Origin of the sequence: Pediococcus parvulus (assembly GCF_964063155.1) — a bacterium.
Taxonomy (GTDB): Bacteria; Bacillota; Bacilli; order Lactobacillales; family Lactobacillaceae; genus Pediococcus; species Pediococcus parvulus.
Window position 1 is genome coordinate 1 of record NZ_OZ061292.1, and the last position, 57,671, is coordinate 57,671.

Genomic DNA, 57,671 nt, shown 5'->3' on the forward strand with positions numbered 1-57,671 from the left:
TAAAGTCGGTAAACCTTTATAAATTGGGCCACGCAACTTTGAATCTCCTGGAACAAAAGCCATTACTGTAAAGTGGTGTTTTTTTAGCCATTGGTTCTTAGTTGCAAACCAATCCGTGTCCAATCCTGTTTCTGGACGAGGATAATAATTATGCCAAGCTTCCATATGGTCAAAATCAGCTTGATCTGCATGTAAATTATTAACGTCGCTTTCACTTATTGTGCTGGCATTCAAGGCAATGTTTAATTGATGACTCAGTTCAGCAATTTTTGAATTGCTAAATCCATCGTCCAATCTCAACGCTGAAATACCAATGTGAGTTAAGCTTCTAGCCGAACTAACTGAAACTCCTAAGTTTTTTAAACCTTTCAAATCAAGATCAACCGTTAATTTCAATTTTTGCTCTGCACAATAACCTCCAAGTAACTTCAATCGATCGACATACTTAGAGGCATCCTCCTCTGGAATATGTACTGAAGTAAACACACCTGTAAAGCCATTTCGTTTCATTTCTTTTATATAGTTTTTAGTTTGATTGTCAATTTCTTGATCAAGATAAATTGAAAAACCTAACATAGTACTATCACCTCCCATATTTGTTAACGTTTTCATTTTACGAATTGAGTATACCTCTTATGAATTATTATTTCAACATTTTTATTAATTTAATCAATATAATTGAAATTTAATTTCTTTTGAAGGCGCAAAAAAGGACAAATCACATATTATATAATTTGCCCTAATCTCTTATTCTCCACTAACTTCCTTCACCCGAAATGCCACAATCTCGCGAATCAGTTTTACTGGTAATGGCTGGTCATAAGGAATCTGGATGGTTCCTTTAGAAGTCTGAAAGTCCTTTAATTGTGCTTCAAAGGCCACAATCGGAGCGGGCGTTGGATAAAAACCAAGATGTTTTTGCGTTGCCGCAAAATACACCAAAACTTTCCCATTTTGCTTAATAGCCGGCATATTATACGATAGAACCTCTTTTGCATCGGGAGCCGCATCTGCCAATAAGTCACGCATAATTTGCGCCACATTTTGTTGCATTTCTGGTAATCCTGCCATGTACTCTGCAACATTTGCATATTTCTCCATAGTTAACATCCTTTACTTTCTCTGGGAATTCAGTGTTACTCACACACCATTCAGTTATAAACTTCTCTTTGAAACCAATTATAACCTTCTTCACGCCATTATTCTCACCCAAGGACACTAAAAAATCGATTAAGTTATCAGGCACGCAAACCTGACATATTTAATCGATTTTCAACTTTTTCTATTTAACTAACTTTACTTGTACCATTAACGTAATTGAGTTTTACCCCTTTTTGAACATTGAAAATATAAACATTGTATCTAATACGATTTGAGCCAATCGATTGTGCCCGCATTTCTACTCCATTAGCTAGCAAGTCGCGACCCGAATAAACTGGTTTGACTTCATAACGCACATAATGGTGAGAACTTTGCCGTAAATACTTAGCTGTTTCATTTTCATACTTCGTCATTTGCGGATCGTTTAGTGAACGGGTTCCAGTAATTAAATTCTTCCAATTATTGTTTTGTCCTGTCAACTGATACCCAATCAAATGACACCGGTTATAGAGCCAACCAGACTTCAACTTCTTGTTGTGCCACCCAGTTGGGTCTACGTAAAGTGACGCACGGGCTTTTTTAGGCATCAATCGTTTATTCAGCATAGCATTCGCATCAGTTGCCCGATTCTCGCTATCCAAATTACTATATTTTTGCCATGCACCTTTTTTGGTGGACAAAGTTGCCTTGGAAAAATTAGGGCGATCCTTATTGATGATCACTGTTTGCGTCCCGTGGTACTTAAGTGTGCTCAGTTTAGAAGTCGTTGCTGCCTTGGCCTTTTTTGCCGAAACTTTTTTAACAACCTTATGGACAACTTTTTTCTTGTGGACGACTTTCTTTTTCTTAACAACCTTTTTCTTTTTATGCACGACTTTCTTCTTGTGAACCACTTTTTTCTTTGGTGCTTTTTCAGTGGCTGACAAAGTTAATCCCCGTCGTTTAGCTGTTGTTAAACTTACTTTATAAACTTTTTTAGCTCGATTTAGACCCCGATCGTGCCGTTTATAAAAGTAATGCTTCCCTGTTCTAGTCACATAAACATAGGTCGTGGCTTGCGCAGTTTTGGTGTTGCTTGGTAACTGTTGCACATTAAACGCCAATGTAAATGTGGCAATCACTAGTATGACTAGCTTTGAAACTTTTTTCATGCTGCTCCCCTACTTTCTACCACCGCGAATGGTAAATAACTAAAGGTTGAAAGTATCAAAATCACTTCAATAATTAATATTAAACGACTTGGTTCAAAAGCAGTAGTTTAATTGCCGTCCTACGCCTCACTTAGTCTGGAAGCAAATGGGCTCAGTAGTATCGTTTATCTTAGCGGGTTTCGCTTAGATAAAGGCCGAGCTTGGAGACGTGGTTTGCGGCTCCAAGTCGTGCCCACTATTCCGCCTAGTAATGATGATTTTCGTTCCGAAAATCTTTCTTGCTCCTGTCGATGTCGATTCTTGTGGCAAGCTCGGCCGCAAGAACTCGCACTACGTTCCAGCCCAAATTTGCTGGAGAACGGCATTTTATCTAATTTTGCTGCCATGAACGTTTTCGTATCAAGCAACAAGATAAGTTTTTGTAGTTTCAACCTTTAGTAAATAAATAAAATATTTGGTTACTTCTTGCGTAGAGTAACCTTTTTTATATTACCGCTATTTTATTAGAGAATAAATACTTAAAATAAAAAATCACGTATACTGAAATAATTTCCAGGTTATGTGATCTGTATATTTCAATTATTGACAGCCAAATTTTTAATTACCGATTGGCCAAAAAAGCAGATATAAAAAAATTAAGTCTCACATTGACCAACGAGTCATTGACTTATTGGTCAACGGAGCTTATACTCTGCTTATTAATTAGTTGAAGCTAAGTATCCATGGACTTTAGCCGCAATTAGTTCACTAAAATTAATCGTGATTTAGAACTCACAAGGGGGCAGTGTTATGTCTAAAACAGTACTTTCAATTAATCATTTACAAAAAAAGTTTGGAAAATTCGAAGCATTAAAAGATATTACTTTTAACGTCAACAAAGGAGAAGTTTTTGGTTTTATCGGACCAAACGGAGCTGGCAAATCAACTACCATCCGGACATTACTCGGGATTCTCCGCTCATCTGGCGGTTCAGCGACCATTTTTGGTAAGGATGTTTGGCAGGATTCCGTCAGCATTCATGAACGCCTCGCATATGTGCCAGGCGATGTTTACCTATGGCCCAACTTAACCGGTGGCGAAATTATCGACCTGTTTTTGAAACTCAATCATCAAAAACATACCGGTCACACGGATGAGTTAATCAAAGAATTCGAATTGGATCCCTCAAAAAAGGCCCGGACTTATTCCAAAGGAAACCGACAGAAAGTGGCCTTGATCGCCGCATTTTCTACCGATGCTGACTTATACATCTTTGATGAGCCAACATCCGGGCTTGATCCATTGAACGAAGAAATCTTTCAAAAACACGTACTTGCTCTAAAAAACAACGGCAAAAGCATTTTATTATCCAGCCATATTTTATCCGAAGTTGAACGTATGTGTGACCGCATTGGAATTATCCGCGAGGGTCGCATCATTGAAACGGGTACGCTAACCGAAATGCGGCATCTCACCCGCACACTAGTGACTGTGCAAACACGCAAGCCACTGCCGGATCTTTCAACTAGCGAAGGAGTTCATAGCTTTAAAAATTCTGATAATGTAGCAAACAAAGCCAGTTTCAGCATGGATTCTGATAAAATGGCTCAACTTATGCTGACCCTAGCGCCATTAGAAATTATTGGTCTACAAAGTACACCACCAACTCTTGAAGATCTCTTCTTACGTTACTACCAAAAAGATGAGCAAGGAGATGGGCAAAATGAAGCGTAATAATTATCAACAAAGTGGGTTTTTAACCCGTTTTAATTTGCGCCGGGATTGGTTTTTAATTCTCATCTGGCTACTCATCTTGGGTGGTCTAATGGCATCTGTAGCCTTTAAATTTAACGATTTATATGGCACACCTACCTCGATCGCCAGCATCGTGAGCACCTTAAAAATGCCGGCAATGGTTTCCTTATTTGGCGCATTTGTTGCCAAACCGCCCTACACCACAGCCGATGTGTTTGCGAGTGAAATGGTTGTTTTTATGGCCCTATTTATGGCAGTGATGAACATCTTTTTCGCGGTTCGAAATACACGGGGAGAAGAAAGTAATGGCATGTTAGAATTGATTCGTTCCCATGCGGTTGGCAAACAAAGTCCCTTATTAGCAGCGACTCTCGAGCTTTTCTTGATTAATCTATTTGTTGGCCTTGTTTACTTTGGTGGGTTACAAGTTTCTGGTATGCACGGCACCTCAATAGAAGGAAACTTATTAATTGGTCTTGGCCTGGCTACTAGTGGCTTCATGTTTGGAAGTACCGCCCTTTTAATGGCGCAAATTAGCGATAATCCCCGTGGCGCCACCATGCTAAGTTACCTATTTCTTGGTGTCACCTACTTGATTCGAATGGTAACGGATGTGGAAAACGCTGATTTGACGTGGTGGTCACCCTTTGGCTGGGTCGAAAAAATGTCCATTTATCATGAAAATAATTGGTTGCCCGTCATCTTTTCGTTAGTGTTGACTATCGTCTTACTTTTTCTAACTTTTTATGCAAGTCGTCACCGAGATGTCGACGCTGGCTTAATTGCGACGCGTGGTGGACGTAAACGAGCAACCGTATTACTCTCTGGACCATTCAGTTTAGTTTTACGGCTTGATCGTTTGAGCTTGATTGTTTGGATCATCAGTCTTGCCATTTTGGGAATTTCCTATGGCTCAATTTTCGGTACAGTTGGTGATCTTTTGAAAACAAATCCATTAATGGGCAGTTTATTAGGTCAATCAGCTTTAAACGCTGCCGGACGCATGATTGCCCTAAAATTTGCCGCGCTGTTAATGATCGTTTTTGCCGTATTAGCGACCGTTCCTAGTGTGCAAACGCTCTTGAGAATTAATGGCGACGAACGTAAAGGCTGGTTGGAACAACTTCATGCCAAAGCCGTTTCACGCGCCAAAATTTTTAGTAGTTATGCTGCAGTTGCCTTTATTATCGGTACTTTGTCTTTACTGGCAGCCGTGAGTGGCATTTGGTTGGCAAACACCACGGTTATGGATGACCCCTTATCGTTCGCTCGGTTATGCCGCGGCTTTCTCGGTTACCTACCTGCACTGTATGTTATATTAGGAATTAGCGTTTTAATTATTGGCTGGTTCCCACGACTACAGACCATAATCTGGGCGTTACCAGTATACGGATTGATTAGTTTATACTTTGGCAACTTAATGAACATCCCTGACTGGGCACAAAAAATAACTCCTTATGGCTGGATCAACGATGTGCCAGTTAAATCAGTTGATTGGCCACAGTTTACCCTTATGATGGTCTTGGCAGTTATCCTGTTCATCGTTGGTTTTATTGGTTATCGACACCGTGATCTGATTGAAAATTAATTATCGAAAGGAGTGCTCACTTCAATGACCGAAAAAAAAACTAATATTCCCATGGATCCTGAAAAAGTGAGCCGCATCATGGCCACCTCATTAACTGAGTTTGCTCATCGAGGCTATCGTGGGGCAAAAACAGAAGACATTGCACAAAAAGCAGTAGTTTCCAAGGGTATCATCTTCCGCTATTATAAAAACAAAGCGCATCTTTATATGGCGACACTCAAGTTTGCCACAGATCGCATTGAATCCGTTGCTGATTACAGTGTTTGGCATGATGCACAGGATCTTGATGCTATGATTGTTAATGCGACAAAATATAAAATTCAGCTTCAATTGCAATATCCTGAAGAATTTAAATTATTGTTAGATGCCTATGCGGAAGCAAGTGACGCTCCTTCCGCTCTGAAACATGAAATTGCTGAATTTTATAACAATCAAACTAGTGCCAATATGGCCAACATGATTGACCCGATTTTGAATCGACTCCCAATTCGCAATAATGTTAGCCGCAAAACCATTCAAGGCTTGATGTTAGGCGTTTTAGATCAGGTGGGGGCCGAAACAAAAACACTAATGCAAAAGAAGCCAGATGCCGATCTCACTGATTTTGACGACATTATTGAAAATGTCCGTGGTTATATTGATGTTTTGGAACATGGTTTTTTAAAAAAAGAGTAACAACAGGCAGAGAAAAAATTTTCTCTGCCTTTTTGATACCAATTTTGTCTTTAAATGTTTAAACACTCTGATTTTTAATGTTTTTCTAAATAATACTGGCAAAACACTATTAAGGACTTTAACTATACCAAAAAAATAGTATAATTCTAGTTGAATAAAGGAATTTTTCCTTTTTTCTAATTTTTAAGCTTTAACACTTATCCATTATATCGACCATTTCTTAAATTAGAGGTAATTGCTTATAGGCTCTATCTGAATAATGTAAGTCAAATTGTTACAAATATATGAAATTATTAAATTAGTTTCGATGTTTACGCTTTTTTATGGTATCATTTAATTCGCGTCTCTTTTAGTGTAACTTAGTATGTTAAAAACAAATATTTTTTGGAGGAATTGCAAAATGTTTTATTACGATTATGATCAATTAAACTTTTCACGCCGCAAATTGGACTCAAAAAAATCGAATTATTTACTCCGTTTTTCTTTTTTAGAATATAGCTTAATTTTCAATTTTGAAAAACGAGAACCAGGTCGCGCAGAACGTGAACTAAACTCATTTTTTGAACATCATAGTGAACTAATCAAGGAAGCTAGTCATGAAGACTTGCATCGGAGCTTAGTTAATGTCGTTGGTGACTTTGCCATGACTGGACTTGCCAATCATTTCAATGCAACCAATTTCGTACAACTCCGTGAAGCTTATTTAGACTGGCTGACCGATGAAAAACCAGAAAATCCAGAAGCTTTTCGCAAAATTTTGGGTTTGATTTATAAAGATTTCTTTGCTTTGCAAACACCTGAAGATCAAATTACTTCTACAAATACGGTGCCTAAGCAAGTTTACCAAATCACCTATTACGTGAATATGCATTTGTATGACAAGATGCAGCCGATTCGAATTGCTGAATATTTAAATCTTTCTTATCAGTATGTTTCACGACTTTTTACCCATACAATGGGCTTATCCATTCAGAGTTATATCGATAAACAACGTGTTGATGAATCCAAAAAATTACTTCTGCATACCGATTTACCGTTAAATGAAATTTCTCGGATGTTGAATTATTATGATTCAAGCAATTACATTAAACATTTTAAGAAATTCTCAGATACGACACCAAAGCAGTATCGTCTGCATAATCAACGTAAACGACTCCAAATCAAGCAAGACGCTTTAGCTGAAACGGCTCGACCATATTAAAGTTAAGCTAGAAAAATAATCCCAGTTATGTTCTAAGTGTGAACATAGCTGGGATTATTTATTTGCACCTACTAAAGGTTAAAACTACAAAAACTTATTTTGTTGCTTGATACGAAAACGTGCATGGCAGCAAAATTAGATAAAATGCCGTCTTCCAGCAAATTTGGGCTGGAACGTAGTGCGAGTTCTTGCGGCCGAGCTTGCCACAAGAATCGACATCGACAGGAGCAAGAAAGATTTTCGGAACGAAAATCATCATTACTAGGCGGAATAATGGGCACGACCTAGAGCCACAAACCACGTCTTCAAGCTCGGCCTTTATCTAAGCAAAACCCGCTAAGATAAACGACACTACTGAGCCCATTTGCTTCCAGACTAAGTTTAATCTTTGCAAGCAACACACTGATATAATAATTTTAATATCGGTGTTGCTGCGCATTATTAAACCACTACTTTTGAACCAAGTCGTTTAATACTAGTTATTGAAGTGATTTTGATATTTTCAACCTTTAGTTACACCTATTTAAAAAATCATTTCTGATTATTGACGTCGTTTCTTCAAACGCCGAATTTAAAATTGAAGTGCAACACCTGTAAACTATACAAATAGGCCATGGAGACCTAAACTTGAAGCGTCAAAACCCAAGAAAGGAAGTCTCCATGACCCAAACCAAGAATAGCACTACTTTACATTACCAACAACTAAAACCTGAAGAACGAGGCATTATTCAAGCATCGCTTAACCAAAAACTCTCACTACGTCAAATTGCTAAACGGTTGCACCGCAGTCCCAGTACCATCAGCCGTGAAGTTAAACGCGGAACTGTTCAACAACGAAACACGGATTACTTATTCTTTAAAGCTTATTATGCGAATGCTGGTCAGGCAATCTATGAAAAGCATCGAGCTAACTGCCATGCAGTAAGTTTATTAAAAACCTGCCGAAGCTTCTTTATGCAACTAACGGATGCTTTAAAGCATCACCCAAGGGTTGATAGTATCGATACCTTTGTCCATCGATTTAAGAGCGCTCATCCGCAGGACGCGTGCTCCTCAGTGTCAACTGTTTATCGGTACATTGATCAAGGACTTCTGAAGTTACGTAATAGTGATCTTCCTAAGAAATTGAGAAGACGTGTTAAAGGAACTCATTTTCATAAGCGTCACAATAAGAAAATCCTAGGAACCTCCATTGAAAAGCGACCAGACATTGTTCAACAACGAACTAAATTTGGCCACTGGGGGGTGATCTAGTCAAAGGCAAGCGTGTACCTTCAGAACCAGCTCTCATGACTTTAACGGAACGCGTTACCCGGTTTGAACTGATCATTAAAATTCCTAACTATCATGCCCAAACTTGTTTGGATGAGTTACAAGCGGTAATTAATGAACGTGGTACCTCGCAGTTCAAGTCCATCACCTTTGATAATGGCAGTGAATTTTCTTTACTAGATCAGGTCAAGGGTACTCAAATCTATTTCGCACATCCTTATTCGCCTTGGGAACGTGGTTCTAATGAAAATGCCAATGGTCAAATTCGGGAATACATTCCCAAGGGTGAGTCGCTTAAGAATTATACAGAAAATCAAATTCAACAAATTCAAGATGCCTTAAATAACAGGATTCGTAAGTCGATTCACTATCTCAGTGCTGAAGCTTATTATCAGCAACTAACTGCTGCCTAAGTTTGGATTCCTATACCAATTCCCTGTTTATCTAGTTAGTGTTGCACTTGATTTGACAATTGGGGTAATCTTTTAGGCTAATAATTTTTGAATTATATTCCTGATTTTTTTAATTTTTCTAAACAAAAAGAGCCCATTAAGGCTCCTTCAAAATTCGTTGTAAAATTCCTTCTATTAAATCATTCATCAATTGTTCAAAATCACCAACTGGTAATTCATCCTGATGATTATCAATCACCATCACGGCTTCAAATAACTGCCGCACGCGATCAATCGTCATATCAGTTTTCATCACATCACGTTTTTGCCACCGCTCAATCAATTGCGACAACGTACTATACAAATAATCTTCTTGTGTGGCCGGGTCGTCCGCAACCAACTGTTTAAGTTTAGGATTCACATACCGTGCCTGCAAAATCAAACTATTTGTTGCCTTTTGCATCAATTCTTTCATTATTTTAGGCAACAATACATGGGGATCTTCAGTCAGATCGTTGTCCGCCAACACGGCCTGTTTAATTCGTTCGTTTTCCGTTTGATAAACTTCGAGAAAAATTTCTTCTTTTGAATTGTAAAAACGGTAAAAAGTTCCGACTGCGACTCCAGCTCGTTGCGTAATTTTAACAATATTAGTTTTTTTGAAACCCAATTCTTGAAAAATCTCCTGAGCGGCGTCAAAAAGTCTTTGTTGTTTTTCCTGCACTGGTCATCCCTCATTTCATTTCTTACCAACTCATTTTAATACTTATTCACTAGCCGCCAGCGCATCCAACATCTCAATCCCTTTCAACTTGTAATGCGTCAACACGCCAATAATTAAACTAAACAGTCCCGTAATCAGCGCAGACCAAATGTAACCCGGATAATGGATCACCATCGGAAACAAGATACTGCCCGTTTGTGCTTTGACCATGATGAATTGATGTAAGAAAACGCCAATGCCCCAGCCTGCAACAATGCCAACGACAGTAAAGATCACATTTTCCCGCGCAACATAGGCTGTGACTTCGCGGTCGTAAAAGCCAAGCACTTTAATGGTTGCCAATTCACGAATCCGTTCCGAAATATTAATGTTGGTTAAGTTATACAAAACCACTAGTGCCAGTGCCCCAGACATGAAGATCATGATCAAGACAACTGATCCTAGCCCACCAGTGCTTAATTCACCTGCTGCATACTGCGGAAAACTAACATTTAAAACGCCGGTTTGTTTTAATAACTTGCGACTCAGTTTTTCACGTTGCGCCTTCTTGACTTGCGTCGTTTTGACCAACCGTGAAGTGGCATGATAAGTTTTGTTGGTTAATTTATGATAATAAGTTGGCGTGGTGTAAAGCCAATGACCAGCATAATTTTTAATCACACCAGTAACTTTAGCCCGCACTTTTTTACCACTAATTTGGAGAATAATCGTGCTGCCAGCCTTGGCATTCATGTCGGTTGCCAATTTTTCTGACAAAATGACGCCCTTATTAGTTAACTTTATTTTTTTACTGCCATTAACTGATTTTAAACTCACATATTTTTCAAAATTTGTAGTGGCTTTTGGCACCACCATTGAGACCGTGTCGTTGGCAGTTCCGTGGGTTGGCCGTGCCGTCACTGATTTAATCAAAGCTGATTTTTGTGCCGAAATTTGACCCGCATGAATCTGGCGAGTTGCCTTGTCCATCGTCACAATGGCTTGAAAATGTTGCACATTCTCGTATTGAGCAGGAATTAAATCATCAACCGAATTTTGGATGCCAAAACCGGTCAAAATCAAACCCGTACATCCCGCAATGCCGACAATCGTCATCAGCATTCGGCCCTTATAACGGAACAAATTCCGGTAGCTCACTTTTTGATTAAAACTTAGTCGTTTCCAAAGGGGCTTAATCCGCTCCATTAAAATCTGTTTTCCGGCTTTAGGAGCCCGTTCGCGCATTAAATTCGTAGGAACTTCACGTAAATTGATCGTCAGAACAATCAATGCGCTGCCCAAAGTGGCCACCAGTCCAGCGACCATTGTTTGTGCTAAATACGCCCATGGAATGACACCAACGAAATCGCTCAAGTTGTTATTTGATAACAAACTGAATACGAATTGTGGCAAAGTCAACATCCCTAACGCGCCACCTAAACCAGCTCCGAGAATACCGGCCAATAACGTGTAAACAATGTATTTCATGGCAATTTCGTGTTTTGTATAGCCTAAAGCTCGCATCAAACCAACTTCACGACGATTTGTTTCGACCATCCGCGAAACTGTTGTAAACGTGATTAAGATTGCAATAAATAGGAAGAAACCCGGAAAGATGATCGCAATGGCCGCGATACTATGAGATTCATCAAAGTAATCTTGATACCCCGGATTGGTGCTGCGATCATTATACAAATATGTGGGTTTGGCAATTGCCTTAACCTTGGCCTCAGCTTTTTTGACCTTAGCCTTTGCTGCAATCAGCTCTTTTTTGGCCGCTTTTGTCTTTGCCGTTTGATAAGCTGCTGGCACCTTTGCTAACTGTTTTTCTTCTTTGGTAATTTTGGCGGATTGCTTATCTAATTTATTTTGCGCAGTCGTTTGTAATTGCTTTTGTCGAGCACTCGGACGATTTCGCATTGTGTGCTTCAATTTCGTTTTTTGGCGGTCGATATAGCTATTGTATTGGTCAGTTCCCGCTGCGTAATGCTTCGGATTTCTAAACTGCACCGCAATGAGCGCATATTCTTTTTGTTTAAAGACCGCTTTGGGGACATAGGCAAAATAATTTACCGTCCCACTGCCTAAATTAGTTGTGCCTCGATCCGTACTACTGACATATTGCGGCGAATTCACAAAGCCAACGACTTTAAACGTGCGCCGTTTTAAACTGGCACTTTTAGGCAATCGATACGTGTCGCCAATTTTATAGCCGTTTTGCTTAGCTTTTTTATCAAGCACAATTTGGTTGTTTTTAGTTGGCAATTTGCCACTTACTAACTTCAATCGATCGAGTTTACTGCCGTTTTGATAGCCGTAAACGCTAACGATTTGGTTACGCCTTTTCTGTAATGTCGTCATATGAACCGGCATCGCTTGTTTAACTTGTTTGTTTTGCTTAATTGAAGTTAAATCGCTGTTCGTCAGCCCCATCGTTGAGGTAACTTTCACATCACTTAATTTTTGCTTTTCAAAATAATGGCTTGCCGTTTGATTCAGATCAGGACCCACACTTCGAATTCCGACGTACAGTAGAGAACCCAGTAAAATAATCAGCACAATCGACACAAAGCGACCCACTGAGTCACTGATTTCCCGCATGGTTGACTTAAAATAAGTTCGATTCATCGTGTGCACCTACCATTCAATCTGTTCAACAGGGGTTGGCTGTTTATTGATATCAATCCCTTGGACTTGGGCATCCTTTAAATGAATCACTTTGTCTGCCATCGGGGCAATCATCGAATTATGCGTCACAATTAAAACAGTTCGGTTGGTTTTTCGAGCCGTATCTTGCAGTAACTGTAAAATTTGTTTTCCGGTATGATAATCCAAAGCTCCGGTGGGCTCATCACATAAAAGCAACTTGGGATTTTTGGCCAAAGCTCGCGCAATCGCGACCCGTTGTTGTTCGCCACCAGAAAGTTGTGCAGGAAAATTATCCATTCGCTTTTCAAGACCAACATGTTTGAGGGTTTCTTCCACATCCAAGGCATCATCTGCCACCTGGCTGGCCAATTCTACGTTTTCACGGGCGGTCAAATTAGGAATTAAATTGTAAAACTGAAACACAAACCCTACCATTGTGCGGCGATAAGAAGTTAATTGACGTTCATTATAGGTCGCAATATCTTGGCCATCAATTAAAATACTACCCTCAGTTGGATGATCCATGCCACCCAACATGTTGAGGACAGTTGATTTTCCAGCTCCCGATTCGCCCAAAATAATAACCAGTTCACCTTCATCAATTTCAAAGTTCACTTTATTATTGGCAACGATGGTATTGCTTTCAATTGTGTAACGCTTTGTTTCGTCTTTTAATGTGATAAATGCCATTTTTTCGTCCTCTCAAATCTCGATTACTGTTACTTGAATTATAGCATTTAAAAAGTTGCTACTTCACGTTTAATATTAACGGGAGGTGATCTGAATACTGTAAAAAACTTGAATCTCCAAATGTAATATTAAACGTTGATTTTTCGGGAAGGTACGCATAATCAATATAGTATGGTTTCTCTGGTTTCCGATATAAATAAAAAGTTGCTTGTTTTTCTTGCCCAAAAAGATCACCGGTTTGCATATGATAGGCGCTTCCTAAGCCTACCTTTGAAACAAGTTTATTAAAGTCAGAATGGGTTCGATAGCCATGTTTTCTGTCCCACATAACATTGCTGTTAAAATCGCCAATAATATATCTATTTTTTAGTTTTTGAATATTGAAACTGGAATACAAATACAAATCTTCAATATAATTATCCTTCGTCCAAACTCCTAAAAAATGATGTTTTAAAAAATTAAATGGTAAATAATAACGCATGCGATTATCATTCCAATGCACAGGATTGATAGTAGCCACTGGCGAAAATACAAGTAATCCCTTTTTATCACCTTTAAAGCACTTGTAAGCACTGCTTTTAACATAGTTTAAATACTCAGGTCTAATAATTTTCTCCGGATTTTCACACTCTTCAATTATGTATAAATCTGCATTAAGCTTCTGAATATATTGAAACTTATTTCGAAACGCACCATTACAATTCCAACTAACAATTTTCAAATATCTCACTAGCTTTCTACTTGCTTGTCTTCATTATACTTTTTGTACACGAGACTATGCTATTTAAAACTTAAAAAAGCACCAGATAACCTTTTCAGTAATCCAATGCTTCTAGCAAAAATTTAATTAACCGAATTAAAGTGTTGTTCCGCCTTCAATGGAAATTCAGTTGGCTCTTTAGCATTCAACAATTCAGGTGTCATCACCACACGCGTAATCGTTTGGTCGTCATATGGTTGCATGTAATAAGCACCCTCGTCTAAACTCATGTAGCCGCGATACTGAGAATAGTCACAACCACCTTCATTATCAGCTTTCACGCCCTTAGGAATCTCCACACTGTTCAAAATGTGCGATAAGGCATTAATTGAACCAGGCACTGTCTTTGCCTTATCAGTATTTTGACGAATAAATGCAGCTCGCACGAATCGGGAAACTGAGGTGTAGTCTCCTGGTAAACCAAGTGCTCCACTACCTAAACCATAAGCCTCCGATTCAAACTCGCCATACTTCTTTGAGCTATGAGAAGTTGGCTTTAATTGCACATAATTATTTAAATTCTTTAGATGCCATTGGAAATCAGGACTATTGGTCATGACTTTAACTGGATCATCCATTACTTTCATCCCGTTTTTGTCTTGTTCCAAAACGACACAAGCACCCGTTTTATCAGCCACAATCCAGTGAAGTGGCACGATAATTTTAAATAAATCATTCGCAATTGCGACAATATTCAGATCAGCAATTTTAGCTTTTAAATCGGCAACACTCGTGACATTACCTAAAATCCAGTTGATGACCTCATGAGGCGCAACATTCGTTTTACCTGAAACTGCTTGGTCAGCAAATTTAGCTAAGCCGTCAAAGTAAAGCGTTGCGGCACCTACACCGGCTTCGTTAACCCCGTCGACTAAAATATAACCATTCAAATCTCGACCAGCACCAGTAAAACCTAATTTTGTGTCAAAACCTTTTTCATCAGCATCACTTTTAAAATGAAAATTACGCGGAATCACAACAGGACGGCCACCCAATTCGAACGAAAAATCCATCGTTCGCGCCAAAAACCAATTACCCTTTGCATTTTGGTACATTACACTTGTACACATATGTGTGTCACATCCTATCGTTTGATTTGTTTCTAACTTTTAGTACATAGAATTAGTATATTCTGATTGAAAAGCCAATTCAAACGAAATTTAGGCGAAATATCTGTAATTGTGCGGTTAAATTGGCACATTTGTGGTACAATTCACATTATGGTGCCAAATCTTATCAGACAATTGTCTGATGCGTATGAAAATACGCCGCACATTTATTGTGCTTGTAGCAACCATCCCGACTACTATGATGGTTGCTTTTTTGTGCACTAAGTAGCTCAAACGCTAGGCTAAATCCTGAATTAATCTAGGTTTAAAGTCGTTACCCTATACTGATTCATGAATTTCCTTGTTGCTTATTGATAATTTGTTATAATTAAACACACTTAAATTAAAAATTCATAAAAATAATAATTACTTAGTTAAGAGATGAATTACTTTGACCCAACACGACTGGCTATTATCGCCTCTTTTTACCGGCATTTTTGTAACCTTAGGGATTATCCTGTTCTTTCAATTGTTGGCACGCACTTTAATGTCCCGCTCAACCAAAAAGGGAGCTCCTATTAATTATTTGGTGGGTAGTCTTGCCGTTTTAAGCACGGTTTACTTTTCCGCACTTGCCATTTATTTTGAAATTGCGGCTGCTCAACAGGATAGTGACATTGCTTTCATTGATTTCCGTTTACTTTTATTATCCTACGTCATTATTTTCTTAGGTCGACGCACAAGTTTCATCGTCATTTTGTGCAGTTTTATTACCCGCTTCTTATTCTGGGGTAGTACAACAGGCACATTTATTTTTATTGCATTTTCAGTGTTTATGTATTTAATTTTTGCACTTAATTTGTACTTAATCCGCCGCCACCACAGTAGTCAGTTAGTGTTAGTCAACTGCTTGAACATTATTGTAGGTGTTTTTTGGTTACTTCTTCATTACATTCGTTTAGATTATTTAGATGACATTCCGCTATCGCAAGTTGTCTATTATTGGATTGCGTTTGGTGTTATGAACTTTTTCCTATATTACGGATTAACTCAATTAAACACTGAAAATGATTATTTAAACACATTAACGCACCAAGCTACTATTGATCCGTTGACCCAATTGAAAAATTATGCTGTCTTCAAAACTGATTTCACTAAAAAATTTGGTGAGTTTCATAGCTCCAAGAAACCACTCGCGATGATCGCTTTAGACATTGATTATTTCAAACGGGTTAATGATCAATACGGTCATTTAGCGGGTAATAAGATTTTAATTGGTGTAGGTAAACTATTAATTGGAGCGGTTCACGATCTTCCTGATGCGCACTGTTATCGTGTTGGTGGCGAAGAATTTAATGTCTTACTACCCAACATAAGTCTTGAACAAGCTAGCCAATTTAGCCATGACTTGCAAGCTAAAATCCGACAGGCCACATTTCAAATCTCGGAAAATCAAAATATAAAAATTACAGTTTCGATGGGTGTATCCACTCTTCATGCCAGCGATAAAACTCAAAATTTATTTTACGAACGAACTGATCAAATGTTATACCACTCTAAAGGTGAGGGCCGCGATCGCGTAACTGTCGATACTGAACTCACAAAATCATCTACAACTGGCTTCGGTAACCCTGTTAGTTCAACTCAAAACTAAACTCTGTGAAACAATCTTTGTTTAGTCCCTTGTATTTTTATACAGCCGTGCTACACTTAGTATTGTTATATTAACGAATTAAATAAAAACTGCTCATTCAATATTACGATATTGAACACGACCCATACTTGTGAAAGATCAAGTACGGGTTTTTTTAATTTCTTATGTTTGGAGATGACTTGCATGCTAAGATTTTGGGGACAACCGAAGTTTTCACGCGAACCTTTAGAACCCATTGGATATGAATTATTTTTACGTGAATACAATACTGGTAATTGGGAAATTCCAACCGATTTCAGTAAATTTACAGCTACACAAATTACAGATCTTCTAACGCGAACAACACCTGAGTTCCCACAAAAAATGAAACACATTTCGATTAATTTGGACATTGATCAATTTGTAGATCCTGTTTTTTTACAAGCTTTTTTTGCTATAAAACAACAGCTTTCTGGCATTCAGTTATCCATTGAATTAACAGAAAGAACGGGGCAACTAAACATTTCGCCTTCCCAATTAGTCACAGCTGCAAAACGTTTTAACGACGCTGGCTTTTATATCATTTTAGACGATGTCAGTTCTGGTGATAATCAATTAGCACGGGTTAAACTCCTTAATGATTTTGTTCACGAATATAAATTTGCCATTCAAAATTTCCGTCCGTTTGAATCTTTAGAAGATATTGTGCCCAATTTAACGTTCTGGCGAGATTTAGCACAAAAGAATCAGAAGTTGTTCACAATTGAAGGCGTTGAATCTAAACAAGACTTGCTAATCCTTTCGCACTATCAGGCAGATATGTTTCAAGGATATGCGCTTGGAAGACCAATATATCTGCCCACTCAGGATGATCCTGATAGCGTAATCTCTGAATCTACTACTTGTTATTAAAAATCACTTAACGTACCTCGTAATTATCCAGTTTTTGGATAATTTTTTTTACCAAAAACCTATGATAAATAGCATTCCTTTTTCTCATTTTCGATATCAAAAACACCTTTAGTTTAAAAAATAGTTTTCTTTTGTATGCTCGTTAAAAGCTAAAACAAAAAAATCGTTTTCATTTATCATTGTTGTCTCACTATTATTTGCTATAATTAAAGGGCTTAACTAACGGTATCTGTTAGCAAATAGTCACCTGAAATTTTATTAGATATACAAATGGTTATTATTTAATTAATGAATACTAGTTAGAATTCTTAGTTAAGAGATGATTAATATTGACTGAACACCTCTGGTTCTTATCGCCACTATTTACTGGCATTTTTGTTACCCTCGGCGTAATTGTATTCTTTCAAATTCTAGTTCGATCGATAATTTCCCGTTCAGGAAACATTTCCGAAACCATCAACTATTTAACAGGTCGGCTAGCAATTTTTAGTGTGTGCTATTTTTCTATCCTTGGAATCTATTTTGAATTTGTGGTCGCTCGAGAAGGTCATGACTTAGCTTTCGTTAATTTTCGTCTACTATTACTTTTCTATGTAACTATTTATCTTGGCAAACGAAGTAGTGCCGTGATTGTTTTGATGAGTTTTCTTGCACGAATTATTCTGTGGGGATTCACTGCTGGGACAATCTACTTCTTTACAATGACGGCAATAATTTATCTGCTTACTTTGCTATTAGTTTCGATTGTGCGTAAATGGCAACTACCACAAATTTTTCTCATTGGCTCTTTAGACGTTATTTTAGGTGTCCTGTGGCTTGTGTTCAATTACTTACAGCTTCCTTATTTCGGTGCTGTAACCTGGAAAATCACGCTTTTCAATATCTTCAGTTTTGTCGTAATGAACGCGGTTCTTGAATTTGGAATTAGTCATTTAAACCACGAAAATGACTATTTAACTTTGCTTAGTCGCCAGGCCACTACGGATCCACTGACCAAATTAAATAAGTATCTCTCTTTTAAAAACGATTTAGAAACTCAGGTCTCGGCATTTCAACACACCAAGCATGCCTTAACCATGTTAGCTCTGGATATTGATTATTTTAAACGAGTTAATGACGACCACGGCCACCTAACTGGAAACGAAATCTTACAAGCTGTCGGCAAGATTCTTGTTGACGAGAGTGAAAAGATGCCGAATGCCAAAGTCTATCGGGTTGGCGGAGAGGAATTTAATATTATTATGCCTAACACAGACTTACCAGAGGCGGCAAAATTTAGTTACCACTTACAAAATCGTATTCGTGAAACAACCTTTCCTACCAATCATTTGAAATTACAAATTACGGTTTCAATGGGTGTCGCTAAGTTGGGGCCCAATGATGTGACCTCAAATTTATTTTACGAACGGACAGACCGCATGCTTTATCACTCTAAAGGCCAAGGTCGCGATCAAGTTACCATTGAAAATGAAAAATAAAGTTGTGACATAATTAACTTATGTGACAACTTTTTCATTTTTTACGTATTTATTTAACGAATAGTTATTCAAGTTTTCGGCTAAACAAACAGCGCCATAAAGGGCTTATGGATGACTGATTTTTAGTTTAAGATGCAGTTCAAAATTTATCGGTCTTGCCCACTTGAAACGCTATTGTAGTTTGGCTTTATTGTGCTAAAATAATCGTCAATTAGACTGCTTAACAAACGATAAGGAGTATGTTTGGTTTCGTGTTATGTCTTAAACCGTATTGGAGGAGTTACTATGATTCGTTTCTGGGGACAATCTAAGTTTTCAGTTGATCCACTAAAACCAGTTGGGTGTGAACTATTTTTGCGTGAAAAAATTGGCGATAGTTGGGTTTTACCAGACGACTTTGCCCAATTTCCACCACAACAAATTGCGGACCTCCTTTTGCAAACCATCCCTGTTCTTTCCAAAGATTTAAAAAACGTATCCATTAATTTAGATCCAGAACAGTTTATTGATCCAGAATTCTGTGCCGTTTTAAGTGAAGTTAAGAATCAGCTTTTACCAGTTACTTTAGAAGTCGAACTCACCGAGCATGATTCCAAATTTCCCGTTAACTCAAGTGAAATTCAAACTGCAGCCAAGCATTTTTTTGAAGCCGGCATTGATTTGATCATGGATGATGTGGGTTCCGGTAGTAATCAAATTGATCGAACTTTATTGTTAAATCCATATATAAGCGAATATAAATTTGCCATCCAGAATTTCAGAAAAACACGGTCATTAACGTCCATCATCCATAGCTTGTCTTTTTGGTGTGAATTAGCGGCCAAAAATAACAAACTTTTTACAGTAGAGGGCGTTGAATCCAAAACCGATTTACAACTTTTAATTAACTATCGCGTTAACCTGTTACAAGGTTTTGGTTTGGCTCGTCCTGTGTTTTTGCCGATACAAGCGGAGCGTTCCAGACGTGCTGTTTTACCATTTACACAGAAATAATTTTTCGTTCTAATCCTGTATTAAAATCAACATGAGCCATACCAAGTCGAAAAACCTAGTATGGCTCATGTTTTGTTTTTAGCTAAGGTTGAAAGTATCAAAATGACTTCAATAACTAGTATTAAACGACTTGGTTCAAAAGCAGTAGTTTAATTGCTGTCCTGCGGCTCACTTGGTCTGGAAGACAGCAATTTAATCTGATTTTATTGCCATGAACGTTTTCGTATCAAGCAACAAGATAAGTTTTTGGAGTTTCAACCTTTAGTTTTTAGTAATAAGCTGTGTAAAACAGATAAGCCGCCAAACCAAATGCAGAAAACGAAATCGCAATCCGCAAGGGTTTTACCGGAACATGACGAATGACAACTGGACCTAGGTAACCACCAATAAACATCCCGATTCCCAATGGTACAACCATCCACCAGTACACTTTTGTAGTAAACGCGTAAATAATCAACGACAAAATGTTTGTCATAAACGACGCAAAGTTTTTAATCGCATTAATCTCACCAAAACTGTCATTGAGCGTCACAATCAAAATTGAAAGCATAATCATTCCAGCCGATGCACCAAAATAACCAATGTAAACACCGACCAGCAAAATTGCGGTATTTTTTAAAATTGTCGTTGCCAGATGATTTGTATGATCCACTTTCTTAGGTACGGTGTGGCGAAATTGAGACCAAAGCATTAACAGACCAGCCCCAAATACCAAAAAAGGAACGACCCGTTCAAAAGTTGTTGCGGGCGCAATTACCAGCAAGAAACTGCCCACAACCCCACCAATTAAGGCATAAATTGTGACCTTCAACACCGTTTTTCGAACGTGATGTAATTCTCTTAAAGATGACAAACTAGAGCCAGCACCTGTGAAAATTAGCGCTGCTGTGTTCGTCACGTTTGCACTAACTGGGGGTAATCCCAACATTAATAGCACAGGATAGGAAACCAACGACGCCAATCCAGCAATGGATGACAACAGGCCGGCCGCTAATCCAGCTGCCAACAAAATTACAGACATAAGCCAAAGTGACAAAATAACCAACTTCTTTCTAAGTCATTCGCTATACCGTGACATGGGCACGCTTTTCCAAATGTTGCGCCCAAACATTGATTGCCAAAGACACCAACATTAGCACAAGCGATAATAACATAATGTTGTGTAGCCCATTATGCAAAATGGCTCGCATCTGTGGCAAAAGTTTGGTTGGCAAAGAATTAATATTTGTGGCATCACTTAATTTATTCATCATTTTCATTGTCACGGCGCCGTGCGAGCTTGAAACACCGTGGCGAAGCGCACTATTCATGACAAGGCCAAAGATAGATGCCGTAAACGTTTGGCTTAACATCCGAATTAGAAAACTAAATGACGTGGCAACCGGAACATCCCCTAAATCGGCATCTTGTTGGACCTTCACTTGAAGTTCATTGAAGCAGGCACCATTACCAAATCCTTCAAATGCTCCCGCTACTAACAGGACCCAATAGGGAGTTTTAACGCCGCCAATTACTAGGAATAGGAAAGAGGCGATCAGCATCACAATGCCAATTGCCACCACTCTTTGCGGTGTGAAGTACCGCCGCAAGGTTGCCACAGAACCTGATCCCATAAAATTCGTAAATGAACTTGGAATTTGGGTAGCACCTCCAATTAACGCGGAAGTCCCCAGTAATCCTTGCGCCCACATTGGACTGTAAATTAAGAAGCCCACAAACGCGCCCCAGATTAGGGTAAACAGGATAAAATCAATCACTAATTCGCGATTTTTGAATAGGCGATTTGGAATAATCGGATCGGCCACGCCTCTTTCGAAATAAATCATTGCCCCGATGCACATAACGGCAATGATCAATGCCATTGTCACAAACAACGTGCTGGCAGTGCCAATCATTTCAATGCCAGCCAGTAAACTGGTTAAACCAATGGTCATTAAAATGGAACCCATGTAATCAACTGGTTTATTCTTATGTGCTTCTTTTTCTGCTTTGTAATAGATTTGAACTAAAATTGCTGAAATCAAGCCGATAGGCACGTTTAAATAAAAGACCCAGTGCCACGAGAAGGCATCCACGATAAATCCACCAACCAGCGGACCAATGATGGTGGCAGTACTGTAACTGGCAGAGACGAACCCCAAAACTTTCATCCGTTTGCGGGGATCAGCATACATCCGAGCATAAATAATGTATGGTAAGGAAACAACGCCACCGTTACCAATTCCAGCAATTGTTCGCGAGATAATCAAAAAGACAATGTTTGGCGAGAGTCCCTGAAGTAAAGAACCCACCACAAAAAATAAGGCCGCAAGTTGATAACTTTGTTTATTGCCAATGTGTTCACCAAGTTTGCTCCATAGAGGGGTACTAACCGCTGTTCCAAGTAAGAAGACAGCGACGATCCAACCCATCATTTCAATACCGTGAAGATCAGAAATGATCGCGGGCAAGGCAGTATTCACAATGGTGCTATCTAGCCCACTCATTGCATTCGATAAAAGTAGTGCACAGGTAACAATAAAAATGTTTCGTTTTGACAAGTCCTTCGCTTCTTCCTCCAAAAGTTAACTAGCTTTTATGTTACAACTTATTCACATCTTGGTGTAAATTATATTTACTTTTCTATAGTAAAACGACGAAAATTGCCACATAAAAAGACCAAAGTTCTAGACTTTGATCCATTCAAACTATTCTATCACATATAATTCAAAATTTGTTGATGTATTTTCAAAACAATGGCAAAAGACGCGTCATCTAATAAACCACCAGCATATTCAACATGCCTTCCGATCACACTAAATGTATGAAACTTCAGTGGATTTACAAATCTTTCTATCCCAAAATCTGATTTTATAGGTACAAACATTTCTTTCAATCGATTGTCCGTGGCATGAGTAATTGGCGAAACAGCAACTAGACCCGTGTCAGCTGTGTAACCACTGGTGCTTAAAACCACTGCCGGATGCCTCCCCCCCCAATCTCATTTTTCTTAGAAGGTTGAAAGTTAATCCAGATGATATCCTGTTGTTCCGGAACATAATTAAAATTCATCTTTCCTTAGCTCCGTTTCAACCAATGTTTCATCCAATTTTCCTTGATGCGTTCTCACGAAATTTTCGTCTGTAAAAGGATTTTTGGTTTTGGGGGTATAAACAATGGCGCCGTTACGACCATAAAATACGTCGAATTCAGTTTCACGAGGTTTAATACTGCTTGGGACAGTCAATACATTAGAAGTTCCCACTTTTCTTAATTTTACGCTCCGCATATTTTCCGCCAACCTTTCTTTATATATATTAAATGTATATCATATCTGTTGGTCAATGATTTAGCCTTAGTCTGTTAATTATAAATACGCAAATCTTTTATTTTTTGTTATTTACAGACCGTACAATAGTATATTCTTTTCAAAAATCGGTATAATGGGCACAAGGAGGTCCTTCAAATGTCAATTTATGATTACACAGTTACACTCGAAAATGGCGAGAATTACTCACTTTCTAAATATCGTGGCCAGCCGATGGTCATCGTGAATACCGCTACAAAATGTGGTTTCGCACCACAATTTAAACAACTAGAACAACTTTATAAAACTTATGCTGATCAAGGCCTCATCGTTTTAGGTTTTCCATCTAATCAATTTAAACAAGAGGTTTCTTCCAGCGAAGAGGCTGCAGCAGCTTGTCGCACTACTTATGGTGTTAGTTTCCCAATGCACACAATTGCCGATGTAAATGGTAAAGATGCCCTACCTCTGTTTGCATATCTGACTAAAACTGCTCCTGGTGCACTGGGTTCTTCTGCAATTAAATGGAACTTTACAAAATTTCTCATTGATCGTGAAGGCAACGTTGTTAAACGCTATGCACCTAAAACAAATCCTTTGAAAATGACCGACGAAATTGAAACAGTTTTAAAAAGTAGCGTAAAATAAAATCTTAAAAACAAAGTCCTTATCCGCGTCAAACAGATAAGGACTTTTTTAATCCTGTAATAATTGTAGTAGTTTCAATGCCGTATTCAGATTTCGAATCGTCACATCTTTATAAAGGGCTTCTTTCATCAGCTTAGAGTAAACGGACTTGCTGAAGTCTTTTTTGAAAGTGGAGGTCCAAAAAATGACTTTCGATTTAAGTTCAATTTGATCGTAATCTGAAATCTGTTGTACGATTTTTTGAAAGGCTTTAACGTCAAAATTAGGCAGTAAAAACAATGCATTATGGCGTAAACTACCATCGGCACCCCACCATGCTGGCACCTGAGAAAACTCCTGGAGATATTCCTCAGCGGAAATAACCAGAGTTGTGATTGAAAAAATATAATTTTCAGCCAAAACTAAATCAACCTTTTGAGCCACTTTGGATTTTGACAGGTCACTTTCAAAAATCAAGTTGCCACTATTAATATAAGAACTCACATTAGTAAAACCGACCGCCGCCAGACTAGCCTTCAGTTCTTTCATGACTACTTTATTATGACCGCCAACATTGATACCACGTAATAGGACTAAATACTTCATACGGGATCCTTTCTTGCTGAATGATGTTTATATTGTAGCGCAGTTGGAATTTTCTTCATACAAAAAGCCTTTGAACTTAAATTAGATCAAAGGCTTTTATAATTATTATTTTTGTACCATTGCCAATCCATAATGCTTCAAATTCCGGAATACGTGTTTATCAAAGAATCCAATGAATGTACCTTGGAAGAATAAACATATCACTGTGCCAATGTTAACCGCCCAAAGTTGACCACTCATTAAAAATGTCAGAGTCATAATGATCACTGGTGGAATATAATGAATCATTTGTGCAATCGTCGCATTACCATGTACATACCTGAATCGGATAATCTGCATAAAATCATCATTTGGATGTAATACCAAGTTTGCCCTTTGATAAAGCGATGTTGCCAATGCCACACAAAGTATTCCAAAGATATCAATGATTACACGAATCACTAAAGGGAAACTATTTATATCAGAACGACCAATTACTTGAGTGAATAATTGAATTAGAAAACTAAACGGAAAAGTAAAAAGTAAATTACCAATAATCCTTTTCCAAATAAATTTGCGAATCAATAATGCGTTCATCAGGACTACAATCACTCCACAAAGAAATAAGGTGAGCCGTAAACTAAGTGGCCATAAATGATATAGGTTTACCGCTGAAGCCGTCCAAACGGCACTACCTAAGTTAGTAACGATTGTTAAAGAATGTCCTGTGGCATTTATTAACAATGATAATCCCAAATAAGACCATCTTTTTAGACCATCTTTCGTTCCTAATGCATAACTTTGTCCTAAGGCACGCACCTTATCACTCAACTTTCGCTAAAAATTTTATTTGGCACCAACTGTTACCTTTTCAGGTTTTAAAAATTCTTTATTAGGTTTCAAATTGAAGCGTTTACATAGATCATGTAAATCTTTATCAGTGATACTTTGAAGAAATTTTCCACCTTGTGATTGAATTGTTGTATAAATTAAAGCTGACTTTTCAACAGTTTCAACTAGCCCATATGTTTCGTCTAATGACTCGCCAGCCGCGAACACACCATGATGAGGCCATACAACAACTCTGAAATTCTTCATCTGTTCAGAAGTTGCACGCCCAATCTCATTGGTACCTGGGCACATATATGGAATAACTGCTACTCCTTCTGGAAAGACAACAATTGATTCAGGATGCATCTTCCATAAAGTCCGACTAAAGTGTTTGGAATTTAATGGATTAGTAAAGCTCATTGCAACAAGATTTGTTGGATGACAATGCATAATTACACGTTGATTTGGATCCTGTTTCAAACGTTCAATATGACTCATCAGATGTGATGGAAATTCACTAGTAGGTTCGCCACCGTCATTAAAGCCCCACATCAAGTCAACACTGTTTCCTTCATCTGTAATTCGAATCAATCCTAAATCACGTTCTGGAAACTCGATAATATTTTTAAAATAACGACCAGTACCTGTAACTAAATAATATTTACCTGCTAATTCACTAGCATCGAAAGCAATTGGAATATTCCGCAAGACTTTATCAGTTCCAGCATATTGTGAAACTTCTTCTTTAGTCAAACGTAAACTAACATTACCGCCATTACGTTCATCCCATCCATGCCGATATAGGTTGTTTGTAGTCTGAGCCATTTCATGTACATATTTTGATTCAATAAAATCTTTCATTTCTTTCGCCCCATCAAATTATTTTTAGATTTTTAACAAATTCAGTAATGATTATTTTTCATCACGTGGGAATTGTACTTTTTGTTCATAATCGTGAATCTTGTTAAGCCAATCAGTACCAACAGGTGTATTGTTCTTTAAGCAGAACTCATCCCAAACCGCACCAAATGGATATGATTTCAATTCTTCAGTAACAGCTAAGCGTTTTGTGAAATCGAAATTCAATTCAGCCTTCTTCAAATCAGCAATTGGTGCCAGCATAGCTTGTAACAATGCCTTTTGAGTGGCACGTGCGCCAACAACCCAAGCTGCAACACGATTAATAGTCGCATCAAAGAAGTCAAGTCCAATATTTGTTCGACTGAGTTCATTGTCACGTACTAGTGAACGTGTGATTCTTGTTAAAGCATCATCAAAAATCACAACATGATCACTATCCCAACGTACAGGACGAGAAACATGGAGCATTAAACCTTTGCCAAATGGCATGAACGCTGAGAATTTATCAGAAACGTCCTCTGTTGGGTGCCAATGTCCAGCGTCAATAGTCCATAATTTGCCACGGCTGATCGCATAATTGTTATAGAACAAGTGTGAACCTACAGTATATGACTCGATCCCTGTTCCAAATAATTTACCTTCAACAGATTCAATTGTGTTATTTTCGTCATACTTCTTCTCAAAAATGGTATCCAAAGATTGGATCAACCGTTCACGAGGTGATTGTTTGTCAATTGGATTATCTTTAAAACCGTCTGGAATCCAAAAGTTATTAACTGAACGTTGTCCTAATTCTTTACCAAAGTAATTAGAAATTTCTCGTGACTTTTTGCCAACTTCAATCCAGTAATCACGAACTGATTTATCTGGACTAGCCAAAGTAAAGTTATTTTTAACCATGGGATGTGAGAAGAATGTAGGGTTCATATCAAGTCCAATTCCTTCTTCTTTAGCCCAATCAACCCAATACTTAAAATCTTCAGGCCCTACTTCATTAAAGTCTTTCTTTTTATCTGTAACAGCATAAATAGTATGCAACTGAACCTTATGTTTACCAGGGATCAATGACAGTGCCTCATGCAGATCACCAGTTAATTGATCCGGTGTTCGAGCAATTCCAGGATAGTTTCCTGAAACACCAATACCTCCAGTTAATTCTTGATTTGGGTTTAAGAAACCATGAATATCATCACCCTGCCAGCAATGTACTGAAATCTTAACTTTTTTTAATTCGTCCATTACCTTATCTGTATCAACACCTAATTCTGCATAACGTTCTTTTGCTAATTTATATGCTTTTTCTACTTGTTCTGATTTAGCCATTACTATTTCCTCCATTTATTCTAAGTGAAATACTTCTTTAAGATCCGTTGTTACCGGGCTATTATCTGGATTAGTATCCATTAGTGGCGCCATGTATTTCCACCATTTTTTGCAAACATCTGTATCTGCAATTCGGTTGTACGTTTCAACACTTGGCACTTCTAAATAAGCAAACGTTTGCCCGGTTTCCTTATTTAAGAATATCGAGTAATTTGATGCGCCATACTCACGCAGTGCCAGTTTCATCTCCGGCCATAACGCCGCATGTCTTTTTTGATACTCATCAAATGCATCCTTATGCAAATACATAACTTGACCTAACCTGACCACTTAAACCATCTCCTTAACATGATTTTGAATAAACTTTTGATAATCATTTAAAATAGTGCCGTATTTATTTGTTTCAGGATGGTATTTCTTTAAATCAAAGGATTTAGCAATTAAGCGTCTACCTGCATTGACATTTTCAACTTCATCCGAAGCAACCATTTGAACCATAATATTTCCGATGGCTGTAGCTTCTCCCGGTCCAGCGACCACTTCAATATTCGCCAGAGTACTCGTTAATTGATTCATTAAACCAACATTGCTACCGCCACCAACAATGTTCAAAGTATCAATATGATAACCAAGAATTTCGTCTAGCTTTGATAGTTCATTGGCATAAAACAATGATAGATTGGAGTAAATTGCCTGAAATAGTTCACCTGGTGTCGTCGGTACTTTTTGATTTGTTTCCTTACAATAACTTTGTAATTCGGTAATCATGTTTTGAGGATTGACAAATCGCTCGTCATTAATATCAATAAATTGTTCAAACGGTTTAACCTGTTCAGCCATATCCGCTAATTCGTTAAACGTGTACTTGTCGTCTAGTTCATGGCGAACGCTTTGTGCGATCCAAAGGCCCATAATATTCTTCAAAAAACGATACGTACCATATGCTCCCCATTCATTCGTATAATTCTCATGAAAAGCTTGTAACCCATTTTCTGGTACGTTCAGTTCAGTTCCTAACAAGGACCAAGTTCCAGAACTCAGAAATGCCCATCGATCACCTTGACCTGGTGTTCCAACAACTGCAGATGCTGTATCATGAGTCGCAACGGTAACAACCTCCACATTTGGGATGTCATACTTTTTATGCCAGTGATAACTTACATTTCCTAACAAGGTCCCAGATTCAACCAAATGTGGAAATTGTTCTTCAGAGACATTTACTTCTGCTAGCAAATCTTTATCAAATAACCCAACTCGTAAATTAAGCATTTGAGTAGTCGAAGCATTTGTAACTTCTGTAACAGCATTTCCTGTCAATACATACCCAATATAATCTGGAATCATCATAATCTTATCTGTCTCAGATAGCAGATCTCGATTCTCTGTATACAACTGATATAAAGTATTAAAATCTTGAAATTGAATACCAGTTTTTTCATAAATATACTCTTTAGGTAACTGGCTAGTTAATCTCTGAATGGCATTGTGTGTCCTTTTATCACGATAGCTAATTGGATCTTCTAATTTTTTACCATTAGATCCAACTAAAACGTAGTCAACTGCCCAAGTGTCAATTCCTAATGTCACATCACTAATTCCCATTTGCTTAACTTTTTCTAATCCTCTAAAAATTTCGTTAATCAAATGGTCAATATTCCAACGATCGTGTTTATCCTCCATGGAAAAACCGTTAGTAAATCGGTAAACTGACTTTAAAGTGAGTTTTCCATTTTCTTGTTGACCAAGCATTAGTCTTCCACTTGAAGCTCCTATATCAACAGCAATATACGATTTCATCTATTTCGCACCTCCTGTTAGATGATTAGTGTGACTCGAAGTTGTATTTGAATTACTACTAATCGTGGTGTTAGATTTTTCGTCTTCGTCTAAATCATCGCCATATCGTTCTTTAGTAATCTCATCCAATGATTTACCTCGTGTTTGTGGAGTCCAGATTGTCCCAATTATCAAAGAAATAATTAGTAAAACAATCATGAAGGTTCCTGCAGCCTTAAATCCCATGTTGGTTAAAATTGTGGGAAAAACAATTAGTGTAAATCTTTTAAGTGACTTACGTAGAAATAATAGTGTTTTGTATGATTTTTTGATCAGTCATGCAGTCGGTAAAAAAGCTATTCACGCGGATTTTCTTTTGTTTCCAAAAAAAAGAGGAAGTGAAATCAAAGAAACTATCGAACATATTATTGATGAATATTTTTTAAAAAGAGATTTTTCCAATTCGGTCATAAAATCGTATCTTTCAATATTACTGACACAACTTGTACGTGAATATCCCCTTGAAAAGAATGATCAGATAAGTAAATCACAAAAATTAGCAACCGAAATATTGAAAATAATTTCCCAGAAATTTCGAACCATTACACTTAAAAAGGTGGCAAAACAATACAACTATAACGAGAACTACTTAAGTAATTTATTTAAGGAAGAGGTGGGGAAAACCTTTAGCGAAATACTAACCCAAGAACGTTTAATTCAGGCTCACAGCATGATTACAAATACGATAATACCAATTACAGCTATTATGGAACGGGTGGGTATATCTAATAAAACTTTCTTTTACAATAAATATAAAGAATTTTATCATTCCACTCCTGGGGAAGATCGAAAATAGACGTAATAAATGATAAATTATCACTTACTGTTCGGATCCTGCTTTCCAACAAAGGACATCAATTGTTGTCAATTATGTTCCAATATTTGTCGAAACTTTTCACATTGACTAAAAAAATTAACAAAAAAGACTCCGCATATCTAATGAGCTTTATCTTTGTGTAGACACGTGGAGACTTTTTATTATGATATTTTTTTGTTAATGAACTTTATGACCCTTTTTGTAAATTTCTTTATCCGACTGTTGCACAGCCTCAATTTTTTCTAACGGATTTTCCTTCAAAACTAAGAAATCAGCCACTTTTCCGGTAGCTAAACTCCCATAATTATCATCAATCCGTAGCAACTGTGCTGCATAACTTGTGGTACCCAATAAGGCTTGGTAAGAAGTGGCACCAATTTTATGGACTAACAACGCCAGTTCTTCCAACGTTCCCATTTTGAATGTATTGAACGGTGTCCCCGCATCAGTACCAACAGCTATTTTCACACCTTTATTTAAAGCCATCGAGATATTTTTATAGAAATCTGTTTTTACCTTTTCGTTTTTAGTAAGCATGTAATCTGGAATTTTACCTTTTCCATATTTAGAAATGGATGTGCAAGCATTTAGCGTTGGTACTAAATAAACATTATGATCACGCATGAAGTCTGCTTGATGCTCATCTATATAAATTCCATGTTCAATTGAATCTACGCCAGCATCCAATGCATTTTGAATTCCTTGATTGCCTTGTGCATGTGCCGCAACCGTCATGTGTTTCGAATGGGCTTCTTCCACGGCAACTTGCATTTCGACTTCACTTAATTCCGTGTCATCTACCTGATCATTGGCTGACATGACTCCACCTGTGGACATCACTTTAATATTTTTTATTCCTAACTTAAATGCTTCGCGGACTGCTTTCCGAACGTCATCCCCAGAATTAACTAAATAGGAAAAATTGACACTGCCGTCTTCGTTTTCTCGAAAATCGCCATGACCACCTAAGATTGAGATTGGTCGGCCACTTGGCACAATTTCCGTCCCCGAAAGCTTACCTTGTTCTTGTAACTTATGTAATTTCAAATCTACGTTAAATGCACAGCCGCAATCGCGAATATACGTCACTCCAGAATAAAGGAGATCCTTTAAATTACGCAAAGCTGTAAAAGCAATTTCTGTTTCTGATAAGAATTCCAATTGATTTGAAACAGGATTATCCATGATATGTGTATGCGCATTAATTAACCCTGGCATCACGTATTGTCCGTGTAAATCCTCACCTTCATTATTGTTCGCTGGAGCCCTTGTCCCAGTTTCAGTAATCTTTCCTGTTTCCTCATCCACCGTAAACCAAGCATCGGCAATAATTTTGTTATCAACACCATTAAATAAGTTTGAATTAAAGTATGTTTTCTTCATGTGAACTCTCCTCGTATTAATATTGCAAAAACAACGTGAACTAGAAGTTCAAATCGTTTACCAAATTATAGTCTAATCGTTTGATCAGTCAATTCTTTTCGGGACATCTCAACTTACAAAATCATTTGAAATGACTTTTATTTGTGCTTAAATTAGCCTATTCTGTTTTCTTAAAACTTATTTGATCATCTATTATAGATTTGACTACTAAATAAAGGCACAAACATTAAACCAGGTTGGTTTTGATATTCGTGCCTTTATTTTTGATTATTGTATTTGTCGATAACGATTTTTTAATACAAAATGCCTTAAAAGTTGATTAAACTCGTTTGGAATCTCAGCCATAATCACATGCCCACAATTAGTTAATTTTGCCCTACTAATCATCAAATTGCTTTTCGCCACAGCATCCACGAAATTAGCATCATAATAGGGACTCTGGATAGCCGCAATCAACAAAACTGGTATCTTTGTGGTCTCCAGGGTTGAAATCCAATCCTGTTTAAAATGATCTAATAAGAGATTCACATTTTTAGAACGGTTAAAGGGATAGTTATTCTTTTGCTTTAGTAATCCGGATTCAACTCGTGAATCAATTCCATGAAGCGTTTCTCTCACTTTAGGTGATGACTTAGCTAGCTGACGGTAATTTTGAATAGTAGCATTTAAAAAGCCATACTGCCATTCAGAGGTGTTCAACATCTTGGGAGTTTGATCAACGCTAATGACACCCGCCACATCTTCAAATTGAGCAAGATAGCCATAACAAACACTCGCTCCCATTGAATGTCCAATTAAAATTGGATTTTTAACTTGTAAATACTGAATGAGCTCTCTTAAATCCAAGATTAATCTCGCTAAAGAATCATTTGTTTCAACTCTTTGCGAACTACCTTGATTGCGATGATCATACGTAATTACGCGATAGCCCATTTTCAATAAATAGTTAACCTGCAGCATCCAAATTTCTTTATAGCCACCAAAACCCGATATGAAGATAACTGGGTATCCTTTGCCACGATCCAAAAAATCAAGTTCTACATTATCTGTTGTTCTAAACTTCATAATTTCACCAGTTAACCAAAGGTTGAAAGTATCAGAATTATTATATCAGTGTGTTGATCGCAAAGATTAGACTTAGTCTGGAAGCAAATGGGCTCAGTAGTGTCGTTTATCTTAGCGAGTTTCGCTTAGATAAAGGCCGAGCTTGGAGACGTGGCTTGCGAATCCAAGTCGTGCCCACTATTCCGCCTAGTAATGATGATTTTCGGAACGAAAATCTTTCTTACTCCTGTCGATGTCGATTCTTGTGGCAAGCTCGGCCGCAAGAACTCGCACTATTCCGCCTAGTAATGATGATTTTCGTCCCGAAAATCTTTCTTGCTCCTGTCGATGTCGATTCTTGTGGCAAGCTCGGCCGCAAGAACTCGCACTATTCCGCCTAGTAATGATGATTTTCGTTCCGAAAATCTTTCTTGCTCCTGTCGATGTCGATTCTTGTGGCAAGCTCGGCCGCAAGAACTCGCACTACGTTCCAGCCCAAATTTGCTGAAAGACGGCATTTTATCCAATTTTGTTGCTATGAACATTTTCGTATCAAGCAACAAGATAAGTTTTTGCGGTTTCAACCTTAGTTCCCCATATTAAAACCCGTTTAGACCTGAAAGTGTCAGATTTAAACGGGTTCTATAATTCTATTTAATTTTAATCGTTCTCCGCCAACCAATGGTCCAGCACATCAATAAATTCATCGTGTTGATCCAAAAGGGCTAAGTGGCGACTATTGGCAAACAAATGCCATTTGGCACCAGGAATATGATCATAAACAGATTTTGCGATCAATGGCGTACATAAATCGTCCGTTCCATTAGTCACTAAAACAGGTACGTGAATATTTTTAAGTTGATCCGTCACATCGTAATCACTGATTGTGCCGTTTTCTGTAAACTCATTAGGCCCTTCAGCAATCAAACTAGCTCGTTTTCCGTTGGTAGCTCTGCGCAATGGTTCTGGTGAATTTTCATCAGGATCATCCCAACAATAGCGCTCCATGTAACGATCGTTGGCAGCTAAATACTTAGGACCGCTGAAGTCACCAGTTCTTTCAGCTTCCGCAATGGCTGCACGATCTTCGTAACTTAAGTATGAAATCAAACGGTGTTGTTCTTGAGTCCACAGTTTGATTGAAGCTGGTGAGCCATCAATCATGACACTTTTGATTCCTTTTTGGTCGTAACTAGTTAAATAGTACATTTCCAGCATGCCGCCCCATGATTGGCCCAACATGTGAATCTCGTCTAAGTGGAGATATTTACGTAAAGCAACCAATTCTTCTGCCCACGTTTCCTTCACATAAACGCCTTCATCTTCAGGAAGTGACGATTTTCCACAGCCCACTTGATCATACATGATAAGTTGCCGACCAGTTTTGGCATAATCATCCAACAATTCAAAATAGTTGTGTGATGAACCAGGGCCACCATGAATTAATAATAGCGGTGCCTTATCCTTACTTGGTTCTCCAACAATCCGATAATAAGTCTTGTAGCCATGAAATGGCATATATCCTTCTTCAATTTTCATATTCTCAAGTCCTTTTATGTAAAATAGTGGTGCCAAATTTAATTGTACTCCTGAATATCATTGTTGCATTAAAAAGAAGACTTAAGTTGCAACTAGGACCAAACTTTTTCCTGCCCCAATAATCCTAATTTTCATATTTATCATCAATCCTCACATTATTTTATTAAGCCCTTACAAAAACGTCATACAAACGTAACTTACGAAGCTTCTTCATTTCCCGGTATACTAACTAATGTTGCTCAAAAACACGAAGGAGAATAAGATGCCAAGAAATTTAAAAGAAGAAGTTGTTTTCACTGCCATCATGGCCGGATTAATGGTTTTTGTGATGGTTTGCTATAACGTTTTACTAGTTCAAGGATTCACTAAGGGAGTTATGTTAAACACCATCTCTGAATATCCAGGTGGCTTACTTGCCGCAATTATTTTAGACTTGCTAGTGGTTGGCCCAATTGCCAAGAAACTTGCATTCAAATATATCATTAATGATTATATGAAGAAAAATGTTGTTCTCATCGGAATTACCATTTCAGTATTGATGGTCCTCGGAATGGTAACATGTATGTCACTTTTCGGAATGATTATGGCACACAATTTTGGCGGTAATCTTTTGATGACTTACTTGCACACTTGGGGATTTAACCTAATTGTTGCTTTACCACTTCAGCTTCTCATTGTCGGTCCAATTGCCCGTGCAGTGCTAGGGATCATGCAAACCGCAACTGATAAGAAACAAGCTACACAAGAAACAGTTGATGAAGAAATTGAATAAATAATACCACAAAAACGGCCACAATCGGATGATTGTAGCCGTTTTTGTTACCGTAGATTTTCTGTTAATATCTATACGCCACATGCGCCATATCTGGCACATCATCCCACGCGACTGGGTAGCCAGCTCCATGAGCACAGAAAACAGAATCCGGCGTATTTTCCAAATCTGAAACTGGCTTGTACTTCAGACTCGAAATAATCTCCTCTGCATTGTGACAGGGCAGATACCCATCAATGATGCATTCCAATTGACCTTGTCCATGCGTATAAGCCCGGACTTCTTGGGCATATCCTTGCATTTCTGAAACTGGTGCAACTCCCGTCAATAGGGTCATTTCGCTATTCGGATCGTTATCTCCAGTAGCCATTTCTGGTGTTTCAAAACTGCCATTCATGCGTTGGATATCAGTCATCGCCCGTCCAACTTGATCTTTGCCAACTTCTAATCGAAATTGATACCACGGCTCCAATAATTGACAGTCATCACGTTGTTTCAACATCATCAGGCCTTGTCTGACTGCCCGCCAAGTGGCCTCTTTGAAATCACCACCGACCGAATGAACGTTGCTTGCTCTGCCGCCCACAAGCGTGATTTTCATATCCGTAATTGGGGCTCCCGTCAAAACGCCTAGGTGCTCTTTGGCATGGAGGTTAGCTAATACCTGATGCTGCCAATTTTTACCAAGCACATCTAAGCTACAATCTGTCGCAAACGTCAGCCCACTTCCGGTTGGCGCCGGCTCCAATAACAAATGAACCTCCGCATAATGCCGCAGTGGCTCAAAATGGCCAACTCCTTCCACAGGTTTGGTAATAGTTTCCTTGTATAAAATGCTCCCTTCTCCAAAACCAACGTCCAAATTAAACCGTTCAAGCAAAATTTGCTGCAATATTTCTAACTGGATTTCACCCATAATTTGAATCCGAATTTCTTGAAGATGGCCGGACCAAGAAACGTGCAGTTGCGGATCTTCATCTTCGAGCTGCCGTAAAGCTGTTAAACACGTATGAATATCATTGTTTTTAGGATCCAATGCATAGTTTAAAACCGGTTGAATTGTCGGATTATCACCATCGTGTTGATTTCCAAGTCCCTGACCTGGATAAGTTCCCGTCAACCCCGTGACCGCACAAACACCACCAGCCAAAACTTGTTGTGGGCCTGTAAATTTATCACCATTGTAAACTCGTAATTGATTGGCTTTTTCATCATCTACTAAAACATCTTTTGTATGTAGAATACCACCAGTCATGAGAATCCAAGTTAGCCGTTCGCCCTTTTCATCATGAGAAATTTTGAAAACTCGTGCTCCAAATTCTTGGGGATATTTTGTTTCACTAGTCCAACGGTCAAGACCCGCTAAAACTTGATCAACGCCGGTTAATTTGAGCGCAGCACCAAAATAACAAGGAAAGACCTTTCGTTGCTTAATTAGCCGACGGACCGTATCGTCTTCAAGGTGTCCCGAATCCAAAAAACTTTCAAGAACCTCATCATCACACATTGCAATTTCTTCACTAGTTTCTTCTGAAATATCTGTGTTGTCAGCCCTTGAATTAAACGCAATACATCCCACCGAAAACACGCTCTGTAGCTGATCAAGCACCGCATTGCGATCGGCACCGTTGGCATCCATCTTATTTACAAAAATGAAAGTTGGCACATGATAACGTTCGAGCAGTCGCCAAAGTGTCCGTGTGTATCCTTGAATTCCATCAGTTGCAGAAATGACGAGAATGGCGTAATCCAGTACACTTAAAACTTGTTCCGTTTGTGCGGCAAAATCCACATGTCCCGGTGTATCCAATAAAGTAAGTTCGAGCTTGTGATACTGAAGACTAGCCTGGTGTGAAAAAATCGTGATTCCGTGTTTTTTCTCGAGGTCATCGGTATCAAGAAAGGCATCCCCATTGTCCACCCGCCCAAGTTTTCGTAGTTCGCCTGTGCGGTACAACATGGCTTCTGAAAGCGTGGTTTTCCCCGCATCAACGTGGGCGACGATCCCGGCTACAATGTGTTTCATGGTAATACCCCCTTGATTTGGCAAAAAATTACTTCACTTATTTTTCCCATAGAAATTTCAATAGTGTCTGGTCAACTTTAGGATTTGAATGTAATTTGCTATGTTGCGCTTGTGAACCCTTAATTTCTAATTCCTGATATGATTTAGCACGGCTTCCAACAAGATATTTTAATGATTTTGAGGAGTAATTCTGCACTCTACCATCACTATGATCACCAATATTTCCATAAATATTTAAAACTGAAACATTTTTAGGGTAGGTTTTTCGCAACTTCAGTAACGAACGATATGTTGCAATCATCCGTTTTGGTTTCCCCTGTACATTTATCGAGTTGTGTTTAATTGCATCATATCCACGAATACCTGCGAAATGGCCGGCAATATTTACTTCCTTATTGAGTTGAGGTAATCCTTTATGTTTTGGAGCAAAATCAGCCATATAGTACATTACCGCTTCGTTACCAACGGAGTGAGAAACGATATTGAATTTTTTGAAATGATAGGTTTGTTGAATCTTATTTAAAACGTTTCGTAACCACTTGCCGTCAGTTCGATAGCTTTTCTCGTGATTATTTTGATAATTTACCATCACAATTGGATTGATAACTTTTTTTCGGAAATGTCCGACTAAAGTGACTTTTCCAGTTTTAGACACTTCTGCGCGAATGACCCCATTTGTTGCATGAGCACTTTTAGCTGCTCTAACCATGTGTTGTTCCGCATGATAGCTGCTGCCAAATCCATGTAAAAATAACGTCGGAATATTTGTTTGTTGATATTTGCTAGCGACTTTTTCCTGACTGTTATGAACGTACATCCCTATAATAGCAACCAAAACTAGCATGATTATTAATAACATCAAACTGAACTTAATATGCTTTTTAATTACATTAGTTAACCGTTTAATAGCTTTATCATTCTTATAGCTTTTCATGGTTCTACTCCCCCAAAAATATCCATGCAGAACACGAAACAAAAGATTACAAAATTTATACTCGAAGCCTATTTACTTAAGCGCTCCCATTTTTACCATCTTCTAATTATGCGTCATCAGATACTAGGAAATCAATATTATAATAACTAGAACACTTATTTTTCTCTTGTAGAATTGGTTGAGTGTATGCAAAATGAGAAAGAAGAAGGATTAGCACGATATCAAGAACTTATCTTGCTCTAAAGAAAATAATAAAACAGGCTTAAAATTTTCATCAAAATGAGAATTTCCAACCTGTTTACATAAATTTTTTACTTATAATCCAAAACTAGTTTTTTCCAGTCTCAGCAATTTTAAACATTAAACATATTTTTTATTCTTTCATTCGTTTCAAAGTCCGCAAATTCCCTAAAAATAGCTTATAATACTCTTTGTAACAAGGAATATTTCATTTCATATGAGTAACACTGAAAGTCGCGAACTGCCATTCGTGGCTTTTTTATTTTTTTGGCATTATTTAATTTTAATGTAAGCTGCTTGTACATATGGTCTATACTTTCTTAACCGCTTTTCCTTTTAACCATTCGGCAAGAGACAACATGGTTTCTTCAGAGTCATTACTGTTAGTCACACCCAATATTATTTTTTCACCTTCATCAGCCGTGAACTCCAATTCATAACCGTTTATTTCTAAAAAAATCAAACCGGATAATATTGCTGTTCTTTTATTTCCGTCGATGAATATATGCTTTTTAGTAATTTTTTGAATAATAAAAGCTGCCTTGATCCAAATGTTAGGATACAACTCACGGCCAAAAACGACTTGTTGTGGCCGCTCTATCACCAAATCTAAACCTTGGGAATACTGTACCCCTATCAAATCACTACTAGAACGCGTTAAAATCTTTTCATTTATGGCTATTAACTCTTCCTTTTTTAAATAAATCATAGCCGCTCTAACCTTTTCATCAGATCCGTGTTTTTGTCCATTAATTTATCCGCTATATCCATAATCTCCGGGCGAACCTTTTCTACTTTTCGAAAGGTGATCTCTTTTCCATCCGGAGATACTACTTTTTCAAATTCAGTGCTTTCGTTTGCACTCAAAAATTCACGATCCTGTTTAGAGACGCGAAATGCAAAAGAGTTCCCGTTTTTAAACATCTTTACATCTTTGTTTAATTCTTCTGGATTAATCATGTACATCCCTCCATCCTTTGCTCTGTATGTACATTATACATCTTCGTACACACAAAACTCAAAGATTTTACATGGACCTGGTTGAGTGCCGTAAAACTGCCTCATATCCTATTTTCAACAATCATTAAATCAGAGTTAAATGAATTTAAAATTTGCGGACTAGAAATAGTTCAACTTATTCATAGTTGACAAGTCTAATTATTTTTTACTATTAATCTCACTTTTCTTTACCAAGTGGTGATAGCCACGCACCAGCTCCTGCTAAAAATCGAATAACTCCGGCCAATATCACAATAACTTTCATTGTGGTACCAATACTAATCAAATATCCACTTAACCATGATCCGATCGGAATAGATGCATATGAAACCATACGAGTAACAGATACTACTCTTCCTAGTATATCTGATGGAACTGTTCGCTGTCTTAATGTGAAATAAGTAATAACATTAATGGTACCGAAAAAACTAATCAATCCCAAAACAAAACCAACCGACCACGTCTTCTGTGTTAGAAACAAACAAACGGTAAATAATCCAGCTAACATAGTACTTACAGATAAAATTCTTCCCGAGGAAAAATATCGACTAATTTTTGGTGTGACAAATCCGGCAACTAAGGATCCGATTCCAGCTAACGTCATTGCTAGTGAAGCCTCTAATACCGATAATTTTAATTGCCGCGTCATGTAGTACATAAAATTTGCTTCAAACATGTTCAGAGCAAAATTAGTAAAAAAAAACATTACAGAGCCACTAAAAATCACTTTTTGACCGAAAGAGTAGTTAGCACCTTCTTTGATACTTTCAATTAACTTTCTTAAATTCAGCGTCCCACGTGAAGGAGTTTTTATAGAAATTTGCGTGATGAAAACGGCGGCTATAAAAAAAGTGACTGCATCCACCCAAAGCGCATTAGTACCAGAAAACAGAACAATTACGGTTCCTCCGACCAACGGGCCAAGTATTGAGAGCGTATTATCCACCGTTTGAATCTTAGCATTGGCTGTAATCAATTCTGCAGACCCTGTTAATTGAGGTAAAATACTTTGAAATGTGGGATGAATTAATGGATCAATTGATGAAAGGAAAAAAACAATTAAATAAAGCTGCCACATAATCAATTTTGTTTGATTCACAAACAATGCTAATAAAACAGTCAAAACTCCAGAAACAATATTTCCCCAAAATAAAATGTGTTTTTTATTAAACGTGTCAGCAATACTCCCACCTAAAAGCGAGAAAAATATCCATGGTATAAAGGAGATTCCATAAATCGTTGCAGCATGATAAGCAGATCCAGTTTTAGCCAAAACAATTAAAGGTAAGGCCAATTTGTATAACCAATCTCCAATTGAGGATATGAGAAAAGAAAACCAAAGTTTATTGAAATCAGAAATAGATGATATCATTTTTCAGTGACCTCCACAGACTGCACAATTGGGATTACGTTTCCATGTCTCGATAATCTTTGTGTTCATGGTAAGAAAATCGATTGCGATCAAATTACCGGCTGCTTGAAGACTACCAATACCTGAAATATACCTTAAAATCTCGGACATTATTAATCCTGTTACTGCAGAAACTAAAGGAACAATAGCTGTGTTGTCTCCAAGTAAGTTCATGCGTTCTTTCTCTTGTAACACCTCATCAGAAATATGGTCGTTCTCTCTAACACTTTGCCTCCAGCATTCTACACAACCTGTCTTATGTGGAATAATAGTGTAATACATTGCTCTTTGTGCTTCCAAACCAGCAACAAACATGGGTACATTCAAAGTGACAGCAGATTCATTAGCCCAGTGAGCCATATAGTACTTAGGTCGATCGGCTACTAAAATGATAAAGTCAACATCATTAAAACAATCTGTAATATCCTTAGCAGAAGTTACCTTTTTTTCAAATAAATCAAATTTAACCTTAGGATTAAAATCATGAATTCTTTTTTTTGCGAGATGACCTTTACTCTTTCCAACATCTTCATAATTGTACAAAATTTGTCTGTTTAAATTTGTAAGATCAAGTTTATCGAATTCAATGGCCTTAATATGTCCAATACCCAGGGCAGCTAAATCGTAAACAATATGTGATCCCAATCCACCTAAACCGATAATCCCAACGGTGGTATCAGAGATTTTTCTTTGAATTCTATATTTATTCTTCTTTAAATCGATAAAGGACGAAAAAAAATTAATATTTCGATGATACCGTTCGAGCTCATATTTTGATAAAACATTAGTACCACTGATATTAGCGTCTTCGATTATCCTTTCTGAATTTAAATCATTTATTAAATCAAAAACATCTTTTTCAGTATATTGTGAATATTGATTAATTGTTTTTCTAGTTATTTGTTTAATCGTATATTTGCCTGTAAGTAATTTGAATACAAAATATACCGATCCCGTTGGATCAGAATATTCAATGTTTTTCCCAAATCCTCCAACTAAAATTCGATTCTTATCGTAAACAACAGGATATGCTTTCTTTAACTTTGGTTTAATTTCTTTATAATTCATTATTTTTCCTCCATTTAATTAACGTACCCCACATTCTTAAAAGAATATGGGGTACGGGTTATAGTTAAAGACCATTAATTAGCCTTCAAGTGCTGATCCAGCAACACTTGCATCATAAGTTGTTTTTTGTACCATATGTCTTTGTCTCCTATTTAAATTATCAATCAACCGGTTGATAAATTCATAATAATATCATATATTAAAGCTGGATTAAAAGTTTGATATACTTTAAATTATTATATATGGAGGCAAGCAATGATTTCATCTGGAGAAATATTTCACGAGCTTCGTAAAGGTAAATCAATCACTCTACAAGAAGCCGGAAAAGACATTGTATCGGTACCGTTTTTATCTCAATTCGAACGTGGGTTAAGCGATATTTCGTACTCACATTTATTAAAACTACTTGAACGTATCAAAGTAAAGCCATCTGAATTTGACTACCTCTACTATCAACGTAATAAAAAAAGTGACAATTTTGTGGTAAACCTGCAGGAAGCTTATCAATCAGGTAACATTACGGTACTTCGACAATATTTGAACCTTTGGCATAAAGGCAACAACCGCTACTCAAAGCTGCAAGTTATTCAACTAAAAATGATGCTTATTACCTTGGGAGAAGGTCAAATTTCAAAAAAAGAGATTACGTATTTGCAAGAATATTTTGCAAAAATTGAAAATTGGTCTTTTTATGAACTATATCTTTTTGGCCATGCAATGCCATTTATGGATGTTAATTCAGCAGCCAGCCTTATTCGTGTATTAGCTAAAAAAATAAATCTATATGGTAACTTTCGGCAGGACAGTTTCTCGATTGTATTCTATTTGTACAATAATTTAATTTTAAACTTAGTAGCCATTGGTGACTTTGAGCAGGCAATGGAATTTGTTAATTTATTGAAGAATAACAGCTTCAGTGAACGCGATTACTATCACAAAACACGTTATTTTTCTCTTGAAGGATTGGTTAAGTATATGCAAAACGAAAAAGAAGAAGGGGTAGCACTTTTAAAGCGATCCATTGATATTACCGTGTTAGTTATGCATGATGATCATTTTATAACTAATGAATTTAACTTTTTAAAACAATATATAACTGATGCAGATCTTAAAAGGGTATTTATAAACTGGAATAATTTTAAGTAAATTTGGTACGGTTTGGCGACACTCTAATTTCAATAAGAAATTTTTTAAAATTAGAATTTGTCTTATAGTAAATTTTCTAGTTGACAACTTCCCATCACCCGCTGTATGATAATGGCAACTTAAAATCGTCCTTAAAAACCGATGAGGTGGAGATCAAGATTACTGTGCACGCACAGAGAGTCATCGTCGCTGAGAGTATGACCGAACGCAAGTAATTAAATGGACCACCGAGGGCTTTTCCGAAATTTCGAAAGTACGAAAAGACGTCATGACATACGTCAGTTGTCAGGAGAATGTTCGTTCTCTGTAAAGTAGGGGTGCATCTTTAGACTTTTCGCGAATCTAAAATGAACCCAATTGAGGTGGCACCGCGGTGAAAAACCGTCCTTAACACATTGGCTGTTAAGGACGGTTTTTTGATTTCTCAAACGGGGTGAAACACATGGAAATACAACGATGGCAACGCTCATTGATCAATTTCAAGACAAATTATTCAACATATTTGGAGGAAATCAATCATGAGTATTTTTACAAACAAAAAGGCATTACTTATTGCAGGTATCATTCTGATCGGCGGCGTCAGTTTCGGCATTCATGCCAATTCTAAACAAGCTCAGGCAGCACCCGCACAAAAAATCAATTTATACGAAACCACTAATCTTACCAGTTTAGACGCCTCAAAAATAACCGATGGCGTTTCTAGTAGTCAACTCAGTCAAGTCGATGAAGGCCTTTACCGATTAAACAAAAATAGTAATCCGGTCAATGCATTAGCAACCAAAACCACCGTTTCCAAAAATGGTAAAACATATACTATTAATTTACGCCACAATGGCCGGTGGAGTGACGGTGAAAAAGTCACAGCCAACGATTTTGTTTATTCTTGGAGACGGACGCTAGATCCTAAAACTAAATCTGAATTCACTTATTTGTTTGCCAATTTCAAAAATGCCAGCGCCATTATGGTTGGTAAAAAGTCCCCTGCCACATTGGGTGTGACTGCGACTAGTAAATATCAGCTAAAGGTCCATTTAAGCAAACCCATTCCGTACTTCAAGAAGCTTTTATCAGGCACAACTTTCTATCCAATTAGCCAAAAAGCCGTTGAAAAATATGGTTCTAAATACGGCATGACCGCTAAAAAAACGATCTACAATGGGCCATTCGTTTTGAAAGGCTGGAACGGAACTAATGATACTTGGAGTTTGGTCAAGAACCCAACTTACAGAGATCATAAAATTGTAAAGCTCGCTAAAATCAATTATCAGGTAATCAAGGCCACTTCAACGGCTTACAATTTGTACCAAGCCAATAAGCTGGCTATGGTTACTTTAGCCGGCGAAGAAAATGTCCAAAACAAGGACAATCCAGAATTAAAGACTTTGTCCTCCGGCCGAGTTGGTTTCATTCAGTATAACGAAAAAGATAAAACAGCGGCCAACAAAGATCTACGCACCGCAATTTCACTCACTATTAATCGTCAGCAATTAGTGGATAAAATTCTTGAAAATGGCTCTACCTCGGCCAAGACGTTTGGGGTGCACAATATGTTGAAGAACCCCCAGACAGGTAAAGATTTTGCCGACGATGCTTACATTTCGAGCTCTATGGCTTACAACATTGCCAAAGCAAAAACTCTATATAAAACTGCACAAAAACAATTAGGAAAACAGCAATTAACTCTAACAATCACTTGCGCCAACGATGATACGAGCCAACATGCAGCTACTTTCATTCAAGGCCAGTTGATGAATCATTTAAATGGCTTGAAGGTCAACGTGCGCACTATGCCATTCCCTTCAATGTTAACAAAAGTCTCTCAAGGAGATTTCCAGCTTAATTTAACTAGTTGGGGCATGGATTTTGCTGATCCGACGCAAGCTTTGACCATTTTGACGTCTACCAGCAACTCCAACATGGGCCATTATCAAAGTAAAACCTATGACAATGCCATGAATGCTGCCGATGGAAAGGATGCTTTGAATCCTACTAAACGTTATCAAGATCTTGTGGACGCAGCCAAAACAGCTGTCAAAGATCAGGCGGTTACACCGCTATACGAAAGCCGTTCGCGTTTATTAGTGAAATCATCCTTGCATGGTGTTATTTACAATAAATTTAGTGGTGCATTAGATTTCCGCAGTACTTATGTCAAATAATGATAAAATCGGACTACCCTTGATGGGGCGGCCCAATTTTTTATAATCTGCTAAGTTTCGGCTCCCTCACCAATCCGTTCCAAAAACGTTGCCAATTCTTCTGGCGTCTCTGGTCCAGCTTTGGTAATCCAGTCGACAATTACGCTCGTTAAACCTGTAGAATGGTAGCGCGCATAGTAGGCAATTTCACGAGAATTCAGATCTTGGAGCTGTCCCTTGTGATGGGATAATTGTACCAAAGTTTTGGCAATACTATCACGCAACATATCCTGTTCATTGGCCGCAACTAACACTTTGATAAAATCGCCATTGGCTTTAAGAAATCGCATGATATAAACTAAGCCCTCATGGGGAATCATGGCATCAAAATCAACTTTAGTTGTTAATTCGGTCATTATCCTGCTCATTTCGTGAGTCAATATTTCGGTCGGGTTTTGATAGTATCGATAAAAAGTCATCCGTGAGACACCGGCTGTTTTTGCTAATTCCGTGATTGAGATTTCCGCAAATGCTTTCTTCTTTAATAAACGCTCCAATGCGCCCAATATGTAGGCTTCCGTTTCGTTTGATCGTTTGGTCATTGACATGTTTACTCCTTTTGTCACTTCTGGCTCTGAAGTGATTGTAATGACTTAAAATTGGCGGTACACTTTCTTCAATTACTAACTGTTACAACAGTAACATATTCAAAGGAAGAAGGATAATATCGCATGAAAAAAGTAATCGCAATTACAAGTGCCAGTAGTGGGATGGGCAAAGCAGCTGTACAACTATTTGCTGAAAAAGGCTGGGTGGTTTATGGTGGTGCCCGTCGAGTTGAAAAGATCCCAACCAGCGCCAACATTCATGCCATCAAACTGGACGTCACGGATTCAGAGTCTAATCACAATTTTATTCAAACCATTTTATCAGAACAGCAAAGACTAGACGTGCTTATTAATAATGCGGGTTACAGTGAAGGTGGTCCTGTTGAAGATGTTTCAATTGAAAATGTCCGAAAACAATTCGAGACTAATTTCTTTGGCGCAGCTGAATTAACTAAGCTAAGTTTGCCAACTATGCGTGCACAAAACTCTGGCCGAATTGTCAATATTTCATCAATCGGTGGTGACCTTTATATCCCACTAAACGCTTACTATCACGCAACTAAAGCAGCTTTACAACAATGGAGTGACACCTTAGATGTTGAAGTTCAACAATTTGGAATTCGATCAGTAATTGTTCAACCCGGTGGCACCCAATCATCTTGGTCTGCAATCACCATGGACAATATTCGCAAAAATCTCAAGCCAGATTCTGCTTACTTACCCTTCGTTAATTCATTAGCTAAGAGTTTTGGCTCATTTGAAGGTCAAAGTGGGGCAACTTCAGCTGACTTAGCTAAAGTCTTCTATGCAGCAGCGACCGACTCGAAACCGAAACACCGTTATTTCCGTTCATTTGGAGACCGCGCGATCGTGCACATTGTCCGAGCCTACCCACGGATTTATCGTGCGGCATCACTAGCTGTATTAAATCGTTTAGCTAAACGAACTAAATAATCACAAAAAAACTTGCAGTCAATTTCTGCAAGTTTTTTGTATATATATTTTCACGTGAAACATTTTTCATCACAACAGACAATTCCTGAGATCGCCGACATGGTCGCTGATTTTGTTATATCTGTCACTGCAGTGGGCAAAATCAAACGAGTTGAGTAATAAATATCTATAATTAAACAAGTGCAGTTAACTAGGTTTTGGGTTATTTCCAAAATCGTTAATTGCGCTTGTCTTATTTTCCGTTAATTAAGAATGCACATCGCTGCCAAGCTAGGTACAAGAAATATTGCCGAGCAGTCGTCGTGAGTTGCATCACATTCAGCAAAACCAGATAATAGCTGTTTGGATAATTCTCAAAAATTGTCCACAAAATAAGTAAAACAGCGATAAAGGAAATGCCCTGCAAAACACGAGCCTGTTTTATCGTTTTAACCACACTTTTATCTTTGGTCATCACATCAGTAATTTGCTCAAGTGTGAACTGCTTTTTTAGTGCCGTAATTCGTTTTTGAAGCACATACCAAACCACTCCCAGGGCAATAAAGATAACGATCATAATTCCAGTAAATATCATATATTCTCCTTGTTCTCTTAAATGTCTTTGTTAAATCTATTATATCGCAAGCTGACTTAAAGTACTGAAATGAACCCACAGCATAAATTGAAATGCTTTCAAAATAATTTCAAAAAATTTAAATCATTTGAGTATTTAAGTCCCAATAAGGTAATTTTTCAAATTTTATACCAATAAAATATAAACCCTCATGAAGTGACTCATGTGTTCTTTTCAATCGGTATAGACCACATGTAATATCAGTCAATTTCAACAGCAACGGGGTTGTGTAAGCGCTTGTTTAGGCGTTATTATGGAAAATGTGTTATGCATTTATAACTTTTTTCACTTTCCAAAAGGAGGAGTATTCTATATGAAATCATATCTTCAACGCATGGGTCGTTCTTTACAACTGCCCGTTGCTGTTTTACCTGCCGCCGCATTATTAGTCGGTATTGGTCACTGGTTACCTGCAAAATGGGCCGTGGCGCAATTCTTGCAAGCCGGTGGTAATGCCATTCTTGGTCAACTTGCGCTTTTATTCGCAGTTGGTCTTGCACTTGGTATGTCAAAGGACAAAGATGGTGCCGCCGCTTTAGCTGGTGTTGTTGCTTATTTTGTCCCTGTCTCTGTTTTAGCACCAGCTTCAGTTGCCTTATTAAAAAACATTAAGGTAACTCAAGTAGATCCATCCTTTAGTGCCCTTAGTGGTAATGTCTTTATCGGTATTATTGCTGGACTAATTGCAGCCTCACTTTACAACCGATTCCACGAAACTAAATTACCGATGGCCTTATCATTCTTTAGCGGCAAACGACTAGTTCCAATTATGTCCGCTTTAGTTATGTTATTTGTTACAGTGCTATTATTATTCGTTTGGCCACCAGTATACGAAGCTCTAGTTGCTTTTGGTAAATTCTTCGTTGGTTTAGGTGCTGTTGGTGCTGGATTATATGGATTTTTCAATCGTTTATTGATTCCAACTGGTTTACATCAAGCTTTAAACTCAGTATTCTGGTTCAACGTTGCCGGAATTAATGATATTGGTAAATTCTGGGCTAACCAGGGGGTTAAAGGGGTTACCGGTATGTACATGGGTGGTTTCTTCCCTGTTATGATGTTTGGACTCCCAGCCGGTGCCCTGGCGATTTATCGTAACGCCCGTCCTGAACGTAAAAAAGAAACAGCTTCATTGATGATGGCTGGCGCCTTCGCGGCATTCTTCACTGGTGTAACTGAGCCATTGGAATTCTCATTCATGTTTGTTGCATGGCCTTTATACGTAATTCATGCCGTTTTCACTGGTTTATCCTTAGCCTTTGCAGCATTTATGCATTGGACTGCCGGGTTTACGTTTAGCGCTGGCTTAGTCGATTTCGTCTTAAGTTCACGCATGCCGATTGCTAACATGCCCTACATGCTAATCGTTCAAGGTCTTGTCATGGCTGTTATTTACTACTTTGGATTTGATTTTGCAATCAAAAAATTCAATTTAATGACTCCCGGTCGTGAACCTATCGAAGCGGATGCAGCCGAAGGTGTCGATGTCGCAATCGATACCGATGATAGTGATGATAAATACAGCATTCAAGCCAAAAAGATTTATGCAGCTATTGGTGGTAAAGATAACATCACTGCTATCGATAATTGTACAACCCGTCTTCGTTTGCAATTAAAAGATACCGATACAATTAATAAAGGCGCTATTAAAGGGGCTGGTGCTATTGGTATCAACGTTCTAGATAAGTCCAATCTTCAAATTGTAATTGGAACTGAAGTTCAATTTGTCGCTGATGCGTTAACCAAACTTGATAAAGAAGGCGCTCCAGTAGGAAAAATTACTACTACAGCTGCACCAACTCCTGAACCTGTTACAAGTGCGGATGTTAATTCTGGTGCAGTTGACACCTTCTATACTCCAACCGCTGGTCAATTACTTGCAATTGAAGATGTGAAAGATCCAACCTTCTCTCAAAAGATACTAGGTGATGGCTATGCTGTTGAACCTTCAGATGGTAAAGTTGTTTCACCTGTTGATGGTGAGATCATGACCGTTTTCCCTACTAAACACGCGATCGGAATTAAAACCGATGATGGCTTAGAAATCTTGGTTCACATGGGATTAGATACCGTTGAACTTAAGGGAGAACCTTTTACAGTAAACGTTTCTGAAGGTCAAAAGGTTCGTCATGGTGATTTACTTGCTACTGCTGACCTACAAGCTATCAATCACTCTGGCAAGGGTACAACAATGATTGTCATCATTACAAATATGCCTGCTGTAGGTTATATGAAGTTTGACGGCCTTGCCCGCCAGGTTGGTACTGATGAAGAAGTTGTCAAAGTTATATTAAAGTAAATTTCCTTCTCATCAATTCAAATTAATAAGTCCCACAATAAAGATCGTTCTTTTAGGAACGATCTTTTCTTGTTCTTAATTTAAAAATTAGGTGCTAACTGAGTTAAATACAGCTAACACCTTTTTATGCAATTCATTAAATTCTGAGTTTTCAACGAAAATCAAAATAGGTGCAATCTCCCTACAATTCCTGCATAATGCATTTGAAAAGTTGGGAGGAGGAAGCAAAATGAAGGTCGATGAACAAACAACTATGCGCGATATTTATAACCTAATTTTAAACCCCGCAACCAGAGTCTGGGAACGAACTCAATTGCTCACAATGAAAAACGCTGTCGAAAAAGGCGCACATTTCAACACAGAACTTGACCAACTAGAATTTGCGCTGCGCCCTTTAGCTTGGCGTGATAACCTGACTCCTGATGTGGCGGATTTTTATGCAAAAATAACTGATGATGCAGAAAAATCACCCACGTTTGATGTCGCAAAACATCAAAATCTATCCAATCCTTACTATGAACGGGCCATATTCGCCGGTGGCTGTTTTTGGTGCATGGTGGAGCCTTTTGAGACGCGGCCTGGCATTGTTTCCGTTTTATCTGGCTACACCGGGGGACACGTCATTAAGCCAACCTACGAACAAGTAGTGGGCCAACAAACCGGCCACGTTGAAGCAGTGGAAATTGTCTTTGATACCCGAATTATTAAGTATAATGAACTGGTGGCCCTTTATTGGCAAATTACAGACCCTACTGACAATATGGGCCAGATTAACGATCGCGGTGAGGAATACCGCCCAATTATTTTCGTTCAAAGCGCTCAGCAACGAAAAATTGCGGAAGCTTCCAAACAAAAATTAAGGGCATCTGGGAAATATAAACATCCGATTGTAACTGAAATTTTACCTGCCACCAAATTTTGGCCTGCCGAAAACTTCCATCAAGAGTTTTACAAAAAGAATCCAGTTAGATATAAAAAGATGGCACATGCACGCCGACAGTATCTGGCTATGCAGCATTTTTGGGGTAAAGTACGGGTCAGTTTAAACAAATTAATAAAAACCGGAATCAAAAAATGACACGACTAAGTGCTTCGCTTGAAGTCGTGTCATTTTGTTTTCTATAATTTAATCAATTTTTGGAAATTTCTCTAATCGATAAAGCTGTTCCTTATCGGGCTTGCGCTGTCCATCTTTAAACCTATAATTCATGTGTTGATAAAAAGGTAGTGCAGTAATAGAGGCTGGGATTTCAACCCGCGTTGCCTTCAGAAAATAGCTGTCTTTTTCCAAAGTTTCAATAATCAGACGACCAATCCCTCGATGCTGAAAATTAGGCAAAATAAAAATATCAAACAAACTGTATTCCTTAGTACTTCCCCAATATGACCCAATAGCTCCAGTACCAATAATTCGATCTGCATCAAGAAATACATAAAAATGTGTTTGTTTTGCTTTATTTATAAAAAATTTTGCATTCATACGTTTAATATCGGCTTCAATGTATTCCTGCGAATAATCTTTTCGATTGGAAACTCTCAGTGTTTCAGCAATCACTTTGGCAACATCATTAGCATCCTCTGGCCTAAATAATCGGTATGTAATCATGCGATTTACCTTCTTTTATAGTTTATTCAAACATCGCTTTTCTAAAGCGATCCACAAAAACGGCAATATTTTCGTCCAGTTCATTTGTTAAAGACCAGCGAATAAAGCTCTTCGTTTGCCTTAATGTACGATAATTATTGGCGGATTCTGGGTCTTCTATGCTACGACAGATCACGGATCACTTACTGCCGACTCATCATTTATATGTCAGTCATTATCAAACCTCCAAATTAAGCACTTAACCACATATTGAATTGTTGATAAACTTTTGTGATTGTTTTCGGTAAGTCAAAATTATAGTTACCACTGATTTGCTCACTTACGCCGCGATATAATTGCAGTACTTTACGCAAACTTGCTTTAGTTTCCGGCAACGAGGTTTGCTGATAAGTTGCAGATAATTGTGTTTTTTCAACTGCACTTAACGTTGGCTCGATAAACTTTCCCGTCACACCAGCATCAAATCGTCCATTTTGTTGCATGGTTGCTCGCATTTCCAGTAAAGTTAGTAGTTCTGGACGAACATATCGATTAAATTGCTCGTTAGCATACACTAGATTTTGCCGTGCCAAGCCTTTAACTACATTGCCGGCACACCAATAAAATTCTCGCACATGTTCTTGAAAACTGTCTTGATCGGGTAACGGAATAAAATGTGACTGAGCATTAGTTTTGCGCGGTGGGACTCGCCCCTTATTTTGGCGCCAAACAATTGTGTTTAGTGTGTCATTACTCAAATAGGCAGCTTCTGCCTGAACCGATGTCATTTTAAAATCAATGCGTCGTGTGCCAGTATAGCGTGTGAGCCATGAAAACCACCTACCACTATGTGGACCAAACAAATCCTGTGTTTCAATAAATTGAACAATCGTTGGCTCGCCTAACTGTTGGAGCCACCACCAACCATCTTCGCGCGCTGGTTCACGTACAAAAAGTGTGACATCTAGATCTGTCCACTCATCGCTAATTTGTGTGCTATCATTTGACGCACCTTCTGTACCAATGGCAATAATATTCTTGTTATCACTTGCAAGTTTGATTAATTTATCTAAATCAGTAGTAATCATCAACATGCTCCTTTGATTATCATTCACAAAATCAGTACGCAACATTAAAGGCTACCGTATGCCAACACATAACGAAAATTTATTGAAAAAGTCCCACTTACTAACTAAATAGTAAGCCAAACGTAATTAAGACAAAGAAAAAATGAATTATGACAAACAACTATTGTACAAAACACTAGCCTGGAAAAACATAGTTTCAGATAGTATGGTTTTTCCATCTCAGTATAAACATTAATTCTCCGCTACGATGGGCTTCATTAATTAATTGCCTTTTTGCACGCAATTTTATTTATGATACGGACTTCCTGCATTAATCATAAACGCACGGTAAACTTGCTCCACTAACACTAACCGCATCAGCTGATGTGGCAATGTAAAACGACCAAACGAGATGTGTGCATTTGCTCGTTTGATCACTTCAGGACTCAATCCGAGTGACCCACCAATCACAAATGTGAGATCAGAGTGACCGTACGTTGCCAACTGATCGATCTCCTTAGCAAATTCTTCTGACGAACGTTCTTTACCTAGTATCTCCAAACTGTACACATACTCACGTTCTTTGATCTTATTTAGAATTCGTTCTCCTTCTTTTTCCTTCACATCAGCCATCTCTGCGTCACTTAGAGATTCCGGAGCCTTCTCATCGGGAACTTCGACGATGCTAAACTTGCAGAATTTACTGAGTCTTTTTGCATATTCGGCAATTCCCTGTTTAAAATACTTCTCTTTGAGTTTTCCCACAACAATAAACTTGATGTTCATAAAAATACTCCTTTACACAAGTTATTCACAAAGTTATCCACAGGCTGGTGAATAAGATTCCCATATATAGGGGTCATTTTTCCACCACCACAACATGAGCTATCCCCAACTTGTCAACATAAAATTTAGTTATCCACTGTTTTCAACAGTAACACATGTTCGTATCCACAGGCTAAAAACGCTGATATATCTGCATTTGTGGCGTTCATAATTTTGTGAAACAAATTTAGTCCACAGTTTCCGTCCCAACCTGTGGATAACTTTTAAACCCATTTCATTACTTATACCAACCTGATTTAGGTCATCGCTTCAAAATGTCATTTTAGTTATTCACAAAGTTATCCACAGTTGTCCACAATTGTTTTTCACAGCTTATTTTTGATCTGAACAATCCATAATTATTGATGGGGGCAATGTTCGTTTTTCTTCTGATAAATTTCCGTCTTTCCTTAAGAAAAACTTTAGAATATTTAAAATCATTCGGAACCACAATTTACTCCAAAAATAAAGTGGATTTTCAAAAGTAATTCAAACTTGTTATAAAACGCCCAGTTCAGCCATTTATATACATTTCCTGTGTATAATTCTACACTATTTGTCCGTAATAAAAAACAACGCATAGATACATCCATCTGAAGTAGTTAGTAATTTTCTTTTGGGGATTACACTAGCCAATTAAAGACAAGAATAGAAACACGCGATCTCTCTTAACCTCATGGCCTGATTCGGCCTTGTTTTCCACAAAAAAAAGACGCCAAGCCTAACTTGACGTCTTTTCTAATATTCATAATTTATTTTGCCTGTGAACTTAGTGTCGTTGTGGTTTCTGTTAAGTGAATGGTGGCTGTCTTATAAGTGCTACCATGATACCAACCAATTTTCACTTTATCGCCAATCTTAAGTTTGTAAAGTTTATCCCTCAAGGTTGCCACACTGGTAATCTTTGTGCCATCCAATTTCGTGACGACATCATACTTCTTCAAGCCTGCTGTACGTGCTGGTGAGCCTGCATACGTTTGATAGATCACAGCGCCTTCATTGACACTTGATGGTAGCTTGAGGATTGACTTCTGTTGACTAGACGTAATGTCTGTTAAATCAATCAAAGAAGCTCCTAACGCTGGCCGAACAATCTTACCTTTACTAATTAACTGATTAATAATCGTAACCACTTCATTAGATGGAATTGCAAAACCCATTCCTTCAACACTTGTACCAGATGAACTGCTTGATAATTTCATGGAGTTAATGCCAATTACCTGACCTGCTAAGTTGATCAAAGGACCACCTGAGTTACCAGAGTTGATTGCGGCATCTGTTTGAATAACTGTAGCTTCCCCAGTTTCTTGACCAGATTCATTCGTCGTTGAAACGGTTCGTTTCTTCGCAGAAATGATTCCTTGTGTTAAGGAAGTAGCATAATCTGAACCAAGTGGTGAACCAATCGCTAGCGCCGTTTCACCAACTTTAATGTTATTCGAGTTACCAAAGCTGGCAACGGTTGTCACTACAGAAGAGTTAATTTTCAAAACTGCTAAATCGGTGACGGAATCCTTACCTACAACCTTAGCTGAAACTTTCTTACCATTACTCATAATTATTTCAACGGCGTTTGAACCCGAAATAACATGGTTGTTTGTCACTACGTAAGCCGCATTTCCGCTCTTTTTGTAAATGACTCCTGAACCTTCTGCGTATGTCTCAAGCTTACTTGAGCTTGAGGAACTTGACGAACTTGAAGACGATTCTCCAAAAATCGAACCATATAAACTGTTACTTGAATTTGAACTTTCCTTCTTCAGATTAATGACGGTAACCACAGCATTCTTAATGCTGCTATAAGCCTTTTCAGACTGCCCACTCACATTAACCTTCACGTTGCTGACCTTGGTTGAGCCCGAACTATTCGAACCACTTGGGACGGCTGTCGCGTTTTCTGCTTGTCGATTACTAAAGTAATTAACTGCCCCAAACGCAATTCCACCACCAATCAAACCTGCAACTAGCGCTGTAATGAAAACTGCCCATAAATTCTTGTTTTTAAACATAGCTATATGCGATCAAATGATCGCCAAACCCCCTTCGCCTTATTAATTGTAACTGCTTTCAGCATAACAATAAATTGTGATGAAAATATGAATGATTTTTATATTTTTCACTAAATTGCTGTCAGTTTAGTTGCCTTTGTATGATCTGTGTCAAAAAGCTGAAAGTCATGACCAACGGCTAAATCTTTGTTTTTCATCATGGAGGCCACGGTTAAGTGTGCAAGTTCCTTCATATTATTGTGCAAACTTAAATGCCCAAGAAAAATCTTTTTTGTGTTGTATCCCATGACATCCATCAACGCATTTGCGCCAGCTTCATTAGATAAATGCCCATGATCACTTAAAATCCGTTGTTTCAGTGGCCAGGGATAGCCACCCATTCGCAGCATTTCTACATCGTGGTTCACTTCGAACAAGTAGGCATCCGCATTTTCAATTTGGCCTTCCACCCGCTCTGAAACATAACCGGTATCAGTTAAAATCACAAAGGTTTTCCCATTATGATGAAACTCATAAAATTGAGGTTCTGCTGCATCATGCGAAACTGCAAAGCTTTCCACATCAATATCTCCAAAGGACTTCGTTTTGCCAACTTCGAAAATGTTTTTCTTTTCTTCTGGGATAGGACCAATTTTGGGCTCTATAGCTCGCCATGTTCCCTGATTAGCATATAAATCGAGGTTATATCGGCGGGCCAAAACACCAGCCCCTTGAATGTGGTCCGTATGTTCATGGGTAATGAAAAGTGAATCGACATCCGCAAGGTCTCGGCCAATACTGTTCATTAAACCTTCAATTTTTTTCCCGCTTAATCCGGCGTCCACTAACATCTTATGTTTGGGAGTTTCAATATAGGTCACATTCCCAGTACTACCACTTGCTAAAACACTAATCTTCATATCGTCGTCACTCATGTATTTCCTTACCCCTTCGAACTAAATTTAACTTAAATTAAGTGTCTAATGAACTTCAGATGAAGCTGAGCTACTGCTCGAGACTTGGCTGCTTGTTGATTCACTCGAACTTGTTGAAACTGCATTGGTACTTGAACTTGATGTACTACTGCTGCTATAGGCTCTTCTGGTCGTAGCTTGAACACTTGCCTGTGTACTTGATTCCACGGCTCATTTCGAACTAGAAACCGCTTGGTTCAACAGACTACTATCATCTTCGCTACTAGACTCTGCAGTACTTGAACTGCTACTGCTACTGCTACTAGATGAAGATTGCACCTGTGTATTATACTTCATAATTACACCCGTAAATGCATTGATTCGATAATATTGAAGGGTCGCACTACTTTTACCATGGACAGCAATGTACCACGTTGGCACATAAACTGATCCTTTTTGGATACTCAACAATCTTGTATATACTAAACGAGCCCATTTAATAACAGACTCATTAGGCACCTCATTATACTGGTAAAGCCAAATAATTGCACGTTCCTGACTTATCGTATCTTGTTTTTCCCGCAATGGATTAGCATCTGTCAAATACCCCTGTGTGTAGCCAACCACTTGACCACCACTGTTAATCTTAAATCGAATTTGTCCTGATCTGGAGAAAATTCGTTGCCCCGAAACCATTTGCGTATAGATAATCTGACTACCTGTAGAAGTTTTGGCATCATACTGATAATGTTTCCCATTCACAATCTGATTACTGTCGTTCACAATTTGATTCAATGTTTTTTCTGGACTTTTTGTATTCAAAGTTAGCGGTGTGTTAAACGTACTAATTATTTCACCGTTAACCATTTTAGCTGATTGGGCAGTCAAAGATTCCATTTTTTCCTTTAGCCGTTTATTTCCAGAGGTCTGGGTTGAAATATAATAGCCTTGACCTTTTTTGTTAGACGGCTTTGAAAAAGAAATGGAATCATCGCGTATTTCTTTCAAAATTGTCGCGTTATGACTCGCTCCCTGTGAAGTTGAATGAACATCAGAATTATTTTGGAAAAAGGAGATGACTAAAAAGATATCCAGTGCCGCGAATGCTGTTAAAAATATTAACTCAATTCTTTTGAAATCCATGCGTTTTCATCCCCTTATGGTTGTTGTTCAATCAACTTTTGATAAGAAATCCATTGATTCTTGTAGTTCACATACCAAGTTGGTGTTAGGTTTACCACTAAATCACTGGATGGATTTGCAGTCCATTGATAACCAATTTCAATGTTCTTAATATCACTTAATTTGTAACCAACTGCTTCTAAGCGATCCAAAACAGTTTGCGTCGATGGTAAAATCGTGCGTTCCTTACCTGTGGGTACAGGAATTTGTAAACTGTATAACGAAAAATCAATTTCTTTTGTTCTCGCACCAGTCATCTGAACTTCAACCGTTCCGTACTCGGTTTGATTAAAGATAGGAAAGCCTTCGACGTAACTACGGTAAACAACGGAATTATTTTTGGCATTGTAGTGATAATAGCGCATGTTATCCAACGGGACTTCCATTTGTTTCAATACTTTGAAACTCTTGGACAACGTTGAACTCATCCCGGTATGATAGGATTGCTGCCCCGACAAATCTTCATAAAATACGATGCCCCGTTTGTTATTCACGGTCATCCGCTTTGAATTACTATCATTATAAATTGTTTTGCCTTTTTGTTCCTTAGTTGTCACTGAAGAAGCATTATCACTATCCATTAAAGTTGAAACAAAATAAGCGGCGGTTTGTTTATTAACCAGATAACTATATTCCGGAACTTTAACTTCATTTTCGTAATTCGTCATCAAACGGTGATTAATTAACGTTTCTGACACTGCAAAGCGTTGTACCTTGCCAATCAATAGTTCCTTAATCTGAGCTAGATTTTGATTAGTTGTTCGAACTTTATAAATTGCATAATTTTCA

The 57,671-nt window shown here is 38.0% G+C and carries 53 protein-coding genes and 2 pseudogenes (1 of these 55 running past the window's edge); 17 read left to right on the forward strand and 38 right to left on the reverse strand.

Annotated features, from left to right (window positions below; all coding sequences use genetic code 11):
* The 3 genes from AB3217_RS00005 to AB3217_RS00015 form a co-directional block, all read right to left on the reverse strand.
* On the reverse strand, positions 1-576 hold a 576-nt coding region (locus tag AB3217_RS00005), incomplete at its 3' end, for a MupG family TIM beta-alpha barrel fold protein (protein WP_367365466.1).
* A 171-nt stretch (positions 577-747) separates the two neighbouring features.
* Complete coding sequence (locus tag AB3217_RS00010; RefSeq protein ID WP_057785001.1) at positions 748-1,101, reverse strand: iron chaperone; 354 nt, start codon at positions 1,099-1,101, stop codon at positions 748-750.
* A gap of 185 nt (positions 1,102-1,286) precedes the next feature.
* Positions 1,287-2,252, reverse strand: coding sequence for a DNA/RNA non-specific endonuclease (locus tag AB3217_RS00015; protein WP_068804734.1), 966 nt, complete (start codon positions 2,250-2,252; stop codon positions 1,287-1,289).
* Between the two features lie 789 nt (positions 2,253-3,041).
* Here AB3217_RS00015 and AB3217_RS00020 point away from each other — a divergent pair.
* The 5 genes and pseudogenes from AB3217_RS00020 (at position 3,042) to AB3217_RS00040 (ending at position 9,135) form a co-directional block, all read left to right on the forward strand.
* Entirely contained in the window at positions 3,042-3,965 is a 924-nt protein-coding gene (locus AB3217_RS00020; RefSeq protein ID WP_068808562.1) for an ABC transporter ATP-binding protein, read from the forward strand.
* Entirely contained in the window at positions 3,955-5,574 is a 1,620-nt protein-coding gene (locus AB3217_RS00025; protein ID WP_068808561.1) for an ABC transporter permease, read from the forward strand. Before AB3217_RS00020 ends, AB3217_RS00025 begins: the two co-directional genes overlap by 11 nt.
* A 24-nt stretch (positions 5,575-5,598) precedes the next feature.
* Positions 5,599-6,249 carry a TetR/AcrR family transcriptional regulator gene (locus AB3217_RS00030; protein WP_057784465.1) on the forward strand — a complete coding sequence of 217 codons (651 nt, stop codon included), beginning with the start codon at positions 5,599-5,601 and terminating at the stop codon, positions 6,247-6,249.
* 400 nt (positions 6,250-6,649) lie between these two features.
* Entirely contained in the window at positions 6,650-7,450 is an 801-nt protein-coding gene (locus AB3217_RS00035) for an AraC family transcriptional regulator (protein ID WP_057784464.1), read from the forward strand.
* 660 nt (positions 7,451-8,110) lie between these two features.
* Positions 8,111-9,135: pseudogene (locus tag AB3217_RS00040) on the forward strand (IS30 family transposase).
* Positions 9,136-9,271: 136 nt separating this feature from the next.
* Here AB3217_RS00040 and AB3217_RS00045 read toward each other — a convergent pair.
* The 5 genes from AB3217_RS00045 to AB3217_RS00065 all read right to left on the reverse strand — a co-directional run bounded on the left by AB3217_RS00045 (position 9,272) and on the right by AB3217_RS00065 (position 14,986).
* Positions 9,272-9,838 carry a TetR/AcrR family transcriptional regulator gene (locus tag AB3217_RS00045; protein WP_057784461.1) on the reverse strand — a complete coding sequence of 189 codons (567 nt, stop codon included), beginning with the start codon at positions 9,836-9,838 and terminating at the stop codon, positions 9,272-9,274.
* A 42-nt stretch (positions 9,839-9,880) separates the two neighbouring features.
* On the reverse strand, positions 9,881-12,445 hold the full coding sequence (locus tag AB3217_RS00050) for an FtsX-like permease family protein (RefSeq protein WP_367365467.1): 2,565 nt from the start codon (positions 12,443-12,445) through the stop codon (positions 9,881-9,883).
* A gap of 9 nt (positions 12,446-12,454) precedes the next feature.
* Positions 12,455-13,156 carry an ABC transporter ATP-binding protein gene (locus tag AB3217_RS00055; RefSeq protein ID WP_260274774.1) on the reverse strand — a complete coding sequence of 234 codons (702 nt, stop codon included), beginning with the start codon at positions 13,154-13,156 and terminating at the stop codon, positions 12,455-12,457.
* A 58-nt stretch (positions 13,157-13,214) separates the two neighbouring features.
* Complete coding sequence (locus AB3217_RS00060; protein ID WP_068808530.1) at positions 13,215-13,877, reverse strand: endonuclease/exonuclease/phosphatase family protein; 663 nt, start codon at positions 13,875-13,877, stop codon at positions 13,215-13,217.
* Between the two features lie 122 nt (positions 13,878-13,999).
* Positions 14,000-14,986, reverse strand: coding sequence for a choloylglycine hydrolase family protein (locus AB3217_RS00065; RefSeq protein WP_068808527.1), 987 nt, complete (start codon positions 14,984-14,986; stop codon positions 14,000-14,002).
* Positions 14,987-15,416: 430 nt separating this feature from the next.
* Here AB3217_RS00065 and AB3217_RS00070 point away from each other — a divergent pair, with 430 nt between their 5' ends.
* The 4 genes from AB3217_RS00070 to AB3217_RS00085 all read left to right on the forward strand — a co-directional run bounded on the left by AB3217_RS00070 (position 15,417) and on the right by AB3217_RS00085 (position 19,981).
* Positions 15,417-16,619, forward strand: coding sequence for a GGDEF domain-containing protein (locus AB3217_RS00070; protein WP_367365468.1), 1,203 nt, complete (start codon positions 15,417-15,419; stop codon positions 16,617-16,619).
* 183 nt (positions 16,620-16,802) lie between these two features.
* Positions 16,803-17,510 (forward strand): EAL domain-containing protein, encoded by a 708-nt coding sequence (locus AB3217_RS00075; protein ID WP_068808522.1) that lies wholly within the window; start codon positions 16,803-16,805, stop codon positions 17,508-17,510.
* Between the two features lie 329 nt (positions 17,511-17,839).
* Positions 17,840-18,988, forward strand: coding sequence for a GGDEF domain-containing protein (locus AB3217_RS00080; RefSeq protein ID WP_260274778.1), 1,149 nt, complete (start codon positions 17,840-17,842; stop codon positions 18,986-18,988).
* A gap of 285 nt (positions 18,989-19,273) precedes the next feature.
* On the forward strand, positions 19,274-19,981 hold the full coding sequence (locus AB3217_RS00085; RefSeq protein ID WP_367365469.1) for an EAL domain-containing protein: 708 nt from the start codon (positions 19,274-19,276) through the stop codon (positions 19,979-19,981).
* Between the two features lie 268 nt (positions 19,982-20,249).
* Here AB3217_RS00085 and AB3217_RS00090 read toward each other — a convergent pair whose 3' ends face one another.
* The 4 genes from AB3217_RS00090 to AB3217_RS00105 all read right to left on the reverse strand — a co-directional run bounded on the left by AB3217_RS00090 (position 20,250) and on the right by AB3217_RS00105 (position 23,249).
* Positions 20,250-21,002: a sulfite exporter TauE/SafE family protein gene (locus tag AB3217_RS00090; RefSeq protein ID WP_367365470.1), complete on the reverse strand. Its 753-nt coding sequence runs from the start codon at positions 21,000-21,002 to the stop codon at positions 20,250-20,252.
* A 43-nt stretch (positions 21,003-21,045) separates the two neighbouring features.
* Positions 21,046-22,521 (reverse strand): MFS transporter, encoded by a 1,476-nt coding sequence (locus AB3217_RS00095; protein WP_260290079.1) that lies wholly within the window; start codon positions 22,519-22,521, stop codon positions 21,046-21,048.
* A gap of 155 nt (positions 22,522-22,676) precedes the next feature.
* Positions 22,677-22,937, reverse strand: coding sequence for a type II toxin-antitoxin system PemK/MazF family toxin (locus AB3217_RS00100; protein WP_367365471.1), 261 nt, complete (start codon positions 22,935-22,937; stop codon positions 22,677-22,679).
* 84 nt (positions 22,938-23,021) lie between these two features.
* A complete protein-coding gene (locus AB3217_RS00105) occupies positions 23,022-23,249 on the reverse strand; it encodes a hypothetical protein (protein WP_068808514.1) in 228 nt (75 codons plus the stop codon).
* A 177-nt stretch (positions 23,250-23,426) separates the two neighbouring features.
* Between AB3217_RS00105 and AB3217_RS00110 the strand changes: the two genes are divergently transcribed.
* Complete coding sequence (locus AB3217_RS00110; RefSeq protein ID WP_260267100.1) at positions 23,427-23,915, forward strand: glutathione peroxidase; 489 nt, start codon at positions 23,427-23,429, stop codon at positions 23,913-23,915.
* Between the two features lie 48 nt (positions 23,916-23,963).
* On the opposite strand, the gene AB3217_RS00115 is transcribed toward AB3217_RS00110, so the two are convergent.
* From AB3217_RS00115 to AB3217_RS00145, 7 genes and pseudogenes are all read right to left on the reverse strand, one after another.
* Entirely contained in the window at positions 23,964-24,500 is a 537-nt protein-coding gene (locus tag AB3217_RS00115) for a DUF1697 domain-containing protein (protein ID WP_068808512.1), read from the reverse strand.
* A gap of 105 nt (positions 24,501-24,605) precedes the next feature.
* Entirely contained in the window at positions 24,606-25,310 is a 705-nt protein-coding gene (locus tag AB3217_RS00120) for a YitT family protein (protein ID WP_367365472.1), read from the reverse strand.
* 15 nt (positions 25,311-25,325) lie between these two features.
* Complete coding sequence (rhaD, locus tag AB3217_RS00125) at positions 25,326-26,171, reverse strand: rhamnulose-1-phosphate aldolase (RefSeq protein WP_367365473.1); 846 nt, start codon at positions 26,169-26,171, stop codon at positions 25,326-25,328.
* A gap of 51 nt (positions 26,172-26,222) precedes the next feature.
* Positions 26,223-27,494 (reverse strand): L-rhamnose isomerase, encoded by a 1,272-nt coding sequence (locus AB3217_RS00130; protein WP_367365474.1) that lies wholly within the window; start codon positions 27,492-27,494, stop codon positions 26,223-26,225.
* Positions 27,495-27,509: 15 nt separating this feature from the next.
* Positions 27,510-27,824: an L-rhamnose mutarotase gene (gene rhaM, locus AB3217_RS00135; protein WP_068808501.1), complete on the reverse strand. Its 315-nt coding sequence runs from the start codon at positions 27,822-27,824 to the stop codon at positions 27,510-27,512.
* Positions 27,825-29,291 carry a rhamnulokinase gene (rhaB, locus tag AB3217_RS00140; protein ID WP_367365475.1) on the reverse strand — a complete coding sequence of 489 codons (1,467 nt, stop codon included), beginning with the start codon at positions 29,289-29,291 and terminating at the stop codon, positions 27,825-27,827.
* Positions 29,292-29,543 (reverse strand): annotated as a pseudogene (locus AB3217_RS00145) (hypothetical protein); the annotation flags it as partial. It abuts the gene before it with no gap.
* Between AB3217_RS00145 and AB3217_RS00150 the strand changes: the two are divergent.
* The gene (locus tag AB3217_RS00150; protein ID WP_367366099.1) at positions 29,515-30,126 is read left to right on the forward strand and encodes a helix-turn-helix transcriptional regulator; all 612 of its coding nucleotides are present in this window, start codon (positions 29,515-29,517) and stop codon (positions 30,124-30,126) included. The pseudogene AB3217_RS00145 and the gene AB3217_RS00150 overlap by 29 nt on opposite strands.
* A 198-nt stretch (positions 30,127-30,324) precedes the next feature.
* Here AB3217_RS00150 and AB3217_RS00155 read toward each other — a convergent pair whose 3' ends face one another.
* From AB3217_RS00155 to pepI, 3 genes are all read right to left on the reverse strand, one after another.
* A complete protein-coding gene (locus tag AB3217_RS00155) occupies positions 30,325-31,530 on the reverse strand; it encodes an amidohydrolase family protein (protein ID WP_367365476.1) in 1,206 nt (401 codons plus the stop codon).
* Between the two features lie 267 nt (positions 31,531-31,797).
* A complete protein-coding gene (locus AB3217_RS00160) occupies positions 31,798-32,595 on the reverse strand; it encodes an alpha/beta fold hydrolase (RefSeq protein WP_367365477.1) in 798 nt (265 codons plus the stop codon).
* Positions 32,596-33,234: 639 nt separating this feature from the next.
* Positions 33,235-34,113 (reverse strand): proline iminopeptidase, encoded by an 879-nt coding sequence (gene pepI / locus AB3217_RS00165; RefSeq protein WP_057784937.1) that lies wholly within the window; start codon positions 34,111-34,113, stop codon positions 33,235-33,237.
* 262 nt (positions 34,114-34,375) lie between these two features.
* Here pepI and AB3217_RS00170 point away from each other — a divergent pair, with 262 nt between their 5' ends.
* Positions 34,376-34,885, forward strand: a complete 510-nt coding sequence (locus AB3217_RS00170) for a DUF2798 domain-containing protein (protein ID WP_068806352.1) — start codon at positions 34,376-34,378, stop codon at positions 34,883-34,885.
* 64 nt (positions 34,886-34,949) lie between these two features.
* Here AB3217_RS00170 and AB3217_RS00175 read toward each other — a convergent pair whose 3' ends face one another.
* From AB3217_RS00175 to AB3217_RS00200, 6 genes are all read right to left on the reverse strand, one after another.
* Positions 34,950-36,911: a GTP-binding protein gene (locus tag AB3217_RS00175; RefSeq protein WP_367365478.1), complete on the reverse strand. Its 1,962-nt coding sequence runs from the start codon at positions 36,909-36,911 to the stop codon at positions 34,950-34,952.
* 37 nt (positions 36,912-36,948) lie between these two features.
* A complete protein-coding gene (locus AB3217_RS00180) occupies positions 36,949-37,845 on the reverse strand; it encodes an alpha/beta hydrolase (RefSeq protein ID WP_367365479.1) in 897 nt (298 codons plus the stop codon).
* A gap of 550 nt (positions 37,846-38,395) precedes the next feature.
* Entirely contained in the window at positions 38,396-38,794 is a 399-nt protein-coding gene (locus AB3217_RS00185; RefSeq protein ID WP_068806358.1) for a type II toxin-antitoxin system death-on-curing family toxin, read from the reverse strand.
* A complete protein-coding gene (locus AB3217_RS00190) occupies positions 38,791-39,045 on the reverse strand; it encodes an AbrB family transcriptional regulator (protein WP_367365480.1) in 255 nt (84 codons plus the stop codon). The genes AB3217_RS00185 and AB3217_RS00190 overlap by 4 nt, the downstream gene beginning before the upstream one ends.
* 217 nt (positions 39,046-39,262) lie before the next feature.
* Positions 39,263-40,456 carry an MFS transporter gene (locus AB3217_RS00195; protein ID WP_367365481.1) on the reverse strand — a complete coding sequence of 398 codons (1,194 nt, stop codon included), beginning with the start codon at positions 40,454-40,456 and terminating at the stop codon, positions 39,263-39,265.
* A 3-nt stretch (positions 40,457-40,459) separates the two neighbouring features.
* A complete protein-coding gene (locus tag AB3217_RS00200; RefSeq protein WP_367365482.1) occupies positions 40,460-41,563 on the reverse strand; it encodes a ThiF family adenylyltransferase in 1,104 nt (367 codons plus the stop codon).
* 255 nt (positions 41,564-41,818) lie between these two features.
* Here AB3217_RS00200 and AB3217_RS00205 point away from each other — a divergent pair, with 255 nt between their 5' ends.
* Both AB3217_RS00205 and AB3217_RS00210 read left to right on the forward strand, forming a co-directional pair.
* Entirely contained in the window at positions 41,819-42,709 is an 891-nt protein-coding gene (locus AB3217_RS00205) for a helix-turn-helix domain-containing protein (RefSeq protein WP_367365483.1), read from the forward strand.
* 518 nt (positions 42,710-43,227) lie between these two features.
* Entirely contained in the window at positions 43,228-44,868 is a 1,641-nt protein-coding gene (locus AB3217_RS00210) for a peptide ABC transporter substrate-binding protein (RefSeq protein ID WP_367365484.1), read from the forward strand.
* A gap of 50 nt (positions 44,869-44,918) precedes the next feature.
* Here the strand turns inward: AB3217_RS00210 and AB3217_RS00215 are convergent, their stop codons facing one another.
* Positions 44,919-45,449 (reverse strand): TetR/AcrR family transcriptional regulator, encoded by a 531-nt coding sequence (locus tag AB3217_RS00215; protein ID WP_068808404.1) that lies wholly within the window; start codon positions 45,447-45,449, stop codon positions 44,919-44,921.
* Between the two features lie 129 nt (positions 45,450-45,578).
* Between AB3217_RS00215 and AB3217_RS00220 the strand changes: the two genes are divergently transcribed.
* Positions 45,579-46,409 carry an SDR family NAD(P)-dependent oxidoreductase gene (locus tag AB3217_RS00220; RefSeq protein ID WP_068808401.1) on the forward strand — a complete coding sequence of 277 codons (831 nt, stop codon included), beginning with the start codon at positions 45,579-45,581 and terminating at the stop codon, positions 46,407-46,409.
* Positions 46,410-46,641: 232 nt separating this feature from the next.
* On the opposite strand, the gene AB3217_RS00225 is transcribed toward AB3217_RS00220, so the two are convergent.
* On the reverse strand, positions 46,642-46,983 hold the full coding sequence (locus tag AB3217_RS00225; protein ID WP_057784931.1) for a hypothetical protein: 342 nt from the start codon (positions 46,981-46,983) through the stop codon (positions 46,642-46,644).
* Between the two features lie 352 nt (positions 46,984-47,335).
* Here AB3217_RS00225 and nagE point away from each other — a divergent pair, with 352 nt between their 5' ends.
* Complete coding sequence (gene nagE, locus AB3217_RS00230) at positions 47,336-49,321, forward strand: N-acetylglucosamine-specific PTS transporter subunit IIBC (protein WP_367365485.1); 1,986 nt, start codon at positions 47,336-47,338, stop codon at positions 49,319-49,321.
* Positions 49,322-49,550: 229 nt separating this feature from the next.
* Complete coding sequence (msrA, locus tag AB3217_RS00235; protein ID WP_068808394.1) at positions 49,551-50,399, forward strand: peptide-methionine (S)-S-oxide reductase MsrA; 849 nt, start codon at positions 49,551-49,553, stop codon at positions 50,397-50,399.
* 48 nt (positions 50,400-50,447) lie between these two features.
* Here the strand turns inward: msrA and AB3217_RS00240 are convergent, their stop codons facing one another.
* The 8 genes from AB3217_RS00240 to AB3217_RS00275 form a co-directional block, all read right to left on the reverse strand.
* Positions 50,448-50,927 (reverse strand): GNAT family N-acetyltransferase, encoded by a 480-nt coding sequence (locus AB3217_RS00240; protein WP_057784928.1) that lies wholly within the window; start codon positions 50,925-50,927, stop codon positions 50,448-50,450.
* Between the two features lie 230 nt (positions 50,928-51,157).
* Positions 51,158-51,994 carry an aminoglycoside 6-adenylyltransferase gene (locus AB3217_RS00245; protein ID WP_084254363.1) on the reverse strand — a complete coding sequence of 279 codons (837 nt, stop codon included), beginning with the start codon at positions 51,992-51,994 and terminating at the stop codon, positions 51,158-51,160.
* 285 nt (positions 51,995-52,279) lie between these two features.
* Positions 52,280-52,759, reverse strand: coding sequence for a 23S rRNA (pseudouridine(1915)-N(3))-methyltransferase RlmH (rlmH, locus tag AB3217_RS00250; protein ID WP_057784927.1), 480 nt, complete (start codon positions 52,757-52,759; stop codon positions 52,280-52,282).
* Between the two features lie 791 nt (positions 52,760-53,550).
* Complete coding sequence (locus AB3217_RS00255; RefSeq protein ID WP_068808391.1) at positions 53,551-54,807, reverse strand: S1C family serine protease; 1,257 nt, start codon at positions 54,805-54,807, stop codon at positions 53,551-53,553.
* 110 nt (positions 54,808-54,917) lie between these two features.
* A complete protein-coding gene (locus AB3217_RS00260) occupies positions 54,918-55,721 on the reverse strand; it encodes an MBL fold metallo-hydrolase (protein WP_057784925.1) in 804 nt (267 codons plus the stop codon).
* A 45-nt stretch (positions 55,722-55,766) separates the two neighbouring features.
* Positions 55,767-55,928: a hypothetical protein gene (locus AB3217_RS00265; RefSeq protein WP_367365486.1), complete on the reverse strand. Its 162-nt coding sequence runs from the start codon at positions 55,926-55,928 to the stop codon at positions 55,767-55,769.
* 3 nt (positions 55,929-55,931) lie between these two features.
* The gene (locus AB3217_RS00270) at positions 55,932-56,843 is read right to left on the reverse strand and encodes a two-component system regulatory protein YycI (protein WP_367365487.1); all 912 of its coding nucleotides are present in this window, start codon (positions 56,841-56,843) and stop codon (positions 55,932-55,934) included.
* A 14-nt stretch (positions 56,844-56,857) separates the two neighbouring features.
* Positions 56,858-57,671, reverse strand: the 3' portion of a protein-coding gene (locus tag AB3217_RS00275; RefSeq protein ID WP_260289879.1) for a YycH family regulatory protein. The gene runs 506 nt beyond the window's last position; 814 of the gene's 1,320 nt are visible here — the last part of the coding sequence; the start codon falls outside the window, past its right edge; the stop codon is at positions 56,858-56,860.

What these genes read in the sequence shown, in the direction of transcription:
- AB3217_RS00010 (WP_057785001.1), bottom strand. Translation starts at nt 1,101, where the DNA reads ATGGAGAAATATGCAAATGTTGCAGAGTACATGGCAGGATTACCAGAA.
- AB3217_RS00015 (WP_068804734.1), bottom strand. Translation starts at nt 2,252, where the DNA reads ATGAAAAAAGTTTCAAAGCTAGTCATACTAGTGATTGCCACATTTACA.
- AB3217_RS00020 (WP_068808562.1), top strand. Translation starts at nt 3,042, where the DNA reads ATGTCTAAAACAGTACTTTCAATTAATCATTTACAAAAAAAGTTTGGA.
- AB3217_RS00025 (WP_068808561.1), top strand. Translation starts at nt 3,955, where the DNA reads ATGAAGCGTAATAATTATCAACAAAGTGGGTTTTTAACCCGTTTTAAT.
- AB3217_RS00030 (WP_057784465.1), top strand. Translation starts at nt 5,599, where the DNA reads ATGACCGAAAAAAAAACTAATATTCCCATGGATCCTGAAAAAGTGAGC.
- AB3217_RS00035 (WP_057784464.1), top strand. Translation starts at nt 6,650, where the DNA reads ATGTTTTATTACGATTATGATCAATTAAACTTTTCACGCCGCAAATTG.
- AB3217_RS00050 (WP_367365467.1), bottom strand. Translation starts at nt 12,445, where the DNA reads ATGAATCGAACTTATTTTAAGTCAACCATGCGGGAAATCAGTGACTCA.
- AB3217_RS00055 (WP_260274774.1), bottom strand. Translation starts at nt 13,156, where the DNA reads ATGGCATTTATCACATTAAAAGACGAAACAAAGCGTTACACAATTGAA.
- AB3217_RS00065 (WP_068808527.1), bottom strand. Translation starts at nt 14,986, where the DNA reads ATGTGTACAAGTGTAATGTACCAAAATGCAAAGGGTAATTGGTTTTTG.
- AB3217_RS00075 (WP_068808522.1), top strand. Translation starts at nt 16,803, where the DNA reads ATGCTAAGATTTTGGGGACAACCGAAGTTTTCACGCGAACCTTTAGAA.
- AB3217_RS00085 (WP_367365469.1), top strand. Translation starts at nt 19,274, where the DNA reads ATGATTCGTTTCTGGGGACAATCTAAGTTTTCAGTTGATCCACTAAAA.
- AB3217_RS00090 (WP_367365470.1), bottom strand. Translation starts at nt 21,002, where the DNA reads ATGTCTGTAATTTTGTTGGCAGCTGGATTAGCGGCCGGCCTGTTGTCA.
- AB3217_RS00105 (WP_068808514.1), bottom strand. Translation starts at nt 23,249, where the DNA reads ATGCGGAGCGTAAAATTAAGAAAAGTGGGAACTTCTAATGTATTGACT.
- AB3217_RS00110 (WP_260267100.1), top strand. Translation starts at nt 23,427, where the DNA reads ATGTCAATTTATGATTACACAGTTACACTCGAAAATGGCGAGAATTAC.
- AB3217_RS00115 (WP_068808512.1), bottom strand. Translation starts at nt 24,500, where the DNA reads ATGAAGTATTTAGTCCTATTACGTGGTATCAATGTTGGCGGTCATAAT.
- rhaD (WP_367365473.1), bottom strand. Translation starts at nt 26,171, where the DNA reads ATGAAAGATTTTATTGAATCAAAATATGTACATGAAATGGCTCAGACT.
- AB3217_RS00130 (WP_367365474.1), bottom strand. Translation starts at nt 27,494, where the DNA reads ATGGCTAAATCAGAACAAGTAGAAAAAGCATATAAATTAGCAAAAGAA.
- rhaB (WP_367365475.1), bottom strand. Translation starts at nt 29,291, where the DNA reads ATGAAATCGTATATTGCTGTTGATATAGGAGCTTCAAGTGGAAGACTA.
- AB3217_RS00150 (WP_367366099.1), top strand. Translation starts at nt 29,515, where the DNA reads ATGTTGGTTAAAATTGTGGGAAAAACAATTAGTGTAAATCTTTTAAGT.
- AB3217_RS00155 (WP_367365476.1), bottom strand. Translation starts at nt 31,530, where the DNA reads ATGAAGAAAACATACTTTAATTCAAACTTATTTAATGGTGTTGATAAC.
- AB3217_RS00160 (WP_367365477.1), bottom strand. Translation starts at nt 32,595, where the DNA reads ATGAAGTTTAGAACAACAGATAATGTAGAACTTGATTTTTTGGATCGT.
- pepI (WP_057784937.1), bottom strand. Translation starts at nt 34,113, where the DNA reads ATGAAAATTGAAGAAGGATATATGCCATTTCATGGCTACAAGACTTAT.
- AB3217_RS00170 (WP_068806352.1), top strand. Translation starts at nt 34,376, where the DNA reads ATGCCAAGAAATTTAAAAGAAGAAGTTGTTTTCACTGCCATCATGGCC.
- AB3217_RS00175 (WP_367365478.1), bottom strand. Translation starts at nt 36,911, where the DNA reads ATGAAACACATTGTAGCCGGGATCGTCGCCCACGTTGATGCGGGGAAA.
- AB3217_RS00180 (WP_367365479.1), bottom strand. Translation starts at nt 37,845, where the DNA reads ATGAAAAGCTATAAGAATGATAAAGCTATTAAACGGTTAACTAATGTA.
- AB3217_RS00185 (WP_068806358.1), bottom strand. Translation starts at nt 38,794, where the DNA reads ATGATTTATTTAAAAAAGGAAGAGTTAATAGCCATAAATGAAAAGATT.
- AB3217_RS00190 (WP_367365480.1), bottom strand. Translation starts at nt 39,045, where the DNA reads ATGATTAATCCAGAAGAATTAAACAAAGATGTAAAGATGTTTAAAAAC.
- AB3217_RS00195 (WP_367365481.1), bottom strand. Translation starts at nt 40,456, where the DNA reads ATGATATCATCTATTTCTGATTTCAATAAACTTTGGTTTTCTTTTCTC.
- AB3217_RS00200 (WP_367365482.1), bottom strand. Translation starts at nt 41,563, where the DNA reads ATGAATTATAAAGAAATTAAACCAAAGTTAAAGAAAGCATATCCTGTT.
- AB3217_RS00205 (WP_367365483.1), top strand. Translation starts at nt 41,819, where the DNA reads ATGATTTCATCTGGAGAAATATTTCACGAGCTTCGTAAAGGTAAATCA.
- AB3217_RS00210 (WP_367365484.1), top strand. Translation starts at nt 43,228, where the DNA reads ATGAGTATTTTTACAAACAAAAAGGCATTACTTATTGCAGGTATCATT.
- AB3217_RS00215 (WP_068808404.1), bottom strand. Translation starts at nt 45,449, where the DNA reads ATGACCAAACGATCAAACGAAACGGAAGCCTACATATTGGGCGCATTG.
- AB3217_RS00220 (WP_068808401.1), top strand. Translation starts at nt 45,579, where the DNA reads ATGAAAAAAGTAATCGCAATTACAAGTGCCAGTAGTGGGATGGGCAAA.
- AB3217_RS00225 (WP_057784931.1), bottom strand. Translation starts at nt 46,983, where the DNA reads ATGATATTTACTGGAATTATGATCGTTATCTTTATTGCCCTGGGAGTG.
- nagE (WP_367365485.1), top strand. Translation starts at nt 47,336, where the DNA reads ATGAAATCATATCTTCAACGCATGGGTCGTTCTTTACAACTGCCCGTT.
- msrA (WP_068808394.1), top strand. Translation starts at nt 49,551, where the DNA reads ATGAAGGTCGATGAACAAACAACTATGCGCGATATTTATAACCTAATT.
- AB3217_RS00240 (WP_057784928.1), bottom strand. Translation starts at nt 50,927, where the DNA reads ATGATTACATACCGATTATTTAGGCCAGAGGATGCTAATGATGTTGCC.
- AB3217_RS00245 (WP_084254363.1), bottom strand. Translation starts at nt 51,994, where the DNA reads ATGATTACTACTGATTTAGATAAATTAATCAAACTTGCAAGTGATAAC.
- rlmH (WP_057784927.1), bottom strand. Translation starts at nt 52,759, where the DNA reads ATGAACATCAAGTTTATTGTTGTGGGAAAACTCAAAGAGAAGTATTTT.
- AB3217_RS00255 (WP_068808391.1), bottom strand. Translation starts at nt 54,807, where the DNA reads ATGTTTAAAAACAAGAATTTATGGGCAGTTTTCATTACAGCGCTAGTT.
- AB3217_RS00260 (WP_057784925.1), bottom strand. Translation starts at nt 55,721, where the DNA reads ATGAGTGACGACGATATGAAGATTAGTGTTTTAGCAAGTGGTAGTACT.
- AB3217_RS00270 (WP_367365487.1), bottom strand. Translation starts at nt 56,843, where the DNA reads ATGGATTTCAAAAGAATTGAGTTAATATTTTTAACAGCATTCGCGGCA.